Raw genomic sequence first — 56,695 nt, 5'->3', positions numbered from 1 at the left:
TGGTGCGGCCGCCCCGGCCGACGTAGATCGTGTCACCGACCTTCAGCACATCGCCGCCGTCGAGCGTGCCCGGCTCCCAGATCCAGTTCACCGAGCAGCCGAGCGAGGCCACGGCCTCCTCGACACCGAGGGTCTCGTCGCGCCGGGACTCGGCACCGGGCCGGGTGATCAGGGCGACGTTCTTATACATGACGACCGTGTCCTCGACGAACACCGAGTCGGGGCAGTCGTCGACCGGGTCCACCTCGATCGTCTCCCAGCCGTGGGTACGCAGGGCCTCGACGTACGCCTCCCACTGCTCGACCGCGAGACCGACGTCGACCTTCTCCCGCTCGATGTGCGTGACCAGGCCTTCGGCGAGGCGCGGGCTCGGGCGGCGGACGAGGGCCTTCTTGCTGGGCACGACGGGATCTCCGGATCGATGGCAGGTTCCGGCGCCCATGATGCAGAGGGCACCGATCCGCCATCATGCAGGGCCTACCCGCCCGTAGAAAACCCTCCGCGTCAGGCTGTGGCCCTCCTGAGATGCGCCGCGGTGAAGGAGTCGCGGGCATTGAGGAGCTCTCGTGGGGTTCCCTCGAAGATCACCCGCCCGCCGTCCCGGCCGCCGTCCGGTCCGAGGTCGATGATCCAGTCGGCGTGCGCCACCACGTCCAGGTTGTGCTCGACGACCACCACCGTGTTGCCGGCGTCGACCAGCCGGTCCAGCAGACCGAGCAGCCCGTCGACGTCCGACATGTGCAGGCCGGTCGTCGGCTCGTCCAGGACGTACACCGCGCCCGTGCGGTGCAGCCGGGTCGCCAGTTTGATGCGCTGCCGTTCACCGCCGGAGAGCGTGGACAGCGGCCGGCCGAGCGTGAGGTAGGGCAGCCCCACGTCCCGCAGCGCCCGCAGCCGACGCCGTACGGCCGGGTCCTGGAAGAAGCCCAGCGCCTGATCGGCGGTCATCTCCAGTACGTCCGCGACGGAGTTGCCGTCGACCCTCAGCCGCAGCACCTCCTCCTTGAAGCGCCGCCCCTCGCAGTCGTCGCAGGTCGTCGTCACCGGGTCCATGAAGGCGAGGTCGGTGCAGATGATCCCGCGGCCCTCACAGGTTCCGCACGCGCCGGTCGAATTGAAGCTGAAGAACCCCGGCTCGGCGCCCGTCTCGCGCGCGAAGATCTTCCGTACCGTGTCCATGATTCCCAGATACGTCGCCGGCGTCGACCGCGCGGAGATCCCGATCGACGACTGGTCCACGACCACGGCCTCCGCGTGAGCGGCGGTGAACTCCGCGACCAGCGTGCTCTTCCCGGACCCGGCGACCCCGGTCACCACGGTGAGCACCCCGGTCGGGAACTCGACGGTGAGGTCCCGCAGGTTGTGCAGGTCGGCGCCCTTCACCCACAGGCCGCCGCCCGCCGGACGTACGGCGTCCTTCAGCGCCGCGCGTCGCAGCAGACACCGCCCGGTCACCGTGTCGGACCCGGCCAGCGCCCCCGGCGTCCCCTCGAACACGACCCGCCCGCCGCCCGCACCGGCCCCCGGCCCCATGTCGACGACGTGGTCGGCGAGCGCGATGACGTCCGGGTCGTGCTCGACCACCAGCACGGTGTTGCCCTTGTCGCGCAGCCGCAGCAGCAGATCGCCGAGCCGCCCGACGTCACGCGGGTGCAGCCCGACGCTGGGCTCGTCGAAGATGTACGTCATGCCGGTGAGGCTGGAGCCCAGGTGGCGAACGGTCTTCAGGCGCTGTCCCTCGCCGCCGGAGAGCGTGGAGGTCTCGCGGTCGAGGCTGAGGTAGCCGAGGCCGATGGCGTCGACGCGTTCGAGGGCGGTGACGGCGGCTCGGGCGATGGGGCCGGCGACCGGGTGGTCGATGTCCTTCAGTACGGCGATCAGGTCGGTGACCTGCATGCGAGTGCAGTCGGCGATGGTCCGGCCGTTGATCCGGGTCGCGAGCGCCGCCGCGTTGAGGCGGGCCCCTTCACAGGCCGGGCAGGCACCCTCGACCAGGAACTGCCGCACCAGATCACGGGTCTTCTCGCTCATCGCCGACAGGTCCCGCTTCAGGTACAGCCGCTCGAAGCGGGTGGCGAGACCCTCGTAGTCGGTCGTCCAGGTGCCGCCGGTGCCGTTGACGGTGACCTTGCTCCCGGGACGGCCGCGCATCAGGAACTCCCGCTCGGCGGCGGTGAACTCGCCCACGGGCTTGTCCGGGTCGAGATCGGCGCTGTTGGTGTACGCCTGCCCTTGCCAGGTGCCCGCGGCGAACGGCGGGAAGCGGACCGCCCCGTCGGCGAGCGTGCGCCCCGGGTCGAGGATGCGGTCCCAGTCCGGCCGTACCGTCCGCCCGAGGCCGTCGCACTCGGGGCACATGCCGGAGGGGTCGTTGAAGGAGTACGCGGTCGCCGGCCCGGCGCTCGGTGTGCCGTGCCGGGAGAACAGCACCCGCAGCACGGAGTAGATGTCGGTCATCGTGCCGACCGTGGACCGGGAGTGGCCCCCGATCGGCCGCTGGTCGACGACGATCGCGGGGGAGAGGTCCCGCAACTCCTCCGCGTGCGGCCGCTCGTACTTGGGCAGCCGGTTGCGCACGAACCAGGTGAAGGTCTCGTTCAGCTGGCGCTGCGACTCCACCGCGATCGTGTCGAAGACGATCGACGACTTCCCCGATCCCGAAACGCCGGTGAACACGGTCAGCCGGCCTTTCGGGATGCGGAGGGTGACGTCCTTGAGGTTGTTCTCCCCGGCTCCGGTGATGGTGATGAAGCCGGGGGCGAATGCGGGCTCGAGATCGACCATGCGGTCGAAGTTAGACGGGATACCCGACAGCTTCTGGCGTGATTTCCTTCAGTTCTCCGTCCTCCATCATCAGCCAGCGAGTGATGCCGATCGACTCCAGGAACGGCAGGTCGTGGCTGGCCACGATCAGCGCCCCCTCGTACGACTCCAGGGCCGTGGTGAGCTGCCGTACGCTCGCCATGTCCAGGTTGTTCGTCGGCTCGTCCAGCATCAGCAGCTGCGGCGCGGGCTCCGCCAGCATCAGCGCGGCCAGTGCGGCCCGGAAGCGTTCGCCGCCGGACAGGGTCGCCGCCTTCTGGTCGGCGCGGGCGCCCCGGAACAGGAAGCGGGCCAGCCGCGCCCGGATCCGGTTGTTGGTGGCGCCCGGCGCGAACCGGGCCACGTTCTCGGCGACCGACAACTCGCCGTCGAGGACGTCCAGCCGCTGCGGCAGGAAACGCAGCGGCACATGGGCCGTCGCCTCGCCCGACACCGGCGCCAGCTCCCCGGCGACGGTCCGCAGCAGCGTGGTCTTGCCCGCGCCGTTGCGCCCGATCAGCGCGATCCGTTCCGGACCGTGCAGATCGAACCCACCGCTCACCCGCGCGCCGTACACCAGCTCCAGGTCGCGCAAGGTGAGCACGCCACGGCCCGGTGGTACGGCCGTGTACGGCAGGTCGACGCGGATCTCGTCGTCGTCCCGTACGGCCTCCACCGCCTCGTCGAGCCGGTCCTTCGCCTCGGCGAGCTTCTCCTCGTGCATGATCCGGTGCTTGCCCGCGGACTCCTGCGCGGCCCGCTTGCGCGCACCCATGACGATCTTCGGCTCGCGCTTCTGGTCCCACATCTTCTGGCCGTACCGCTTGCGGCGGGCCAACTTGACCTGGGCGTCGACCAGTTCGCGCTTCTGTTTCTTCAGGTCCGCCTCGGCGACCCGCACCATGCGCTCGGCCGCCTCCTGTTCGGTGGCGAGTGCCTCCTCGTACGCCGAGTAGTTGCCGCCGTACCAGGCGATCTCCCCGGAACGCAGATCGGCGATCTGGTCGACGAGATCGAGGAGTTCACGGTCGTGGCTGACCACGACCATCACCCCCGGCCAGGACTCGACGGCCGAGTACAGCCGCCGGCGTGCGTACAGGTCGAGGTTGTTGGTGGGCTCGTCCAGCAGCAGGACGTCCGGCCGGCGCAGCAGCAGCGCGGCGAGGCGCAGCAGTACGGACTCGCCGCCCGACACCTCGCCGATCGTGCGGTCCAACGCGACGTGACCCAGACCGAGTTCGCCGAGGGTGGCGAGGGCTCGCTCCTCCACGTCCCAGTCGTCGCCGACGGTCTCGAAGTGCTGCTCGGCCACATCACCCGCCTCGATGGCGTGCAGCGCGGCCCGCTTGGCGGCGATGCCGAGGGCTTCGTCCACCTTCAGCGTGGTGTCGAGTGTGACGCTCTGCGGGAGGTAGCCGACCTCGCCCGCGACACGTACGACGCCGTCGGCCGGGGTGAGCTCACCCGCGATGAGCTTCAACAGGGTTGATTTTCCTGACCCGTTGACGCCGACGAGCCCGGTCCTGCCGGGACCGAACGCGACGTCGAGACCCTCGAAGACGGCGCTGCCGTCGGGCCAGGTGAAGGAAAGGGAGGTACAGCTGATGGAAGTAGGCATGTGGGCGCCTCCGCGGTTGCTCGAAACGATCAGGGGCAAACGCGTATCGAGACACCGGCGACCAACGGGCCGAGAGAAGCCCTGGGCATGAGAAAAGCCCTGTTCCGTGAGGACGGCTCGAACGCCGAGGTCGCACGCGGCGCACACACCTCAGGTGTGGCGCGGTGTCTCAGAACCTCAGACGAGCAACGTCCTTCTCCAATCGACGGCAACAGGACCGCTGTACACCGTACGAGCGGTCGGGAGGAGTGTCAACGCCAATTCGGCGGGGCCGAGGGTGCGCCTGACGTCGATGTCGGATTCCTGCCAGCCCGCCCCGGGCGCCGCTGGTTGGCTGGACCGCATGACGAAGGACATCGCCCTGCGTGACCGTGCTCTCGCCTTCCACGCCCTCCACGTCCCGGGCGCCCCGCTCGTGCTGCCGAACGCCTGGGACGCCGCCAGCGCCCGCATCGTCGAGGACGCCGGCGCCGCCGCGGTGGCCACCACCAGCGCGGGGCTGTCCTGGTCCCTCGGCGCCGTCGACGGCGACCGGCTGGACCGCGATCAGGCCCTGCGGGCCGTCGCGCGCATCGCCGCCGTCGTGCGTGTGCCCGTCACCGCGGACATCGAGAGCGGCTACGCGCGGGATCCGGCGGGCGTGGCCGAGACCGTCCGGGCCGTCCTGGAAGCGGGCGCGGTCGGCGTGAACATCGAGGACGCCCTGTACGAGCCCGGTGGGCCGGCGCTGCGCCCGGTGGCCGAGCAGGCCGCGCGGATCACGGCCGCCCGCGAGGCAGCCGACGCCGCGGGCGTGCCGGTGTTCGTGAACGCCCGCATCGACACGTTTCTGCGGGGCGCCGGGGGAGCGGACGCCGCCGTGGAACGGGCCGCCGCCTTCCTCGCCGCGGGTGCCGACGGGATCTTCGTCCCCGGGGCCGTCGACCCGGGGACCGTGAAGCTGCTCGTCGAGAAGATCGACGCCCCGCTGAACGTGATGGTCACACCCGGCGCGCCGACCGTCGCCGAACTGGCGGCGCTCGGTGTGGCACGCGTCAGTGTCGGCGCGGGCATCGCCCAGGCCGCCCTCGGTCTGGTCCGGCGCGCCGCGCGGGAGCTGCTCGGCACGGGGACCTGCGGGACACTGGCCGACGCGCTGGACTACGGCGAGCTCAACTCCCTGCTGGGATCGGCGCGTTAGCCGACACCCGCCCGGAGGGTCGGTTCAGCAGGCGTCCCGCATCAGATCGGCGAGGTCGCGGTCCATGTCCAGCTGGAGGTGCTCCAGGCCGAGCGGCACCAACTCGCTGGTGGACTGGAGGAAGCGGCGGACCTCGCCGCTGCGGATGTGCACGACGGCGGTGCCCTCGGGGGCGTGGAACTCCACGACCGTACGGTCGTACCCGTACGGCCGCACCCGGACGTCGCCGTGGCCCTCGGGCCCTTCCAGGCCGGCGAGGAGCAGCTCGCGGCTGAAGGTCCAGCAGACCTCGACACCTTCCAGGGTGGCAGGCGCCGGGAAGCTCATCCGGACGGCGAACGGGTCGCTCCGGTCGTAGTGCAGGGTCGCCGGAATGCTCGGCATCCGCGGCGCGGCGGCGACGAGACGGGCCTCGACGGGCTGCTCGATGACGGTGGACAACGCCTTGCTCCCTTGTGACGGCTGGACGAACATCCGGGTGGACGAGACCGGGCACTGATAGAGACGACGGATTCGGCCAATCCGTGCACACGGATGTCGAGTGACCTCTGTCACCGCCTTCATGCACGGGAGTGGGCTGTTCGTCCGCCCGTGACCGGATGGTCACTTGTGGTCGACGGGCATCTGGACGGCATCGTGACGGTGGACTAGCTTCGCCCGCCATGAGGCGTTCGGGGAGCATGCGACGGGCGGGGCGTACGTTTCGGACAGTGGCCGCGGGGGTGGTGTGCGGGGCGGCGCTGGCCGCGCTGACCGCCGTACCCGCGCGGGCGGACGAGCCGGCGAGAGCGGCGCCGCACTGGGAGATCAAGGACAGCGGCACGCCCGAGGCGCGTTTCCGGGGGCTGGCGGCGGTCAGCCGGCACACCGCGTGGCTCGCCGGATCCAAGGGCACCGTGCTGCGCACCACCGACGGCGGCGACAGCTGGCGGAACGTCTCGCCGCCCGGCGCCGCCGGGCTGGAGTTCCGGGACGTCGAGGCGTTCGACGCGCGGCGGGCCGTGGTGCTGGCCATCGGTGAGGGCGAGGCGTCCCGTGTGTACCGCACGCAGGACGGCGGCATGACCTGGACCGAGTCGTTCCGCAACACCGACGCGCGTGCCTTCTACGACTGCCTCACCTTCTTCGACCGCCGCCACGGCCTGGCGATGAGCGACCCGGTCGACGGCCGGTTCCGCATCCTGTCGACCAGCGACGGCGGGCGTTCCTGGAAGGTGCTGCCGAGCGCGGGGATGCCCGCGGCGCAGGAGGGCGAGGCCGGGTTCGCGGCGAGCGGGCAGTGCCTGGTCGCCTCCGGGCCGAGGGACGTCTGGCTCGCCACCGGCGGGGCCGCACACGCGCGTGTCCTGCACTCCGCCGACCGGGGCCTGACCTGGACGGCCGCCGACACCCCCATCCCGGCCGGCGACCCGGCCCGCGGAGTCTTCGCCCTCGCCTTCCGCGACCGTACGCACGGCCTGGCGGTGGGCGGCGACTACCGCCCCGACCAGGCCTCCCCGCGAGCGGCGGCACGCACGGCCGATGCCGGACGGGGCTGGACGCCGGCCGCCGCACCGCCGCCCGCGTACCGCTCCGGCGTCGCCTGGCTGCCGCACAGCCGCACCGCCGCCCTGGCGGTCGGCCCCACCGGCACCGACCTGACGACCGATGGCGGCCGCACCTGGCGGACCGTCGACACCGGTTCGTACGACACCGTGGACTGCACGCCCGACCTGGGCTGCTGGGCCGCGGGGGAGAAGGGCCGGGTCGCGCGGCTGGAGAGCTGAGCCGGAATGGGGGTACTCGGGCGCGGACGGCGAGAGGAGTGACGCATATGCCGGCCGGTTCGAGCCCGAAGCGGGAACGTCAGTACGAGCACATCAAGAAGAGCGCCCAGGACCGGGGCGAGAGCACCTCGCGCGCCGAGGAGATCGCGTCCCGGACGGTCAACAAGGAGCGTGCCCGGTCCGGCGAGTCGAAGACCGCCAGCCGCACGTCCACCCAGGACATGTCCTCGGGCAGGCGGGGCGGGCAGCGGTCGGGCCAGGGCTCCCAGGGCCCCACCCGGGACCAGCTGTACGAGGAGGCCAAGAAGCGCAACATCCAGGGGCGTTCGGACATGAACAAGAGCCAGCTCAAGCAGGCTCTGGGCAAGTGACCGACGGCACCCTCAGCCGAGGGTCTCGCGGTACCGCTCCAGCGTCGGCGCCGTCTTGGTCGCGACGAACTCCGTGATGCGGTAGACGCAGACCCCGGCATGGACGAACGGATCGCTCGCGGCGATCTCCTCGATGTGTCCCCGGTCCCCCGCGACGGCGAGGATCACCCCGCCGTCGCGGGGGTTCTTGCGTCCTGACGCGAGAAAGACACCCTTGTCGTACTGCTCGTCGAGCCACGCCACATGCGCCTCCAGCACGGCGTCGACGCCCTCGATCGGTGCGGTGTAGGTCAGCTCCATCACGAACATGATCACGAGCCTACCCCTGGGCCGTCGAGGAACGACCGGCCGCTTACGCTCGTCCCCACCATGACGACCGTACGCATCCCCGCGGGCTGGCCCGCGACCGAGGACGAGGCCCGCGCGGTCCAGGACGAGCTGCGCGAGCGCGTGGTGCTCGACGAATCCGGGCCCCCGCCCGGCTCCGGGCACGTGACCGGCGTGGACGTGGCCTACGACGACGAACACGACGTCGTAGCCGCCGCGGCGGTCGTGCTGGACGCGGCGACCCTCGCCGTCGTCGCCGAGGCGACGGCGGTCGGCCGGATCTCCTTCCCGTACGTCCCCGGGCTGCTGGCCTTCCGCGAGATCCCCACCGTCCTGGCCGCCCTCGACGCCCTGCCCTGCCCACCCGGCCTGGTCGTCTGCGACGGCTACGGCCGCGCCCACCCCCGCCGTTTCGGCCTCGCCAGCCACCTCGGCGTCCTCACCGGCCTCCCCACGATCGGCGTCGCCAAGAACCCGTTCACCTTCACCTACGACGCCCCCGCCCCGCCCCGCGGCTCGACCGCACCCCTCATGGCGGCCGACGAAGAGGTGGGCCGCGCCCTGCGCACCCAGCACACGGTGAAGCCGGTGTTCGTCTCGGTCGGCCACCGGGTGAGCCTGGACAACGCCTGCGCCCACACGCTCGCGCTGACACCCCGGTACCGCTTGCCGGAGACGACACGGCGGGCGGATTCCTTGTGCCGGCGGGCGTTGGCGGAGGCCACCGGGCCGAGGCCCGAACTCGCCGCCCGAGCGGCGGCCGACCCCACGCGGACATGGGGGCGTTCGCTGTACGAGCGTCAGCGTGACCCGGTGGCCTGGGCGGGCCGCGTGCTCGCGGCAACGGCTGCGGCAGAGGGTGCGGAGCGCTCGCCGGAGATCGAAGCCGCGCTGCAACTGGCGGCCGACCGTGACCGATGGAGCCGCGGGCGTGAGGTGTTCGACCACATCCGCGCGATCGCGCCCACAGACCTCGACGCGCTCACCGAGGAGCGAGCGGCGCTGGTCCGCCTCGCCGAACTCGTCGCCAAACTCGCCCACAACGCGGCCGGTCCCGCGCCGTTCTTCGACCACCACACGGGCTGGCACATCGGGCCCCTCGCCGTCCGTGTCGCCACCGGGCACAACCCCACCGCACGGCACCGCATCGCGGACGCGCTGGGCGAGTGGCCGCCGGCCGGAACCGGCGACGCGCGGTGAACGGTCGGGCTGAGTACGTCGACTGAGTACCCGTACGGATGCGGCCGCTTCCCCGTGATCGGCAGGCTGGGCCGCATGACGACGCACCGCTCCCCGAAGCCCCTCGCCGACCCCGACCGTCCCGTCGAGCGCGCCGTGAACGCCGCGCTGGTCGTGGCCACCCTCGCCGGGCTCGGCTGGATCGTCGGGATGATCTACACCATCGCGGGGTGGCCGCTGTAGGTCGCCGCGGGACCGGTTCAGCGGACGGCGGCCACCCGGAAGGTGATGCCGGCGGCCCGGAGGCGGTCGATCAGGGCGTCGCCCATCGCGACCGCCGTGGTGACCTGGCCGGCCGTGTCCGGCAGGTCGTCGAAGGCCAGGGAGAGGGCCGACTCGGCGAACATCTTCGCCGTCTCGCCGTACCCGGGGTCGCCGCCGGCCACCTCGGTGAACACCCGCCGGCCGCCGCCCTCGCCGACGAAGCGGACGGAGAACCAGCTCCGCGCGCGCTTCTCGGGGCCGGGGCCCTCGCCGGGCTTGAGCCGGTCGGACAACCAGCGCCGGGCGGGCGGCAGTTGGGCCGCGGAGAACAGCGCGCCCATCGCCGTGACGCCGCCGACCGCCATGGGAAGGGTCCGCACGGCGGCGTAGTGGCGGTAGCGGAAGTCGGGGCCGTAGCGATCGAGGGCCCGCGCGGACCGCCGCACGATCTGCGGGTCGATCGTCGGCAGCGGCAGCGCCCACGCGCCGACCTCCGCCGCGAACCGGGGCGAGCCCATCGGCGCCGTCGCCCGCCGCCCCACCAGCCGTGGCTCGTGGCGCGCGCGGTCCCGTCCCGCGGCGAGCATCTGACGCCCGCGCGCGAACTGGTTGAGCGCCGACGCGAACGTACCGCCCGAGAAGGTGGCGTCGGCCGTCACGAACCCGTCCATCGTCAGCGGCACGCCCTCCGGCAGCTGCTGGACGGTGAAGTACGCCCCCAGGTCGTGCGGGATCGAGTCGAAGCCGCAGGCGTGCACCAGCCGTGCGCCCGTCTCACGCGCGCGTGCGTCGTGCCGGACGTACGTCAGGTCCACGAACTCCGGCTCACCGGAGAGGTCCAGATAGTCGGCGCCGGTGTCCGCGCAGGCCGCGACGAGATCCTCGCCGTAGCTCACATAGGGGCCCACCGTCGTGGCCACCACGCGCGCCTGCTCCGCGAGCCGGCGCATCGACGCCGGATCGGCGACGTCCGCCTCCAGCACCCCGACCTTGTCACCACCGGGCAGCGACTCGCGCAGCCGCTCCAGCTTCCGCTCGCTGCGGCCGGCGATCGCCCAGCGCAGCCCCTCGGGCGCGTGCTCGGCGAGATACTCGGCGGTGAGTACCCCGACGAAGCCCGTCGCTCCGAAGAGCACGATGTCGTACGGACGATCCGTCCTGCCCAGCCTGCTCATGACACTCCTCGGTCCCGTACCACGCGCCGTTGTCGGTGGCCGAGGCTAGCGTGAGGTGTGCGGAGCCCGACGACGAGCCCGGAGGTATGCGGTGGCCGTACCCAGGACTGCCCTGAAGAAGTGGGAAAAAGTACGCGAGTTCGCCCTCGGGATGCCCGGCGCGGTCGAGGAGTTCCCCTGGGGTGAGACGGTCGCGAAGGTCAACAAGAAGGTGTTCGTCTTCCTCGGCGTCGTTGACGGCAGCTATCCGATGGGCGTCACGGTGAAGCTCAAGGACGAGGAGGCCCACGCCCACGCACTGACCTGCCCCGGCGCCGAACCCGCCGGATACGGACTGGGCAAGGCGGGCTGGGTCAGCATCCCGCTGGAGCAGAAGGGCGCCCCATCGGCGGAGCTGCTGTGCGACTGGGTGGAGGAGAGCTACCGCACGATCGCGCCGAAGCGGCTGATAGCGGAGCTGGACGCGCGCTGATTGTGGCCGTGCCGGTTCGCGGTCACCCTCCTGGCGGGTAACTTCCTAAGCGCTTGCTCTTGTGCCCGCCGGAACACATTCTTAGCATCGCTGGTGTTACATCAGTTGTGTCACGCCAATGGGGGCTCGATGACAACGGCAACGACGCCCGGGCACGGCCCGCTCACCGGCGTGCGCGTGGTGGAGCTGGCCGGCATCGGGCCAGGCCCGTTCGCCGCCATGCTCCTCGCCGACCTCGGCGCCGACGTCGTCCGCGTCGACCGGCCCGGCGGCACCGGGCTGGCCATCGACACCGAGTACGACATCACCAACCGCAACAAGCGCTCGGTGATCGTCGACCTGAAGTCCCCCGAGGGCCCCGCGCGCGTGCTCGAACTCGCCGCCCGCGCCGACATCCTCATCGAGGGCTACCGCCCCGGAGTCGCCGAGCGCCTCGGCGTCGGCCCCGAGGCCTGCCACGCCCGCAACCCCGAGCTGGTCTACGGCCGGATGACCGGCTGGGGCCAGGACGGCCCGCTCGCCCACCGCGCCGGGCACGACATCGCGTACATCGCGCTCACCGGCACCCTCGGCATGATCGGTCACCCCGACGAGCCGCCGGCCGTCCCCGCCAACCTGGTCGGCGACTACGCGGGCGGCTCCCTCTACCTCGTCGTGGGCGTCCTGGCCGCTCTCCAGCACGCCCGCGCGACCGGCACCGGCCAGGTCGTCGACGCCGCCATCGTCGACGGCACGTCCCATCTCGCCGCGATGATCCACGGCATGCTCGCGGCCGGCGGCTGGCAGGACCGGCGCGGCGCCAACCTCCTGGACGGCGGCTGCCCCTACTACGGTACCTACGAGACCGCCGACGGCAGGCACATGGCGGTCGGCGCCCTGGAGCCGCAGTTCTACGACGAGTTCCTGCGGCTGCTCGGCATCGAGGAGTTCGCCGCCGCCCGCAAGGACCTCTCCCGCTGGGGCGAGCTGCGCGAGGCGGTCGCGGCCCGCTTCAAGGCCCGTACCCGGGACGAGTGGACGGCCGTCTTCGAGGGCTCCGACGCCTGCGTGGCCCCGGTGCTGTCCCTGCGCGAGGCTCCGCACCACCCGCACCTCGCCGCCCGCGGCACCTTCACCGACCACGGCGGCATCACCCAGCCCGCCCCGGCGCCCCGCTTCTCGGCGACCCCCACGACCGTACGCACCGGCCCGGCCCAGCCCGGCGCGGACACCGCGGACGTGGCGCGCGACTGGGACGTACCCGACCTCCTGAAGGACCAGAACGCATGAAGGGCCACGCATGAAGCGGCAGATCTTCGCCCCCGAGCACGACGCGTTCCGCGCGACCGTGCGCAGCTTCCTCGACCGGGAGGTGCTGCCGCACTACGAGCAGTGGGAGAAGGACGGCATCGTCTCCCGCGAAGCCTGGCGCGCGGCCGGCAAGCAGGGTCTGCTCGGCATGGCGGTGCCCGAGGAGTACGGAGGCGGCGGCACCCCGGACTTCCGTTACAGCGCCGTCCTCGCCGAGGAGTTCACGCGCGCGGGCGCCCCGGGCCTCGCGCTCGGCCTGCACAACGACATCATCGGCCCGTATCTGACCGGCCTCGCCACCGACGAGCAGAAGCGCCGCTGGCTGCCCGGCTTCTGTGACGGCTCGCTGATCACCGCCATCGCGATGACCGAGCCCGGCGCCGGCTCCGACCTCCAGGGCATCCGCACCCACGCCGAGGACCGCGGCGACCACTGGGTGCTCAACGGCTCCAAGACGTTCATCTCCAACGGCATCCTCGCCGACCTGGTCATCGTCGTCGCCAAGACCACCCCCGAGGGCGGCGCGCGCGGACTGTCGCTGCTCGTCGTGGAGCGCGGGACGGACGGCTTCGAACGCGGCCGCAACCTCGACAAGATCGGCCAGAAGGCGCAGGACACGGCCGAACTGTTCTTCCGAGACGTCCGCGTGCCCAAGGAGAACCTCCTCGGCGACCTCGACGGCGCCTTCGTGCACCTGATGACGAACCTCGCGCAGGAGCGCCTGAGCATCGCCGTCTCCGCCATCGCGGCGGCCGAGCACCTGCTGGAGATCACCACCGAGTACGTCAAGGAGCGCGAGGCCTTCGGCCGGCCGCTCGCGACCAAGCAGCACATCCGCTTCGAGGTGGCCGAGATGGCCACCGAGTGCGCCGTCACCCGCACATTCCTCGACCGCTGCATCGAGGACCACGCGGACGGGCAGCTCGACGCCGTCCACGCGTCGATGGCGAAGTGGTGGGCGACCGAGTTGCAGAAGCGGGTCGCGGACCGCTGTCTGCAACTGCACGGCGGGTACGGCTACATGAGCGAATACCCCGTCGCCCGTGCCTTCACCGACGGCCGTATCCAGACCATCTACGGCGGCACGACCGAGATCATGAAGGAGATCATCGGCCGTTCCCTGCTCGGCTAGCGACCTCCTGCCCGGCCGGGACCCCCTCGCCCGGCAGACCCTCACCCCCGAAAGGCCCCCCTGTGAGCACCGAAGCGTACGTGTACGACGCGATCCGCACCCCGCGCGGCCGCGGCAAGGCGAACGGCGCCCTGCACGGCACCAAGCCCATCGACCTGGTCGTCGGCCTCATCCACGAGCTCCGCGACCGCTTCCCCGGCCTCGACCCGGCGGCCATCGACGACATCGTGCTCGGCGTCGTCGGCCCGGTCGGCGACCAGGGCTCCGACATCGCGCGGATCGCGGCGATCGCCGCCGGGCTGCCGGACACCGTGGCCGGCGTACAGGAGAACCGCTTCTGTGCGTCCGGTCTGGAGGCCGTCAACATGGCCGCCGCCAAGGTCCGCTCGGGATTCGAGGACCTGGTCCTCGCGGGCGGCGTGGAGTCCATGTCCCGGGTGCCGATGGCCTCGGACGGCGGCGCCTGGTTCAACGACCCGATGACCAACCTCGCCGTGAACTTCGTACCGCAGGGCATCGGCGCCGACCTGATCGCCACGATCGAGGGCTTCTCGCGCCGCGACGTCGACGAGTACGCCGCGCTGTCCCAGGAGCGGGCGGCCACGGCCTGGAAGGAGGGGCGCTTCGACCGCTCCGTCGTCCCGGTCAAGGACCGCAGCGGCCTCGTCGTCCTCGACCACGACGAGCACATGCGCCCCGGTACCACCGCCGACTCCCTCGCCAAGCTGAAGCCGTCCTTCGCGGACATCGGTGACCTGGGCGGCTTCGACGCGGTCGCGTTGCAGAAGTACCACAGGGTGGAGAAGATCGACCACGTCCACCACGCGGGCAACTCCTCGGGCATCGTCGACGGCGCCTCCCTGGTCGCCATCGGCACCAAGGAGGTCGGCGAGCGCAACGGCCTGACGCCCCGCGCCCGCATCGTCTCGGCCGCCGTCTCCGGCTCCGAGCCCACCATCATGCTCACCGGCCCCGCGCCCGCCACCCGCAAGGCGCTCGCCAAGGCCGGACTGACCATCGACGACATCGACCTCGTCGAGATCAACGAGGCGTTCGCGGCGGTCGTGCTGCGCTTCGTGCGGGACATGGGCCTGTCCCTGGACAAGGTCAACGTCAACGGCGGTGCCATCGCCCTCGGCCACCCCCTCGGCGCGACCGGCGCGATGATCCTCGGCTCGCTCGTCGACGAACTGGAGCGCCAGGACAAGCGGTACGGCCTCGCCACGCTGTGCGTCGGCGGCGGCATGGGCATCGCCACCATCGTCGAGCGCATCTGACCCCCCTCCCGACGGATCACACGGAGCACCTCCCCATGAGCACTGAGTCCACCACCATCCGCTGGGAACAGGACCGCGAAGGCGTCGTCACGCTCGTCCTGGACGACCCCGACCAGTCCGCGAACACCATGAACCAGGCGTTCCGCGACTCCCTCGCCGTGATCACCGACCGGCTGGAGGCGGAGAAGGACACCATCCGCGGTGTCATCATCACCTCCGCCAAGAAGACCTTCTTCGCGGGCGGCGATCTGCGCGACCTGATCCGCGTCACGCCGGAGACCGCACAGGAGCTGTTCGAGGGCGGCATGGCGATCAAGCGCCAGCTGCGCCGCATCGAGACCCTGGGCAAGCCGGTCGTCGCCGCGATGAACGGCGCGGCCCTGGGCGGCGGTTACGAGATCGCGCTCGCCTGCCACCACCGCATCGCCCTCGACGCGCCCGGCTCCAAGATCGGCTGCCCCGAGGTCACCCTCGGGCTGCTGCCGGGCGGCGGCGGTGTCGTGCGCACCGTGCGCCTCCTCGGCATCGCCGACGCCCTGCTGAAGGTGCTGCTCCAGGGCACCCAGTACAACCCGCGGCGCGCCCTGGAGAACGGCCTGGTCGACGACGTGGCCACCACCCAGGAGGAACTGCTCGCCAAGGCCCGCGCCTTCATCGAGGCCCACCCGGAGTCCCAGCAGCCCTGGGACCGGCCGGGCTACCGGATCCCCGGCGGCACGCCCGCCAACCCGAAGTTCGCGGCGAACCTGCCCGCCTTCCCGGCCAGCCTGCGCAAGCAGACCAACGGCGCCCCCTACCCGGCCCCGCGCAACATCCTCGCGGCGGCCGTCGAGGGCTCCCAGGTCGACTTCGAGACCGCGCAGGTCATCGAGGCGCGCTACTTCGTGGAGCTGGCGGCGGGCCAGACCTCCAAGAACATGATCCAGGCGTTCTTCTTCGACCTCCAGGCGGTCAACTCCGGCGCCAACCGACCCAAGGGCTTCGAAGCGCGCAGGGTCCGCAAGGTCGCCGTGCTCGGCGCCGGGATGATGGGCGCGGGCATCGCCTACTCGTGCGCCCGCGCCGGCATCGACGTCGTCCTCAAGGACGTGTCGCTCGAAGCCGCCGCCAAGGGCAAGGCCTACTCGGAGAAGCTGTGCGCCAAGGCGGTCTCCCGGGGCCGTACCACCCAGGAGAAGGCCGACGCGCTGCTCGCCCGCATCACCCCGGCGGCCGACCCGCAGGACGTGGCCGGCTGTGACGCGGTGATCGAGGCCGTCTTCGAGAACCCGGAGCTCAAGCACAAGGTCTTCCAGGAGATCCAGGACATCGTCGAGCCGGACGCGCTGCTGTGCTCCAACACCTCGACGCTGCCGATCACCCTCCTCTCCGAAGGCGTGGAGCGCCAGGCCGACTTCATCGGACTGCACTTCTTCTCGCCCGTGGACAAGATGCCGCTGGTCGAGATCATCAAGGGCGAGCGGACCGGCGACGAGGCGCTGGCCCGCGCCTTCGACCTGGTCCGGCAGATCAACAAGACGCCGATCGTCGTGAACGACTCGCGCGGCTTCTTCACCTCCCGGGTCATCGGCCACTTCATCAACGAGGGCGTGGCGATGGTCGGCGAGGGCATCGAGCCCGCGTCGGTGGAGCAGGCGGCGGCGCAGGCGGGCTACCCGGCCAAGGTCCTGTCCCTGATGGACGAACTGACCCTGACGCTGCCGCGCAAGATCCGCAACGAGTCGAAGCGGGCCGTGGAGGAGTCGGGCGGCACCTGGGCGGGGCACCCCGCCGAGGCCGTCATCGACCGCATGGTCGACGAGTTCGACCGCCCCGGACGCAGTGGCGGCGCGGGCTTCTACGACTACGACGAGCAGGGCAAGCGCACGGCCCTGTGGCCGGGGCTGCGCGAGCACTTCACGCGTGAGGGCGCCGAGATTCCCTTCCGTGACATGCAGGAACGCATGCTGTTCTCCGAGGCCCTGGACACGGTCCGGCTCCTGGAGGAGGGCGTCCTGACGTCGGTCGCCGACGCCAACATCGGCTCGATCCTCGGCATCGGCTTCCCCGGCTGGACGGGCGGTGTGCTCCAGTACATCAACGGCTACGAGGGTGGCGTGGCCGGCTTCGTGGCACGCGCGCGTGAGCTGGCGCAGACGTACGGGGAGCGGTTCGCGCCGCCGGCGTTGCTGGTGGAGAAGGCGGAGAAGGGGGAGAGGTTCGCCGACGCGTGACGTCCAGGGGGCTCCGCGCCCCCCTGGGACCTGTCCCCTCGAACGCCGGACGGGCGGGAGCCCTCAGCCCGTCCGGCGCCTGCGGACGAAGCCCGTTGACGGCCGACAGTGGACCGGGCGGACCGGAACCCGGTCCACATGTCAGGCGGAGCCGCCGTCCTCCGACCCCGGCATGCCGCCCAGCCACTCCCGCAGATCCTCACGCAGGGATCGCTGAAAGGTCGTCAGCAGCGCCTGCACCACCAGGGGTTGCATGTAGGCGGAGAGCGACTTCACGTCCTGCGCGGCACGTTCGGACACCTCGCCCCGGAAGAGCCGCGACAGTTCGTGCGCGGCGGCGCGCGAGTGCTCGACCAGGACATTGCGAGCCGCGAGGATCGCCTCGTGCGACAGCGGCACGTCCAGCAGCCCGACCCCGAGCCGCAGCAGCCCGCGATCGACGCGGTACCCGTCCTCGGTGGCCTCCACGACACCCATCGCGACCAGCCGCTCCACGTCGTCGTCGCCGAGCGCCCGCCCCGCCCGTCGCTCCAACTCGCCCCGCGGCACCGTCTCGACGGCCTCCGGCGCCCAGGAGGCCACGACGGCCCGGTGAATGGCGAGGTCGTGGGCGTCCAGATCGGGCGGCAGCTGCTGTAGATACCGTTCGATGGCCGCCAGCGTCATGCCCTGCTGCTGAAGCTCCTCGATGAGCGCGAGCCGGGCCAGGTGCTCACGACCGTAGTGGCCGACCCTGCGCGGACCGATCACCGGAGGGGGCAGCAGCCCCTTGGTGCCGTAGAACCGCACCGTGCGGACCGTCATCCCCGCCCGCGCGGCCAGCTCGTCGATCGTGAGGGTGGGTTCCTCGGTGCCGGTCGTCATGTGCAGCAGTATCGCTGTCTCACCACTGCTGTGACACCTCCCGCGACAGCCGCGACACCCGTGTGAGAAGTAACGCTCTGTGACGTATGCCACCGCGTGAGCCGGGTTGCGTGGGGGAAGGTGGCCCCTTGGTCTGTGCCCTTTACGTGGGCGCAGGCCATACGTTCGTCCGGACACCCGAGCGCGACCCGCTCGGGCGCACCAGAGAGTGGTACCACCCGTGAGCAAGGACGCCGTGAACACGGCAGTGGCCGCATCCCGCACCGACGCGGCCCAGGTGCCCGCGGACGCGGGCGACGCCGGTTACAGCAAGGACCTCAAGGCCCGCCACGTCAACATGATCGCCATCGGCGGTGCCATCGGCACCGGCCTCTTCCTGGGCGCCGGCGGTCGCCTCCACAACGCGGGCCCCGCGCTCGCGATCGCCTACCTGGTCTGCGGCGTCTTCGCCTTCTTCGTGGTCAGAGCCCTCGGCGAGCTCGTCCTGTACCGCCCCTCGTCCGGCTCGTTCGTGTCGTACGCGCGCGAGTTCCTCGGCGAGAAGGGCGCGTACATCGCCGGCTGGATGTACTTCCTGAACTGGTCGACGACCGGTATCGCCGACATCACCGCGATCGCGCTCTACACGCACTACTGGAGCATGTTCACGAGCATCCCCCAGTGGACGCTCGCCCTGATCGCGCTGGCCGTGGTGCTGGCGGTGAACCTGATCTCGGTGAAGATCTTCGGCGAGATGGAGTTCTGGTTCGCGATCATCAAGGTCGCCACGCTGGTGGCCTTCATGTTCGTGGGCATCTTCCTGCTGGCCACCCAGCACGAGGTGGGCGGTACGACACCCGGCCTGAGCGTGATCTCGGACAACGGTGGCGTCTTCCCGCACGGCCTGATGCCCGTCGTCCTGGTCATGCAGGGCGTGATCTTCGCGTACGCCGCGCTGGAGCTCGTCGGTGTCGCCGCGGGCGAGACCGCGGAGCCGGAGAAGGTCGTCCCGCGCGCGGTGAACTCCATCATGTGGCGCGTCGGCCTGTTCTACGTCGGCTCGGTCGTCCTCCTGGCCCTTCTCCTCCCCGGCTCGGTCTACTCGGCCGACCAGAGCCCGTTCGTCACGGTCCTGTCGAAGATCGGCGTTCCGGCGGCGGGCGACGTGATGAACCTGGTCGTCCTGACGGCGGCGATGTCGTCCCTGAACTCCGGTCTGTACTCCACGGGCCGCATCCTCCGCTCCATGGCGATGGCGGGCTCGGCCCCGAAGTTCACGGCCCGGATGAACCGCAGCCAGGTCCCCTACGGCGGCATCCTGCTCACCTGCGCGGTGTGCGTGCTCGGCGTCGGCCTGAACTACCTGGTGCCCAGCCAGGCCTTCGAGATCGTGCTGAACGTGGCGTCCCTCGGCATCATCTCCACCTGGGTGATCATCATGGTCTGCCACCTGGTCTTCGTCCGCCGCGCCAAGGCGGGCCTGGTGACCCGCCCCTCCTTCCGCCTCCCGGGCAGCCCGGTCACGGAGATCACCACGGTCGTCTTCCTGCTGGCCTGCCTCGGCATGATGTGGAACGACCCCGAGGTCGGCCGCAAGACGCTGCTGCTGATCCCCGCCATCGCCGTGATGCTGGTCGCCGGCTGGTACGCGATCCGCCGCCGAGTCGCGAAGACGGAGGACCAGGAGCTGACCGAGCTCACGAAGTAGCCCGGGACGGGCAGTCCGGGGCCGCTGTCAGTGCCGGCCTCTACGGTGGCGTCATGTCGGAGATCACTTATGTCCGGGGTGACGCCACCGTTCCGTCGGTGCACATGCCGCGGATCGGGTGCGGGCTGGCGGGCGGCAAGTGGTCGCAGATCGAGCCGCTGATAGTCGAGCGGCTGGTGAAGCGGGGGATCGCCGTCACGGTCTATGACCACGGGGACGCCCGCGTTTGAGCCTGCCATCGCCCCACCCGCGTCGACGGGTCGGGCGCGACAGCGGCCGCGCCCCAAGGGGCGCGGGGAACTGCGCGACGAGCCCCGACGCACCCGCACCCGCCCGACGGCAGAACCCGGCACCTTCCAGCGGGCCCGCCGCGCACCCAGCAGCACTCAAGAGTCAGCACTCAGCACCGGGCACACAGCGCTCAGTGCCAGGCACACAGCGCTCAGCACCCGGCACTCAATGCGCCCCACCCGGCACCCAGCACTCAGTGCTCGTGCTCATGCACACCATTCGTCGCCGCGATCCTCTCCCACGACTTCGGCTGCGCCGGAGCCACCGAAGACCGCGCGATCGACGCCGCCCGAGCCGTCCCGACCGTCGGCTTCGACGGCTGGAACAGCCACGTGTCGAACAGCGCGGCCAACGGCTTGCCCGACACCTCCTCGGCGTACCGCCGGAAGTCGGCCACCGACGCGTTGCCGTAGGCGTACTTCTGCGGCCACCCCTTCAGCACGGCGAAGAACGCGTCGTCCCCGACCTCGTTGCGCAACGCCTGAAGGGCCAGCGCGCCCCGGTCGTAGACGGCGATGTGGAACTGGTTCTCCGGCCCGGGGTCACCCGGCTCCACCGCCCAGAAGGGATCGTCGGCCGCACGCGAGGCGTACACGTAGTCGGCGATCTCCTGCGCCGTCCCCTCGCCCTCGTGCTCGGACCACAGCCACTGCGCGTACCGCGCGAAGCCCTCGTTGATCCAGATGTCCTTCCAGTCCTTCACGGACACCATGTCGCCCCACCACTGATGGGCCAGCTCATGCACGACGACCGAGGTGTTCGACCCGTTCGCGAAGTTCGACGGGCTGTAGAAGGGCCGGGTCTGCGTCTCCAGCGCGTATCCGGTGTTCGTGTTCGGCACATACCCGCCGAGCGCGTTGTACGGATAGGGCCCGAAGTACTCGCTCAGCCAGTCGGCGATCTCCCCGGTCCGCTCGATGCTCGCCCGTGCCGCCCCCGCGCGCTCTCCGAGGTCGCGGCTGTAGGCGTTGATGACCGGAATGCCACTCTCGGACGTCCCCGTGGTGACGTCGAAGCGTCCGGCCGCGAACGTGGCCAGATATGTCGCCTGCGGCTTGTTGGAACGCCAGTTGTAACGGGTCCAGCCCGCCCGCGAACTCGTCGACTGAAGCGTCCCGTTGGAGATGAACTGCGTGCCGTTCGGCACCTGCACCGACACGTCGTACGTCGCCTTGTCGAGCGGGTGGTCGTTGCTCGGGAACCACCACCAGGCGCCCTCGGGCTCACCCGCGGCGACCCCGCCGTCCGGGGTGCGCAGCCAGGCGTTGAAGCCGTACGCCTCCTTGGTCGACGGCACGCCCCGGTACCGCACCACCACGGTGACGGACGTGCCCTTGGCCAGCGGCTTCGTCGGCGTGATCTCCAGCTCGTGCTCGCCGGAGGTCGCGAACGACGCCTTCGCGCCGTTGATCCGGACCTCGCTGACGTCCAGCAGGAAGTCCAGGTTGAAGCGGGACAGGTCCTGCGTGGTCTTCGCCAGCAGGGTCGCCGTACCCTCCAGCTGGTCCGTGGCCGGCTGGTACTTCAGCCGGAGGTCGTAGTGGGAGACGTCGTAGCCGCCGTTGCCGTAGGCCGGGTAGTAGGGGTCGCCGATGCCCGGAGCGCCGGGGGAGTGACTCGCCGCCGAAGCCGGGATCGCCAGCATCAGGGAGGCGGCTGCGAGTGCGCCCGGCGCCATGATTCTGCGGTGCACGAAAGCTCCAAGTCGTAGGGGCCGAAGTCTGTCCGGAGCCTATTGAGTACCTGTGCCCCCTGCGTGTCCATGACCACCGCTGTCACACGATCGCCATTCGGCCGACATGGATGGATCCGCCACAGGAGTGTTTGTCGGCCACACGACACCTCATGTGCCGTCAGTCGCCCTCTTCTGCGCGGGAGTTGACCGATGTACCGTCCGCGCATGCCGAAACGCACGCGCTTCACGCTCTGGAGATCGCTCGCGACGGCGGCCGCGGCCGCCCTGATGGCGACGTTCCTCGCACCCGCGACGGCCCACGCCGGCCCACAGGAGAGCAGGCCCGTCTACTCCTACGACAACGCCGTCCGCGAGGCCGTGTGGGTGGACACCGGACTCGACCTCGACCGCGACGGCAAGCGCGACCGCGTCGCCGTCGACATCGTCCGGCCCCGGGAGCCGGCCGCGCAGGGCCGCAAGGTGCCCGTCGTCATGGACGCCAGCCCGTACTACTCCTGCTGCGGGCGCGGCAACGAGAGCCAGAAGAAGACGTACGACGCCGACGGCGACGTCGTCCAGATGCCGCTGTTCTATGACAACTACTTCGTGCCCCGCGGCTACGCCTTCGTCGGTGTCGACCTGGCCGGCACCAACCGCTCCGACGGCTGCGTGGACGTCGGCGGCCGCTCCGACATCCGCTCCGCGAAGGCCGTCGTCGACTGGCTGAACGGCCGCGGCAGGGCGTACACCACCCGCACCGGCACCACCAGAGCCACCGCGAAGTGGACCAACGGCCGCACCGGCATGATCGGCAAGAGCTGGGACGGCACCATCGCCAACGGAGTCGCCGCGACCGGCGTCGAGGGCCTGAAGACCATCGTGCCGATCAGCGCCATCTCCTCCTGGTACGACTACTACTTCCAGCAGGGCGCCCCGCTGTACGACTCCGGCCCCGACTGGCTCTCCGACTACGTCGACAGCCCTGACGCGCGCGCCCAGTGCGGCCCGGTCCAGCAGATGCTCGCCGAAGGGGCCCCGCGCACCGGCGACTGGACCCCGCTGTGGACCGAGCGCGACTACGTGAAGGACGCGCGCAAGGTCAAGGCGAGCGTCTTCCTGATCCACGGCATGCAGGACCTCAACGTCCGTATGAAGCACGTCGGCCAGTGGTGGGACGCGCTGGCGAAGAACGGCGTCGAGCGCAAGATCTGGCTCTCCCAGACCGGCCACGTCGACCCCTTCGACTTCCGCCGCGCCGAGTGGGTTCAGACCCTGCACCGCTGGTTCGACCACGAACTCCTCGGCTACGACAACGGCATCGACCGCGAGCCCATGGCCGACATCGAGCGCCACCCCGACCAGTGGGTCACCTCCCAGGTCTGGCCCCCGCGCGGCACCGACACCACCACCCTGCGCCCGGCCGAGGGCGCTCAGGCCGGCGTCGGCAGGCTCGGCCTCAGCAAGGGCAAGGGCACCGAGACCTTCACCGACGACCCGCAGCACAGCGAGACCGACTGGGCCGCCCACATCGACACGCCCACCCCCGACAAGGCGGGCTTCGTGACCACGCCGCTCAGCCGCGACCTGCGCCTGTCCGGCTCCTCGGAGGTCACCGTCACCGCCACCCCGACCACCTCGACGGCCCACCTGTCCGCCGTCCTGGTCGACCTCGGCCCCGACACCGTCCGTGACTACGCGGCGAGCGGCGAGGGCATCACGACCCTCACCGACCGCACCTGCTGGGGCGTCAGCACCGCGGGCGACAGCGCCTGTTTCAAGGAGACGAAGGCCAAGACGGCCGACGTCGAGTACACGGTGGTCAGCCGCGGCTGGGCCGACCTCGGCAACCACGCCTCGGACCTGACGGGCCGGCCGCTCACCCCGGGCAAGCCGTACACGATCACCCTGGACCTCGCGGCCACCGACCACGTCGTACCGGCCGGCCACCGCCTCGCCCTGATCGTCGCGGGCACCGACAAGGACCTGATCGACCCTCCGTCGACCACGCCGACGCTCACCCTCGATCTGTCCCGTACGAAGGCCCGCGTCCCGCTGGTCGGCGGCGCCCGGGCCTTCGCGCGTGCTACCGCCGAGGCGCCGTCAGCCGCCCCCGTCGCCGAGCTCCTCGACGGCCTGACGACCCTGCCGCGCCCCGTTCACCGCATCCCGGAGGGAGGCCAGTGACCCGTATCCGAGCCCTCACCGTGACCGCGGTGGCCCTCGCCGCGTCGCTCGTGGCCATACCGGCCCAGGCCGCCGACGCCCCGCCCCGCACCGGCTTCGAGCTCTCCGACGGCGCCCGTTGGACCGGTCAGCCCGAGGAGCAGGACTTCCTGGCCGCCGTCGACCGGGCGAGCGAACGGATGTCGGTCGCCCGCATCGGGACGACGAAACAGGGCCGCCCGCTCCAACTGGTCCGCATCGGCACCCGGCCCGCCCCGAACAAGGTGCTGCTCGTGTGCAGCCAGCACGGCGACGAACCCTCCGGCCGCGAGGCCTGTCTGTCCACCGTCCGCGACCTGGCCTACGCCAAGGACCGCCGGACCCTGCGCTTCCTGGAGCGCACCACCCTGCTGGTCGTCCCCACCGCCAACCCCGACGGCCGGGCCGCCGACACCCGCGGCAACAGCGACGGGGTGGACATCAACCGCGACCACATCACGCTGGCGACCGCCGAGGGGCGGGCCATGGCCGCGGTCGTCCGCGACCAGCGCCCCGACGTCATCTACGACCTGCACGAGTACGGCGCCACACCGCCGTACTACGACAAGGATCTGTTCGACCTGTGGCCGCGCAACCTCAACACCGACCAGCACGTCCACGACGCCGCCGAGTCCCTGTCCGAGGCGTATGTGCGTCCCGCCGCGGCGGGCGCCGGCCACTCGACCGGTACGTACGGCATCTGGACCGACCCGGCGACGGGCGAGCCGATCAAGCAGGTCGCCGGTGACGGACAGGAACGCATCCTGCGGAACATGTCCGGCGTCAAGCACTCGGTGGGCCTGCTCATCGAGAGCCGCGTCGATCCGCTGACCGAGGAGGAACAGGCCGACGCGTCGCTCAACAACCGGCGCCGGGTGTACTCCCAACTCGCCGCGCTGGACGGTCTGTTCGACTTCGCCGAGGCCCGGCGCGGCCAGGTCGAGGCGGCGACAGGACTGGCCCGCCTCACCGGCTACGCGGACAGGGGCCCGGTCTATCTCGGCGGCGCCGACAACGACCCGCCCGAACCGGCGGAGGTGATCCAGGACCCGCCCTGCGGCTACCGGCTCACCGCCGAGCAGTACGCGCGGGTCAAGGACGAACTCGCCCTGCACGGGGTGCGGACGCACGGCACCTACGTCCCGCTGCGCCAGTCCCTGCGCGCCCTCGTCCCGCTCCTCCTCGACGAGCGCGCTCCGTATCACCTCACGGCGGCCGAGCCCGACACCGACTGCTGACAGGGCTGCGTTCGGCGGGATCTGTGGTAGGTCCTGGGAAGACGATGTGGAACCTGCGTATCCACCGTTTCCTGGGGAAGGTGCCGCTGATGACCGACGATCTGATTGAGAGAGGCGGCCGGGAAGGTCCTCACGACGAGACCGGCCGCCATACGGACCGGGTGGTGTTCGGCGTCACCGCCGCCATCACCTTGGCCTTCGTGATCTGGGGCTGGGCGGCCACGGACTCGCTGGAGAGCGTGTCCACGACCATGCTCGACGGCCTCATCCACAACGGCGGCTGGGCGTTCATGCTGGCCGCCTCGGGTTTCGTGGTGTTCGCGCTGTGGCTCGCGATCAGCCGCTACGGCCGTATCCACCTCGGCACCGAGGGCGAGGAGCCCGAGTTCCGCACGGTGTCATGGGTCGCGATGATGTTCAGCGCCGGCATGGGCATCGGCCTGATGTTCTACGGCGTCAGCGAGCCCCTCGCGCACTACACCAGCCCGCCGCCCGGCACCGACCCCGCCAACTCCGGTGAACGCATGGAGACGGCGATGGCCACCACCCTGTTCCACTGGACGCTGCACCCCTGGGCGATCTACGCGGTGGTCGGACTGGCCATCGCCTACAGCACGTTCCGCAAGCGCCGGCGCCAGACCATCAGCGCGGTCTTCACGCCGCTGATCGGCGAGAAGCACGCCAACGGCACCGCGGGCCGGGTCATCGACATCCTCGCGATCATCGCCACCGTCTTCGGCTCCGCGGCCTCCCTGGGCCTCGGGGCGCTCCAGATCGGTTCCGGCTTCCAGGAGCTGGACTGGATGGACGACGTGAGCACGGGTCTGCTGGTCGCGATCATCGCCGTGCTGACGCTGGCCTTCGTGGCCTCCGCCATCTCCGGCATCGAGCGGGGCATCCAGTGGCTGTCCAACATCAACATGGTGCTGGCGCTGATCCTCGCGTTGTTCGTGTTCATCGCGGGACCCACGATCATCGTCCTCGACCTGCTGCCCACCTCGATCTTCTCCTACCTCGGCGACCTGCCCCAGCTGGCCGGCCGTACCGAGGCGAGCGGCGGCGAGGGCGTGGCGGACTGGCTCGGCAGCTGGACCGTCTTCTACTGGGCCTGGTGGATCTCCTGGACGCCCTTCGTCGGCATGTTCATCGCCCGCATCAGCCGTGGCCGCACCATCCGGCAGTTCGTCGGCGGCGTCATCCTCGTGCCCAGCACCGTCAGCCTCGTCTGGTTCGCGATCTTCGGCGGTACGGCGATGAGGGTGAAGGAGGACGGCGGACTCTCCGGCGAGGACACTCCTGAGGGCCAGCTCTTCGGCCTCCTCCAGGAGTTCCCGATCGCCACCGTCACCAGCCTGCTCGTGATGATCCTGGTCGGCATCTTCTTCGTCTCGGGCGCCGACGCCGCCTCCATCGTGATGGGCACGCTCTCCCAGAAGGGCGCCCTCGAACCAGGCCGGTTCGTCGTCGTGTTCTGGGGTGTGGTGACCGGAGCCGTCGCCGCCATCATGCTGCTGGTCGGCAGCGGCCAGGGCGACGCGCTCACCGGCCTTCAGAACCTCACCATCCTGGCCGCCGCGCCCTTTGTCCTCGTGATGATCGGCATGTGCGTCGCCCTCATGCGCGATCTGCGCCAGGATCCGGTCATCGTGCGGCGCGAGATGGGCTCCGAGGCCGTCGCAATCGCCGTGATCGAGGGCCACAAGAGGTTCGACGGCGACTTCGGTATCCAGGTCGGACCGGGTCCCGGCACCGAGACGGAGGGTGACCCGCTGGGCCACGACCACGGCTGAGCACCGTACGTACGGCCCCACTTGGGCCGTACGTTCGCTTCCCAGGGCGGGACGTAGCGGAATATGTCATGCCGCGCTCATATCGGTCCCGCTCTGGGGATACTCACAGCATGTCTGCCGAGTACGCGACCTTCGGCCTGGCACCGGCGATGCGTGCCGGTGGCGTCCTCGCCAACGGTGACTACCAGGTGCACCGGGATTTCGTGGACTTCATCGTCGACGGACGCCCGCTGCTGTTCCAGCTGTCCGACCTCGACGCCGTCTCCCCGCTGGCCTCCGACGTGCCGCCCGCCATCTTCACCGCGAGCGTCCGCAGCCTGCTGCTGGAGGCGGAAGCCCCGCTTCCAGAGAGCAGATACGTCATCTACGGCTGCCCCGAGTGCGCGGACCTCGCCTGCGGCGCCGTCACCGCGGTCATCGACAAGGAGGGGGACGACTACGTCTGGCGGGACTTCGCCTGGCAGACCGACGAACACGCCGACCTGGAGCTCAACGGGTACCACGGCATCGGACCCTTCCGCTTCCACGGCGCCGGGTACCGCGCGGCGCTGGGCTCCCTGCTCGACCACGAGCACGACACCGGAGCCCCACGCCGCCGGGTGCTCCTCATCGGCGCCCGCGTCGCCCTCCTCGCCAAGCTCGCCGCGGCGCTGCGCACCATCAACATCGGCGCCGAGATCACCGACCACGTCGACGGCGTCCTCGCCGACGAACTGCGCACCTACGGCGCCGTCGCCTTCGGCCGCGGGGTCGGCGAGGACCGGCGCGCCGCCGTACGCCGTGCCTTCGCGGACGCCGGTGTCGACGTCACCTACGTCGAGGGCCTCGCGCCGATCGTGCCGCTGCTGGTCGCCCAGATCGAACACGCCCTGGACCGCAGCCCGGTCGAACAGCGCCGGCTGACCCGGCTCGTCGCCGCCGACGGCGAGGCGGGTGTCGAGGTGACCTCGCCCTGCCGGGTGCGGCTCACCGCGTACCGCCTCGACCGGCTCTACCGTGCCCACACCCATGAGGTTTTCGACGGCATCCTGGAGGCGGGCCGCCATCGCATCGCGCTGGACGCCAAGGCGGTGAAGGGGGAGTCCTTCGTGGTGGCGCGGACATCGGGGAGTGTGCTGGTGGAAGCGATGGCCCGTTGAGCGACGCCCGCCGGCCGAAGCCGCGCATCGAACAGCCCCGCCTTCGTCCGGTGCGCGGGACACCGTGACGCCCCCGATCCGCGCGGGCCACTAGGATCGCCCTCTGTGACCGCCACCCTCGTCGCCAAGAACCTCGCCGCCGGCCACGGCGACCGCTCCCTGTTCAGCGGGCTCGACCTCGTCGTCGCCCCCGGAGATGTGATCGGCCTGGTCGGGGCCAACGGCGCGGGCAAGTCCACGCTGCTCCGTCTGCTCGCCGGGCTGACCGCGCCGGAGGAAGGTGAGCTACGGCTGTCCCCGCCGACCGCGACCGTCGGTCACCTCCCGCAGGAGCCGGAGCGACGGCCCGGCGAGACGGTACGGCAGTTCCTGGCCCGCCGCACCGGCGTCGCCGAGGCCCAGCGGGTGATGGACGAGGCGACACAGGCACTGGTCGACGGCGCGCCGGGCGCCGACGACGCGTACGCGACCGGCCTGGAGCGCTGGCTGGACCTGGGCGGCGCCGACCTCGACGAGCGGGCGGAGGAGATCGCCGACTCGCTCGGCCTGGCCGTCGACCTGGACCAGCCGATGACGTCCCTGTCCGGCGGCCAGGCGGCCCGCGCCGGACTGGCCTCCCTGCTGCTCTCGCGCTACGACGTGTTCCTGCTCGACGAGCCGACGAACGACCTCGACCTGGACGGCCTGGAGCGCCTCGAACGCTTCGTCGGCGGCCTGCGCGCCGGCACGGTCGTCGTCAGCCACGACCGCGAGTTCCTCACCCGCACCGTCACCAAAGTCCTCGAACTAGACCTCGCCCAGGGGCAGATCAACCTCTACGGCGGCGGCTACCAGGCCTACCTGGAGGAGCGCGAGGTGGCCCGCCGGCACGCCCGCGACGACTTCGAGGAGTACGCCGACAAGAAGGCCGCCCTCCAGGACCGGGCGCAGATGCAGCGCTCCTGGATGGACAAGGGCGTCAAGAACGCCCGGCGCAAGGCGAACAACGACAACGACAAGATCGGCCGCAAGTTCCGCAGCGAGGCCAGCGAGAAGCAGGCCGCGAAGGCCCGTCAGACCCAGCGCATGATCGAGCGCCTGGACGTCGTCGACGAGCCGCGCAAGGAGTGGGAACTGCGCATGGAGATCGCCTCGGCACCCCGCTCGGGAGCCGTGGTGGCGACCCTGCGGGACGCGGAGGTACGACGCGGCGACTTCACCCTCGGTCCGGTGTCCCTCCAGATCGACTGGGCCGACCGGGTGGCCGTCACCGGCGCCAACGGCGCGGGCAAGTCGACCCTGCTGGCCGCCCTGCTCGGCCGCGTTCCGCTGACCGCGGGCCAGGCCTCGCTCGGCTCCGGCGTCCTGATCGGCGAGGTGGACCAGGCCCGCAAGCTGTTCCACGGCGAGGAGTCCCTGCTGGACGCCTTCTGCACGGCCGTCCCGGACACCGAACCGGTCGAGGTCCGCACCCTTCTGGCCAAGTTCGGTCTGAAGTCGGACCACGTCCTGCGCTCCGCCGCCACCCTCTCCCCGGGCGAACGGACCCGAGCCGCCCTGGCCCTCCTCCAGGGCAGGGGCGTCAACCTGCTGGTCCTGGACGAGCCCACCAACCACCTCGACCTGCCGGCCATCGAGCAACTGGAGTCGGCCCTGGACTCCTACGAGGGCACCCTCCTCCTGGTCACCCACGACCGGCGCATGCTCGACGCGGTCCACGTCAACCGCCGCCTGGAGGTCGCGGACGGCAAGGTGACCGAACGCTAGAGGGTCCGTCGGCTCAGCCGAGCCGGCTCGCCAGTCCCGGGTAGTCGACGACGAAGCCGTCCTCGTCGAACTCGATGTCCCTGCGGAAGTCGCCGGAGACGAAACGAACCCGGCCCGCGCCCAGATGCGTGTACGTCTGCCGGGACGCGACGACGGCCAGGTCCGGCACCGACACCCACGCCATCAGAAACTCCCGTTCCCCGGGCCCCCGATGGAGGGCATGTCGCAGCACCGGCATCGTATTGGTCAGCGGACACAGGCCGAGGTCGCAGTCGAGCGCGCCGTCGGCCTCGGGCAGCCGCTCATCGTTCGCCGTCCATCGCCCTGCCCCGTCGTGTCGCAGGTCGAGCTCGCGGACGCCGTCCGCGGACTCCACGGTGACGTGCAGCCGACGGGTCACGAAGGCGCCGGCCGTGTCGAGTTCGTAGGTGATCCAGTACGGCTCCGGATCCGTACCGACCGCCCGGCCACGCCCCCGCAGGGCGTCGCCGCCGAGCTCCGTCCAGGCGGTCTCGATGCCCTTGCTTGCCTGCACTTCCCAGGTGATGACACGCGACGTCGGCATGCCACCACCGTACGGGCGGGGCCCGGCCCCTCCGAGTCCTGTCGGAGGGGCCGGGCCCGTGTGTCGTGTCGGGATCGGCTCAGCGCTTGCCCTGCTTCGGGTCCAGCAGACCCGCGCGCCGCAGTGCGTCGGCCATCGCGCTGTTGGCCGGAGGCGGCGCCTGGCGCGACCCGCCGCCACCGCCACCCCGGTTCTGCCGCTGGCCCTGCCGCTGCTGCGGCGGACGCCCGCCCCGCTGCCGGCGCTCGCCACCGCCGTTGCCCTGCTGACCGCCCTGCGCGGCGGCCTCGTCGTCGAGCCGCAGGGTCAGGGAGATCCGCTTGCGCGGGATGTCCACGTCGAGGACCTTCACCTTGACGATGTCGCCCGGCTTCACCACGTCCCGCGGGTCCTTGACGAAGGTCTTCGACATCGCGGAGACATGCACCAGCCCGTCCTGGTGGACACCGACGTCCACGAACGCGCCGAACGCGGCCACGTTCGTCACGACGCCCTCCAGGACCATCCCCGAGGCGAGATCGGAGATCTTCTCGACGCCCTCCTTGAAGGTGGCCGTCTTGAAGGCGGGACGCGGGTCACGGCCCGGCTTCTCCAGCTCCTTGAGGATGTCCGTGACGGTCGGCAGACCGAAGGTCTCGTCCACGAACTCGTCCGGCCGCATCGAGCGCAGCACGCCCGTGTTGCCGATCAGCGCGGCCACCTCCTGGCCCGACGTCTTCACCATCCGCCGCACCACCGGATACGCCTCCGGGTGGACGCTGGACGCGTCGAGCGGGTCGTCGCCGCCGCGGATGCGCAGGAAGCCCGCGCACTGCTCGTAGGCCTTCGGGCCGAGCCGCGCCACGTTCTTCAGCTGCGAGCGGGAGGTGAACGGGCCGTTGGCATCCCGGTGAGACACGATGTTCTCGGCGAGGCCGGAGGTGATGCCGGAGACGCGCGCGAGCAGCGGCGCGGAGGCGGTGTTCACGTCGACGCCGACGCCGTTCACACAGTCCTCGACCACCGCGTCCAGCGAGCGCGACAGCTTCACCTCGGACAGGTCGTGCTGATACTGGCCGACACCGATCGACTTCGGGTCGATCTTCACCAGCTCGGCCAGCGGGTCCTGAAGGCGGCGCGCGATCGACACCGCGCCGCGCAGCGACACGTCCATGTCCGGCAGTTCCTGCGAGGCGAAGGCGGAGGCCGAGTACACGGAGGCGCCGGCCTCGGAGACCATCACCTTGGTGAGGTTCAACTCCGGGTGCTTGGTGATGAGTTCACCGGCGAGCTTGTCGGTCTCGCGGGACGCGGTGCCGTTGCCGATCGCGACCAGGTCGACCATGTGCTCCTTGGCGAGCCGGGCCAGCTTCGCGATCGCCTCGTCCCACTTGTTCGCCGGGACGTGCGGGTGGATGACGTCGGTGGCGACCACCTTGCCGGTGGCGTCGACCACCGCGACCTTCACACCCGTACGGAAACCGGGGTCCAGGCCGAGCGTCGCGCGTGTGCCGGCCGGGGCGGCGAGCAGCAGGTCGCGGAGGTTCGCCGCGAAGACACCGACGGCCTCGTCCTCGGCGGCCGTGCGCAGCCGCAGCCGAAGGTCGATGCCGAGGTGGACCAGGATGCGGGTGCGCCAGGCCCAGCGGACCGTGTCCGTCAGCCACTTGTCGCCGGGACGGCCCCGGTCGGCGATGTCGAACTTGTGGGCGACGATCCCCTCGTACGAGGACGGGGCCGTCGGCGAGTCGGCCGGCTCCTCCGGCTCCAGGACGAGGTCGAGGACCTCCTCCTTCTCACCGCGCAGCATCGCCAGGATCCGGTGCGAGGGGAGCTCGGTGAACGGCTCGGCGAAGTCGAAGTAGTCGGCGAACTTCGCGCCCGCCTCCTCCTTGCCCTCGCGCACCTTCGCGGCCAGCCGACCGCGCACCCACATGCGCTCGCGCAGCTCACCGATCAGGTCGGCGTCCTCCGAGAACCGCTCCGTGAGGATCGCGCGGGCGCCGTCCAGGGCGGCCTGCGGATCGGCGACGCCCTTGTCGGCGTCCACGAACGCGGCGGCCGCGGCGAGCGGGTCGACGCTCGGGTCACCGAGCAGGCCCTCGGCGAGCGGCTCCAGACCCGCCTCGCGCGCGATCTGCGCCTTGGTGCGGCGCTTGGGCTTGTACGGAAGGTAGATGTCCTCCAGCCGCGCCTTGGTCTCGGCGCCGCGGATCCGGGCCTCCAGCTCCTCGGTCAGCTTGCCCTGCTCGCGCACCGAGTCGAGGATCGCCGCCCGCCGCTCTTCCAGCTCGCGCAGATACCGCAGCCGCTCCTCGAGCGTGCGCAGCTGCGCGTCGTCGAGCATCTCGGTCGCTTCTTTGCGGTACCGGGCGATGAAGGGCACCGTCGAACCGCCGTCGAGCAGCTCCACGGCAGCCTTCACCTGCCGCTCCCGTACGCCGAGCTCCGCGGCGATCCTGCCTTCGATGGACCCTACGAGGGGTGTCGTCACGATCCCGTCCCGCCTTCTCACTGAGGTTGCGCGGCAATTGTGGCAGGTGACACCGACAACCGGGGATCAGGGCGGCAACCCGGCCCGTCGCGGCGGGACGGAATCAGACCCGGCGACTGCGCGTACTGCTCGACGCGCCCCCGAAGAGCCGGGCGAGCGCCCGGAAAGGCAACGTCACCACAGTGGCGACGGCGCCACCTATCTGCCGCAGGACATCTGCGATTGCACGGAACACGTGGTTCACCCTTTCCTCTCCTGGCCACACGGGCCGACTGAGGTTCCGGGTACCGCGGTCGCGGCCCGCCATGCATCGCGGGCCCCTTCGAAGCAGGTCGGTCGGATCTCAGGCCTTGCCGACCAGATCCGCCGGGAACGCCCCCGCCGCCATCGCGGCCCGCGTGAACCCGGCACCGAGCTCCGTCAGCCGGGCGACGCCTTCCGCACCCAGGTGCTCGTACGGTGCGCGGTCCAGCCGGTCCGTGTCGGCCTCGATCCCGTCGCGCAGGGCGAGGCCCTCCGCAGTGAGCTCGCCCGAGCCGTCCAGGAGTCCGCGCCCGCGCAGTCGTTCACAGGCCGCGTCCCAGTCCTCCTGGACCCAGCCGCGGGTGGAGAAGACCCACTTCGGTGTCATGCCCTTGCCGGTCGCGGTGTGCGTCACGACCGCCTCCAGGCCGTCGAGACCGGCGGCCATCAGCACCGCGAGATGCCCGTCACCTCGGTGCTCGCGCAGCAGGGTCGCGGCGTGGAAGTACGCCAGGTGCGGCTGCTCGGGGACCGGCAGGTCCGCGTGCGCCGAGTACAGCGGCCGGGCACTGCGCGAACAGGCCTCGCTCGCCCGGAGCGCGAGCCGCGCGGCCTCCGCCATCTCCGCGGACGCCACCGCCTCCTCGCCGAGCAGCCGCCGCAGCGCCGCGTCCACGGCACGCGCGCGTGCCGCCAGCACGTCCTCCGGCGAGGCGATCGCCCAGACCGCGGGGACGTGCCGGGCCACCAGCTCGTGCTTGTAGTTGTAGAACGCCGCCGTCACCGCGCCCGCCCCGACCGGGCCCAGCGCGGCCGCCCGCACCGCGAAGTTGGCCGCCCTGGGGTGCGTGATCCCGAGCGCGGCCAGTTCCCCGCCCAGCTCGGGGGCGAAGTAGGACGTCGAGTGCAGGGAGTTGAGCATGTTGTGGCAGCGGCGGCCGGCACGGGGCTCAAGGGCGGCAGTAGTCATGCCCGGCAGGTTACCAACCGCTTGGTACGTCGCCTACGCCCCTGGCGTCATGGCAGAAAAGGTGGGGAGCTCGTCATTGCGGCCATCCCGGCGTCCTCGAAGAATCGGAGCATGGCGCAGCGAACCGTTCTCTTCCTGCTTTTCGACGCGGTGCAGAGCCTCGACGTCACCGGCCCGCTGGAGGTCTTCGCGGGGGCCGAGCAGCACACCCGGGGCAGCTATCGCATCCGCACCGCATCCCTGGACGGCGCTCCCGTACGCAGCTCCGGTGGCCTGACCCTCGTACCGGACCAGGCCCTCGACGACCGGCTCGACGCGCACACCCTCGTGGTCCCGGGTGGCCGGGGCACCCGCGCCCCGGACCCCGACCTGGTCCGGTGGCTGCGCCGGCACGGCCCCCGTGCCGAGCGCCTGGTCTCCGTCTGCACCGGCGCGATCCTGCTCGCCGCGGTCGGCCTGCTGGACGGCCGCCGCGCCACCACCCACTGGGCGTACTGCGACAAGCTCGCCCGCGACCATCCGGCCGTCGAGGTCGACCCGGACCCCATCTATGTGCGCGACGGCCATGTCGCCACCTCCGCCGGTGTGACCTCCGGTATCGACCTCGCCCTCGCCCTGGTCGAGGACGACCTGGGCCGGGACATCGCCCTCGACATCGCCCGCCACCTGGTCGTCTTCCTGCGCCGGCCCGGCAACCAGGCCCAGTTCAGCGCCCAGCTGGCCGCCCAGACCGCCCGGTGCGAGCCCCTGCGGGAGGTCCAGCACTGGATCACCGAGCACCCCGACGCCGATCTGACCGTCGAGACGCTCGCCGCCCGCGCGAGCCTCTCCCCGCGCCACTTCGCCCGCGCCTTCCGGAACGAGACCGGCACGACCCCCGGCCGCTACGTCGACCGGATCCGCCTCGAACACGCCCGGCGCCTCCTGGAGGACACCACCGACGGAGTCGAGGAGATCTCCCGGGCCAGCGGCTACGGCACCCCGGAAGCCATGCGACGCGCCTTCGTCAAGGCACTCGGGGCGGCCCCGGCCGAGTACCGCCGTCGTTTCCGCCCCGCATCCGCCCACTGATCCGCCCACTGAAGGGAAGACCGATGCAGATCGCCCTGGTCGTCTACGACCGGTTCACGGCCCTCGACGCCGTCGGCCCGTACGAGATCCTCTGCCGCCTCCCGGACGCGGAGACCGTCTTCGTCGCCAAGGAGGCCGGACCCGTCCGCTCCGACACCGGCGTCCTCGCACTCACCGCCGACCGGGCGCTGACCGAGGTGCCGAGTCCCGACATCGTGGTCGTGCCCGGCGGCCCCGGCCAGCCGGCGCTGATGGAGGACGAGCAGGTGCTGGGCTGGCTGCGCGCGGCCGACGCCACCAGCACCTGGACGACCTCCGTGTGCACCGGCTCCCTGCTGCTCGCCGCCGCCGGACTCCTCCGGGGCCGCCGGGCGACCTCGCACTGGCTGGCACTGGACCAGCTGAAGCCCTTCGGCGCCGAACCGACGGCGGAGCGCGTCGTCTCCGACGGCAAGTACGTCACCGCGGCGGGCGTCTCGTCCGGCATCGACATGGCGCTGACCCTCCTCGGGCGCATCGCCGGCGACGACCACGCCCAGGCCGTACAGCTGGCCACGGAGTACGACCCGCAGCCGCCCTACGACGCCGGGTCGCCGCAGAAGGCCCCCGCGCACATCGTCGACGCCCTCCGCGCGCGCAGCCGGTTCATCCTGACGTAGTCCAGGTGAAGCGCGGCGGCCTGCGCTCCAGGAACGCGGCGACCCCCTCCGCGGTGTCGCCGCTTGCGCGCGCCTGCTCCGCCCAGTGATCGTCGCGGTCGGCGCGCCCGTTCGCGAACTCCTTCGCCGCGGCCTGCGTCAGCTGCGAGCGCGACGCCAGGATCCGGGCGAACTCCGCGACCCGCTTGTCGAGTTCGCCCTCCGGCAGCACCTCGTCGAGCAGGCCCGTGCGCAGCGCTCGCGCCGCGTCGATCAACTCGCCGGAGAACAGCAGGTACTTGGCGGTGGCCGGCCCCACCAGTGACACCAACCGCCGGGTGGAGGAGGCCGGATACACGATCCCGAGCTTCGCCGGAGTCACCCCGAACGACGCCCCCTCCTCCGCGAACCGCAGGTCGCACGCCGCCGCCAGTTGTGATCCGCCGCCCACGCAGTGCCCCCGGACCGCCGCGAGCGTCGGCTTCGGAAAGGCGGCCAGCGCCTCCTCGGCGGCCACGGCCAGCGACTGCGCCTCCCGCGGCGAGCCCCGGAGTGTGGAGATGTCGGCGCCCGCGCAGAAGGTCCCGCCCTCACCGGTCAGCACCAGCACCCGTACGGCCGGATCGGCGGCCAGCGTCCCGAGCAGCGGCGGCAGCGCGCGCCACATCACGGCCGTCATGGCGTTGCGCTTGGCCGGATGGTGGATGACGACGGTGGCGACCGAGTCGGCGACGCCGTGCAGCAGCTGGGGCTCCATGCCGCGGATGCTATCCGCTTGCTCCGAACGGTCGATCAGGACGGGCTCCGTGATCGATCGCGGCACAAGGTGCAAAGAGGGAGGACCTGGGAACGCTGACCTGGGAGGCGCTGATGGCCAGATCCACCAAACACACGGGCGAGACGGCGAAACTCCGACGCGGCTTCAGCTGGATCGGTGCCCTCGGGGTGCTGCTGGTCCTCGGCGGGCTGGTCGGGCTGTTCTACACCGCGTTCGCCACGCTGACCTCGATGCTGCTGTTCGGCTGGCTCCTGCTGATCGGCGGCGTCATCGGCTTCGGCCACGCGGTCCAGGCGCGCGGCACCAACTTCTTCTGGCTCGGCGCGGTCGTCGCGGCGCTGAACATCGCGGCCGGCGTGGTGGTGATCCGCAGGCCGGAGGCGGCGGCCGAGGCGCTGGCCATGTTCGGTGCCCTGCTGTTCCTCACCGGTGGGCTGCTCCGGCTGGTCGGCAGCCTGGTGGTGCGGGGCCCGCAGATGGGCTGGACGCTGGTGCAGGGCGCCTTCGACCTGTTCCTCGGCATCCTTGTGCTGAGTGCCTGGCCCAGCAGCAGATACGTGATGGGCACGCTCTTCTCGCTGGCCCTGCTGTTCGACGGGCTCGGTCTGATCGCCACCGGCTTCGGCGGGCGCAAGATCGTCGGCATGGTCTCCGAGCGGGTCGCCGGAGAAGGGGGCACAGGGCACGGATCGGGCAAGGGTGCCGCCAAACCCGTACAACCCGAATAGTTCGCCAAATCGGCACGAGCGGTACAGGAGCGGTCCCACAACTGACCGTGTCATACGCCAACGGTCAGAAACGCTCGATACCTGCTGACTTCTGTTCAGTCCTACGGCCCGGACCTGCGCGTTACCAACACTCGACATGTGGTGACAATCGAGCGCGAGGGTGGCGACCGGACGATGGAGAACCACGGGCGCGGGTCCGGCCCACGCCCAGCAGGCGGCGCGGACGAGCCCGTCGTTCCACGGCCGCCGAATCCACTGCCTTACGAGGGCGTCTGGCGGTTCACCGCCCCGGCCGTCGACGCCTCGGTCCCGCAGGCCCGGCACGCCGTCCGGGACCTGCTGTACCGCCAGGGCGTGCCGGTCTCGGACGATCTGGTGCAGGGTGTGCTGCTGATCGTGTCGGAGCTGGTGACGAACGCGGTCCGGCACGCAGCGCTGCTGTCGCCGACCCTCGCCGTGGAGGTCGCCGTCGGCGCCGAGTGGCTGCGGGTGTCCGTGGAGGACAACCACCCCTACCGCCCCACCGCCCTGGAGGCCGACCACGGCCAGACCGGCGGCCGGGGGCTGCTTCTGGTGCGCGAGGTCGCCAGGGAGGCGGGGGGCGTGTGCGACGTCGAGCACACGGCGAGCGGCGGCAAGGTGATCTGGGCGGCCGTGCCGCTCAAGCCCGCGCACGTGCCGTAGGAGGGGCCCGTCCGGCGGATCGGGCCCCGGCCCGTCACCAGCCGGCCGACGGGCCCGTCAGCTCCTTCATGGCGGGACGAGCGGCGTCCAGCACGGTCATGAACCAGGCCGAGAAGGTGTCCTTCGCGTGCCGCTCGGTCAGCTCGGCCGGCGTCACGAAGGCCGTCTCGTGGACCTCCTCCGGGTCCGGGCGCAGCGGCGACTGGACCATGCCGACGAAGAGGTGGTTGTACTCCTGCTCCACCAGGCCCGAGACCGGGTCCGGGTGGTTGTAGCGGACCGTGCCCGCCTCGGCGAGCAGCGACGGGGAGACCCCGAGCTCCTCGAACGTCCGCCGGGCCGCGGCCGCGAAGGGCGCCTCACCGGGGTAGGGATGGCCGCAGCAGGTGTTGGACCAGACGCCGGGGGAGTGGTACTTGCCGAGCGCCCGCCGCTGGAGCAGCAGCCGGCCGTGCTCGTCGAAGAGGAACACGGAGAAGGCGCGGTGCAGCTGACCGGGCGGCTGGTGGGCGGCGACCTTCTCGGCGGTGCCGATCGTCACACCGTTCTCGTCGACGAGTTCCAGCAAAATCGCGTCAGCGGTGCCGTTCGACGGACTTTGCGTCGTGGTGGCAGGTGTGATCGGCATACCCATCCTTCACATCGGTCTTGCGCCCCAAGTGTGCCGTACGAATCCGACACTCCCGGCAGTTGATCGTGCCCGGCGCGGCGGGCACGGAACCGTCACCGGGAGGGCTGTGAGCACGAGGACGCCACGGACCACCGGATCGCTGCATTCCGCCCGTACTGACGTCTTATCGGATCGTATGGTTGTTTCATTCCTGCCGGTCGGCCGACGTCTCAGTGGCAGAGCCGCGCCTCGTGCTCGGCGTGTCCGACGGGCTCCAACTGGAAGGTGCAGTGCTCCACGTCGAAGTGGTCGCCGAGGCAGCCCTGGAGCTCGTGCAGCATCTTCTCGTGGCCGATCGCGTTCAGGACGTCCGAGCGCACCACCACATGGGCCGACAGCACCGGCATACCGGACGTGATCGTCCAGGCGTGGAGGTCATGGACGTCCTCCACACCGTCCAGGGCGACGATGTGTGCCCGGACCTGGGCCATGTCGACGCCCTTGGGGGCTGACTCCAGCAGCACGTCGAGGGTCTCGCGCAGCAGCTTGAGCGTGCGGGGCACGATCATCAGACCGATGACCAGCGAAGCGATGGGGTCGGCGGCCTGCCAGCCGGTGGTCAGGATGACCACCGCCGAGATCAGCACCGCGAGCGAGCCCAGCGCGTCCGCGGCCACCTCCAGGAAGGCGCCGCGCACGTTCAGGCTCTCCTTCTGGCCCCGCATCAGCAGCGTCAGCGAGATCATGTTCGCGACCAGACCGATCGCACCGAAGACGATCATCAGACCGCCCTCGGTCTCGGCGGGTGTGAAGAACCTCTCGATCGCCTCGTAGAGGACGTAGCCACCCACGCCCAGCAGGAGCAGACAGTTGGCGAGGGCGGCGAGGATCTCCGCGCGGGCGTAGCCGAAGGTGCGCGTCGTGCTCGGCGGCCGGTTCGCGAAGTGGATGGCGAGCAGGGCCATGCCCAGGCCGAGCGCGTCGGTCGCCATGTGTGCCGCGTCCGCGATCAGGGCGAGCGAGTCGGCGGCGATCCCGCCGACGATCTCGACGACCATGACGGCAAGCGTGATCGACAGCGCGACCCGCAGCCTCCCGCGGTACGCGGCAGCCGCCGTACCGGTCGTGGGTGCATGCGTGTGCCCGTGGTCGTGCCCAGCCCCCATGAAAGCCGCCCTTCAGTGTCCGTCGGACGATCGGAAATCCCGTCCCGGGACCACAGTGAACTACGGGCGGGGGGTACCCGGCAACGCGGCACTGAACACCGTTGTCATGTGCCCTGACCTGCGGAAACGATCCGCAGGTCAGATGGTGCGCATGATCAGCGGCCGTGGTGCAGCAGCCAGCCCCGCCACGCCGACTCGACCATCTCGCGTACCCCGCGCCGAGCCGTCCATCCGAGTTCCTCGGCGGCCAGCGCGGCCGAGGCGACCGCGCGCGGAGCGTCCCCGGGCCGCCGGGGCTCGACGACGGCCGTCCGGTGGTCGCCGGTCACTTCGCCGATCACGGTGATCAGCTCGCGGACGGAGACGCCCTCGCCGCTGCCGATGTTGACGGTCAGATCGCCGCTGACGCCGGGTTCGCCGAGCCGCCGGGCCGCCGCCACATGAGCCTCCGCCAGATCGGCGACATGGATGTAGTCACGGACACAGGTGCCGTCCGCCGTCGGATGGTCGTCGCCGAAGATCCGCGGAGCCTCGCCACGGGTGAGCCGGTCGAAGACCATGGGGACGATATTGAAGACGCCCGTGTCGGCCAGCTCGGGCGCGGCGGCCCCCGCGACGTTGAAATAGCGCAGACATACGGTGGAGATCCCGTGCGCACGGCCCGCCGCCCGCACCAGCCACTCCCCGGCGAGCTTGGTCTCGCCGTACGGGTTCACCGGAGCGCACGGGGTGTCCTCCGTGATGAGATCCACATCCGGGTTGCCGTAGACGGCGGCGGACGACGAGAAGACGAACCGCTCGATCCCCGCCTCTGCGACCGCGTCCAGGAGCGTGGTGAGACCGCCCACGTTGTCCCGGTAGTAGCGCGTCGGCTGTGCCACGGACTCACCGACCTGCTTGCGCGCCGCGAGATGCACCACACCCGTCACCGCGTGCTCGGCGAACACCCGCTTCAGCAGGTCACCGTCCAGCGCCGAGCCCTCGACCAGGGTGACGTCCGCGGGCAGCCGGGTCGGAAACCCCGCCGAGAGGTCGTCCAGTACGAGCACCCGCTCCCCGGCCTCGGTCATCGCCCGCGCCACATGTGCCCCGATGTAGCCGGCTCCGCCTGTGATCAGCCATGTCATGGCGGCCCACCCTATGTCCCGCCTTCGACCGGTACGCAATGTCTCTGATGCCCCGGTCTGGGGGCCTGAGTTTGTGGGCGGACCCCGGGATCCGTGATGATGATCGCGTCGGCGCTCAGGGCAAACCACGTTGATCGGTTCGTCAAACAGCCGGTGAACGTTGGCTTCCAATCATCCGATAGCCTCTGCCGACACGCCGCCCGGCCCACCGCCAATGGGCGCTGCCCATCACGTACACGACCGGCGCGGGCGCGCCGGCACCCAGGGAGTGAGTTCGGTTGTCGACCGCCATCCTCACCGGTCAGCCGGTCCCCGGATCGTCGCTCGAGGGCGATCTGCGGTCCCTCGGCTACGACGTGCGGATCGCCGCCGACCCGGCCGACGCCGAGACGATGCTCGCCCAGGTCCCCGGTGACCAACGGGTCGCCGTGGTCGACGCCCGCTTCGTCGGCCACCCGCACGCGCTGCGCCTCGGCCTGACCGACCCCCGCTTCGCGCTCGCCGCGATCCCCGGCGCCCTGACCGCCCAGCCGGCCGGCCGCCAGGCCCTCACCCGCGCGATGGCCCGCGAGACCTCCGCCAGCGGCGGCTTCGCGGTGGCCGTCGACAGCCTCGCCGACCGCGTGGTCACCGCCCTGGACGACGACGGCACCGACGTCCACCGCCCCGAGCTCGGCAGCCTGGTCGCCGCCGTACCGGCCGACCCGCAGGCCCGCAACGAGGCACGGCAGGCCGTGGCCGCCGTCGACGACGAGGCCGTACGTCTGAAGTCGGCCGTGAAGTCCCGCGACGGCTTCTTCACCACCTTCTTCATCAGCCCGTACTCCCGCTACATCGCCCGCTGGTGCGCCCGCCGGGGCATGACCCCCAACCAGGTCACCACCGCCTCCCTGATCACCGCGCTCATCGCGGCGGGCTGCGCGGCCACCGGCACCCGGGCCGGGTTCATCGCGGCCGGACTGCTGCTGATCTTCTCCTTCGTCCTGGACTGCACGGACGGCCAGCTCGCCCGCTACTCGCTCCAGTACTCCACGCTCGGCGCCTGGCTCGACGCCACCTTCGACCGGGCCAAGGAGTACGCCTACTACGCCGGCCTCGCCCTCGGCGCGGCCCGCGGCGGGGACGACGTGTGGGCCCTCGCCCTCGGCGCGATGGTGCTCCAGACCTGCCGGCACGTGGTCGACTTCTCCTTCAACGAGGCCAACCACGACGCCACCGCCAACACCAGCCCCACGGCCGCCCTCTCCGACAAGCTCGACAGCGTCGGCTGGACGGTGTGGGTGCGCCGGATGATCGTCCTGCCGATCGGCGAGCGCTGGGCGATGATCGCGATCCTCACGGCGGCCACGACTCCTCGTATCACCTTCTACGCGCTGCTCATCGGCTGCGCCTTCGCCGCGACGTACACGACGGCCGGCCGTGTGCTGCGTTCCCTCACCCGCAAGGCCCGGCGGACCGATCGGGCCGCCGAGGCGCTGGCCGACCTCGCGGACAGCGGGCCGCTGGCCGAACTGGTCGCGCGCATCGCGCCGAACAAGTTCCCGGTTCTCGCCCCGGCGGTCGCCGCCGTCGGAGCCGCCCTGGTGGTGCTCGCGGCCTGGTTCGACGGGCCGGGCTGGTCCGTCGTCCTGTGTGCCGCCGTCTACGTCGTGCTCTCCGGGTATGCGGTCTCGCGCCCGCTCAAGGGAGCCCTCGACTGGCTCATCCCGCCGCTGTTCCGCGCCGCCGAATACCTCACGGTCCTGATCCTGGCAGCCAAAGCGGAGGTGAACGGAGCCCTTCCTGCGGCTTTCGGCCTGGTGGCCGCCGTCGCCTACCATCACTACGACACGGTGTACCGCATCCGCGGCAACGCCGGAGCGCCCCCGGCCTGGCTGGTGCGCGTCATCGGGGGGCATGAGGGGCGGACGCTGCTCGTCACGGTCCTTGCCGCGGTGCTCTCCGCCTCGCAGTTCAGTGTCGCGCTCACGGTCCTCGCCGTGGCCGTGGCCCTCGTGGTGCTCGTCGAGAGCATCCGCTTCTGGGTGACCGCTCACATGGGCGGTGCGCCCGCCGTACACGATGAAGGAGAACCCGCATGATCGGCCTCGTGCTGGCGGCCGGCGCCGGACGGCGTCTGCGCCCCTACACCGACAGCCTTCCCAAGGCTCTGGTGCCGGTGGGGCCCGCGGGCATAGAGGGCGAGCCCACGGTTCTCGACCTGACGCTCGGCAACTTCGCCGAGATCGGTCTCACCGAGGTCGCGGTCATCGTCGGCTACCGCAAGGAGGCCGTGTACGCGCGCAAGGAAGCCCTTGAGGCGAAGTACGGCCTGAAGCTCACCCTCATCGACAACGACAAGGCCGAGGAGTGGAACAACGCCTACTCCCTGTGGTGCGGGCGTGACGCCCTCAAGGACGGTGTGATCCTCGCCAACGGCGACACCGTGCACCCGGTCTCCGTCGAGAAGACGCTGCTCGCCGCCCGCGGTGAGGGCCGTCGCATCATCCTCGCCCTGGACACGGTCAAGGACCTGGCCGACGAGGAGATGAAGGTCGTCGTCGACCCCGAGCAGGGCATGACGAAGATCACCAAGCTGATGGACCCCGCCGAGGCGACCGGTGAGTACATCGGCGTGACCCTCATCGAGGGCGACGCCGCCCCCGAGCTGGCCGACGCCCTGAAGACGGTGTGGGAGACCGACCCGCAGCAGTTCTACGAGCACGGCTACCAGGAGCTCGTGAACCGCGGCTTCCGTATCGACGTGGCGCCGATCGGCGACGTCAAGTGGGTGGAGATCGACAACCACGACGATCTCGCTCGCGGACGGGAGATCGCATGCCAGTACTGACCAGGCTGATTCCCTCGCCGGTCGTCGTCGACATCCGCCCGGGTGCCCTCGACGACCTGGCGTGCGTGCTCGCCGACGAGCGGATCTCGCACTCCGGCAAGCTGGCCGTCGCGGTCAGCGGCGGCTCCGGTGCCCTGCTGAAGGAGCGGCTCGCTCCCGCGCTGCCCGGCGCCACCTGGTACGAGGTCGGCGGCGGCACCCTCGACGACGCGATCCGGCTGGCCGGTGACATCAAGGCCGGCCACTTCGACGCGGTCGTCGGGCTCGGCGGCGGCAAGATCATCGACTGTGCCAAGTTCGCCGCGGCGCGGGTCGGCCTGCCCCTGGTCGCCGTACCGACGAACCTGGCGCACGACGGCCTGTGCTCGCCGGTCGCCACCCTCGACAACGACGCCGGGCGCGGCTCCTACGGTGTGCCCAACCCGATCGCGGTCGTCATCGACCTCGACGTCATCCACGAGGCCCCGGCCCGCTTCGTGCGCGCCGGCATCGGCGACGCCATCTCCAACATCTCCGCGATCGCGGACTGGGAGCTGGCCAACCGCGTCAAGGGCGAGAAGATCGACGGCCTCGCCGCCGCGATCGCCCGGCAGGCGGGCGAGGCGGTCCTTCGGCACCCCGGCGGCATAGGGGACACCGACTTCTTGCAGGTGCTGGCCGAGGCGCTGGTGCTCAGCGGTATCGCCATGTCCGTGTCGGGTGACTCCCGCCCGTCCTCCGGCGCGTGCCACGAGATCAACCACGCCTTCGACCTGCTGTACCCGAGGCGTGCCGCCGCCCACGGCGAGCAGTGCGGCCTGGGCGCGGCCTTCGCGATGTACCTGCGCGGAGCCCACGAGGAGTCGGCCTACATGGCCGAGGTGCTGCGTCGGCACGGGCTGCCGGTACTGCCGGAGGAGATCGGCTTCTCGGACGACGAGTTCGTCCGCGCCGTCGAGTTCGCCCCGCAGACCCGGCCGGGCCGCTACACGATCCTCGAACACCTCGACCTGACCACCGACCAGATCAAGGACATCTACGCCGACTATGTCAAGGCCATCGGTAGCTGAACTCCGCCCCGTCGTTCACCCCGCGGGGGTGAAGGACCGGCGCAGCGGTGAGCACTGGATGGGACGCCTCTACATGCGTGAGGTGTCCCTGCGGGTCGACCGCTACCTGGTGAACACCAGGGTCACCCCCAACCAGCTCACGTACCTGATGACCGTCTTCGGTGTGCTCGCGGCCCCGGCACTGCTCGTGCCGGGGATCCCGGGCGCCGTCCTGGGTGTGTTCTGCGTCCAGATGTATCTGCTGCTGGACTGCGTCGACGGCGAGATCGCGCGCTGGAAGAAGCAGTACTCGCTGAACGGCGTCTACCTCGACCGTGTCGGCGCCTACCTGACCGACGCCGCCGTCCTCGTCGGCTTCGGCCTGCGCGCCGCCGACCTGTGGGGCAGCGGCCGTATCGACTGGCTGTGGGCCTTCCTCGGCACTCTCGCCGCGCTCGGCGCGATCCTGATCAAGGCCGAGACCGACCTCGTCGGCGTCGCCCGCCACCAGGCCGGCAAGCCGCCGGTCCAGGAGGCCGCCGCCGAGATGCGCACCTCCGGCATGGCGCTGGCCCGCAAGGCCGCCGCCGCGTTCAAGTTCCACCGGCTGATCCTCGGCATCGAGGCGTCCCTGCTGATCCTGCTGCTGGCGATCGCCGACCAGGTCCGCGGCGACCTCTTCTTCACCCGGCTCGGCGTCGCGGTGCTCGCCGGCATCGCGCTGCTCCAGACCCTGCTGCACCTCGTGTCCATCCTCGCCTCCAGCAGGCTGAAGTGAACGGCCTGAAGGTCGGCGCGGTGGTCATCACCATGGGCAACCGCCCCGACGAGCTCCGCTCCCTCCTCGACTCGGTCGCCAAGCAGGACGGCGACCCGGTCGAGGTCGTCGTCGTCGGCAACGGCTCTCCGGTCCCCGAGGTCCCCGAAGGCGTACGCACCGTCGAACTGCCCGAGAACCTCGGCATCCCCGGCGGCCGCAACATCGGCATCGAGGCGTTCGGCCCCAGCGGCCGGGACGTCGACATATTGCTCTTCCTCGACGACGACGGACTGCTCGCCCTGCACGACACCGCCGAACTGTGCCGCCAGGCGTTCACGGCCGACCCCAGCCTCGGCATCGTCAGCTTCCGCATCGCCGACCCGGACACCGGCGTCACCCAGCGCCGCCACGTGCCCCGGCTGCGGGCCTCCGACCCGATGCGCTCCTCCCGGGTCACCACCTTCCTCGGCGGCGCCAACGCCGTACGCACCCGGGTCTTCGCGGAAGTCGGAGCCCTGCCGGACGAATTCTTCTACGCGCACGAGGAAACCGACCTGGCATGGCGGGCCCTCGACGCGGGCTGGATGATCGACTACCGGTCCGACATGGTGCTGTTCCACCCGACGACCGCGCCCTCGCGGCACGCGGTCTACCACCGCATGGTCGCCCGCAACCGCGTCTGGCTCGCCCGCCGCAACCTTCCCGCCCCCCTTGTCCCGGTCTATCTGGGCGTGTGGATGCTGCTCACTCTCGCCCGGCGCCCCTCCCGCCCCGCCCTCAGGGCATGGTTCGGCGGATTCAGGGAAGGCTGGACGACTCCGTGCGGTCCCCGCAGGCCCATGAAGTGGCGTACGGTGTGGCGGCTGACTCGACTGGGCCGACCTCCTGTCATCTGACAGGCTCGACCCTGAGAGCGACCGGACCGTTACCCCGGCCCCAGGTACATGCCAGGCCCGCACAGGCCGTGCATCTCGAAGACGAAAGTTTCAACCGGTGAGTGAGACAACGCACGACGGCTCGGTCGCGGTGAGCGCGCCGCCGTCGCCCGACGACGGACTGACGGCGGCCCAGCTCGCCGCCAAGTACGGGCTGGCTGTGAGCGGCGCCCGGCCGTCGCTGTTCGAGTACGTCCGCCAGCTCTGGGACCGGCGGCACTTCATCCTCGCGTTCTCGCGGGCGAAGCTGACCGCCCAGTACAGCCAGGCGAAGCTGGGCCAGCTCTGGCAGGTGGCCACCCCGCTGCTCAACGCCGCCGTGTACTTCTTCATCTTCGGCGTGATCCTGGAGGCCGACCGGGGCATGCCCCGCGAGGTGTACATCCCCTTCCTGGTCACCGGCGTCTTCGTGTTCACCTTCACCCAGAGCTCGGTGATGGCGGGCGTCCGCGCGATCTCGGGCAACCTGGGCCTTGTGCGGGCCCTGCATTTCCCGCGCGCCTCGCTGCCCATCTCCTTCGCGCTCCAGCAGCTCCAGCAGCTGCTGTTCTCGATGATCGTGCTGTTCGCCGTGGCGATCGGCTTCGGCAGCTTCCCGAAGCTCAGCTGGGTGCTGATCCTGCCGGTGCTGGCCCTCCAGTTCCTGTTCAACACCGGCCTCGCCATGATCATGGCCCGCGCCGGCTCCAAGACCCCGGACCTGGCACAACTCATGCCGTTCGTGATGCGTACGTGGATGTACGCGTCCGGCGTGATGTTCTCCATCCCGGTCATGCTGGCCAACAAGCCGCAGTGGATCGCCACCGTCCTTCAGTGGAACCCGGCCGCGGTCTACATGGACCTGATGCGGTTCGCCCTGATCGACGGCTACGGCTCCTCGAACCTGCCCGACCACGTCTGGGCGGCGGCGGCCGGCTGGGCCGTGCTGTTCGCCGTGGGCGGCTTCGTGTACTTCTGGAAGGCGGAGGAGAGGTACGGCCGTGGCTGAGCAGAACACCGACGCACAGATCCCCACCGTCATCGCGGACGAGCTGCACATCGTCTACCGCGTCAACGGCGCCAAGTCCGGCAAGGGCAGCGCCACCGCCGCCCTCAGCCGGATCATGAAGCGCGGCGAGGAGCGCGGTGTGCGCAAGGTGCACGCCGTCCGCGGTGTCTCCTTCGTCGCCTACCGCGGCGAGGCCATCGGCCTGATCGGCTCCAACGGCTCCGGCAAGTCCACCCTGCTGCGTGCCATCGCCGGCCTGCTCCCGCCGGAGAAGGGCAAGGTCTACACCGACGGCCAGCCCTCGCTGCTCGGTGTGAACGCGGCCCTGATGAACGACCTCACCGGCGAGCGGAACGTCATATTGGGCGGGCTCGCCATGGGCATGTCCCGCGAGCAGATCAAGGAGCGCTACCAGGGGATCGTCGACTTCTCGGGCATCAACGAGAAGGGCGACTTCATCACGCTCCCCATGCGCACCTACTCCTCCGGCATGGCGGCCCGGCTGCGCTTCTCCATCGCGGCGGCCAAGGACCACGACGTCCTCATGATCGACGAGGCGCTGGCCACCGGCGACCGCAAGTTCCAGAAGCGCTCCGAGGACCGCATCCGCGAGCTGCGCAAGGAAGCCGGCACCGTGTTCCTCGTCAGCCACAACAACAAGTCCATCCGGGACACCTGCAACCGCGTGCTGTGGCTGGAACGTGGCGAGCTGCGTATGGACGGACCGACCGACGAGGTCCTCAAGGAGTACGAGAAGTTCACGGGCAAGTAGTCCACCCGGGCATGGGCCGAGCGGCCCAGCGTCTTTACCGGAGCCCCGCCGGAACTGTCCCGGCGGGGCCCGCGTCTGCAAAGGAAACGTCAACTCCGGCTGGCTTGAGGAATCTTGACGCCAATCGGTGTGTTGTTGTGATGTGCAGGACACCCCCACGGGCCACGCCGCGTTGTACAACGTAAGCTGTACTGGTACCGAAACGCGGCAAGTGGGGCGATAAGGCGTGACACCCCCTCACTCCGGGCTCCGGCGCGGACGACCGGGCGGCGTGTCCGAAATAGTGTGCATTGGGTCAGCGGTGTAGAACGGGAGATGTGACGGCAATGGCTACGGAAACTCCCCAGCTCAACGCACCCGCCTGCGCCGTCCCCGCCCCGGGCAGTCCACGGTGACGGCAACCGGCACGCACCCGGACGACGCGGAGCGCGGCACGCTCGACAAGGCCGCCGCGGAGAACTTCCCCGTGGCGCCGTTCTTCCTGCCCAGGGCCTGGCGAACCGACCTCATGGCCGTCTACGGCTTCGCCCGCCTGGTCGACGACATCGGCGACGGCGATCTCGCCCCCGGCGGCGCCGACGCCCGCCTCCTCGGCGTGTCGGCCGAGGACGCCGACGACCCCCTGGTCCTGCTCGACGCCTTCGAGGCCGATCTGCGCCGGGTCTTCGACGGCATGCCCCGTCATCCCCTGCTGCGCCGCCTCCAGCCGACCGTCCGCCGCCGCTCGCTGACCCCCGAGCCCTTCCTCGGCCTGATCGCCGCCAACCGCCAGGACCAGCTCGTGGGGCGCTACGAGACCTACGACGATCTGCTTGCCTACTGCGAACTGTCCGCCAACCCCGTCGGCCGCCTGGTCCTCGCCGTCACCGGCACGGCCACGCCCGAGCGGATCCGCCGCTCCGACGCCGTGTGCACCGCCCTCCAGATCGTCGAGCACCTCCAGGACGTCACCGAGGACCTCGGCCGTGACCGCATCTATCTGCCCGCGGCGGACATGAAACACTTTCACGTCCAGGAAACCGACCTGGCGGCAGAAACAGCGGGCGCATCGGTGCGCGCACTGGTCGCGTACGAAGCCGAACGTGCCCGAAGCCTCCTGAATGAAGGCACCCCCCTGGTGGGTAGCGTCCACGGCAGGCTGAAGCTGCTGCTCGCGGGTTTCGTGGCGGGGGGAAGGGCGGCGATCGGTGCGATCGCCGCCGCCGAATACGACGTACTTCCCGGCCCGCCCAAGGCCAGCAAGCTCCGGCTGCTGCGTGAGGTGGGCGTGACTCTGCGAGGAGAGGGGTGATCCGGACCGTGGAGTCTGCACCACACGCGTCCGCACCGGTACTCGCCGCCTACAGATACTGCGAGGCCGTCACCGGACAGCAGGCCCGTAACTTCGCCTACGGCATCAGGCTGCTGCCCACGCCCAAGCGCCGGGCCATGTCGGCGCTGTACGCGTTCTCGCGCCGCGTCGACGACATCGGCGACGGCGCCCTGACCGACGACGTCAAGGTCGCCAGGCTCGAGGACACCCGCCGGCTGCTGACCCGGATCCGGGACCGGTCCGTCGACGAGGACGACGTCGACCCCGTCGCCGTGGCCCTCGCCCATGCCGCCGACGCGTTCCCGATCCCGCTCGGCGGACTGGACGAGCTGATCGACGGCGTCCTGATGGACGTGCGCGGTGAGACCTATGAGACCTGGGACGATCTGAAGGTCTACTGCCGCTGTGTGGCGGGCGCCATCGGGCGGCTCTCGCTCGGCGTGTTCGGTACCGAACCGGGAGCGCGTGGCGCCGAGCGCGCACCGGAGTACGCCGACACGCTCGGTCTGGCCCTCCAGCTCACCAACATCCTGCGGGACATCCGCGAGGACGCCGAGGGAGGGCGCACCTATCTGCCCTCCGACGACCTCGCCAAGTTCGGCTGCTCGGCCGGCTTCAGCGGGCCGACCCCGCCGGAGGGCTCCGACTTCGCGGGTCTCGTGCACTTCGAGGTGCGACGGGCCCGCGCCCTGTTCGCCGAGGGCTACCGGCTGCTGCCCATGCTCGACCGGCGCAGCGGGGCCTGTGTCGCCGCCATGGCCGGCATCTACCGCCGTCTCCTGGACCGCATCGAGCGCGACCCGGAGGCCGTGCTGCGCGGCCGGGTCGCGCTGCCGGGCCGGGAGAAGGCCTACGTCGCGGTGCGCGGCCTGTCGGGTCTGGACACCCGGCATGTGACCCGAACCGTCAGGAGGCGCGCCTGATGGACATTTCGGTCCAAGGTGATGCCATCGGGGAAAAGCGGCGGGCAACCCTCCGCCGCCGATCGGCGTCCCTGACTGAGACGACCGGCCGTGCACCGTTCAAGCACCGGCACGGCGGTCGTGCAGGGGAGGGTGCACGATGACCGACGGCACACGGCCAGAGGGGTCGCTCGCGGACATCCCGAAACACTCCGGGAGGGACGCCGTCGTGATCGGCGGCGGGCTCGCCGGCATCACCGCCGCGCTCGCGCTCGCCGACGCCGGAGTGAGCGTCACCCTGATCGAGGGCAGGCCGAGGCTGGGCGGCCTCGCCTTCTCCTTCCAGCGCGGCGACCTGACCGTCGACAACGGCCAGCATGTGTACCTGCGATGCTGCACCGCCTACCGCTGGTTCCTCGACCGCATCGAGGGCACCGCGCTGGCGCCGTTGCAGAACCGTCTCGACGTGCCCGTGGTCGACGTCGACCGCCCCGAGGGCCGCCGGCTCGGCAGACTGCGGCGCGACGCGCTGCCCGTACCCCTGCACCTGGGCCGGAGCCTCGCGACCTATCCGCATCTCTCCCTCGCCGAGCGTGCCAAGGTCGGCCGTGCCGCGCTCGCGCTCAAGGGGCTCGACCTCACCGATCCGGCCCTGGACACCCAGGACTTCGGCAGCTGGCTGACCGCGCACGGTCAGTCGGCGCGTGCCGTCGAGGCCCTGTGGGACCTGGTCGGGGTCGCCACCCTCAACGCGGTCGCGGGCGACGCCTCGCTGGGACTCGCCGCGATGGTGTTCAAGACCGGTCTGCTGTCCGACCCGGGCGCGGCCGACATCGGATGGGCGCGCGTCCCGCTGGGCGAACTGCATGACCGGCTGGCCCGCAAGGCGCTCGACGCCGCGGGCGTCCGTACCGAGGTCCGTACACGCGTCACCTCCATCTCCACTGACGACAACGGCCGTTGGAGCGTTCAGGTTCCCGGCGAGACACTCCGCGCGGACGCGGTCGTGCTCGCGGTCGCCCAGCGCGAGGCGTACGACCTGCTGCCCGGCGGCGCCCTCGACGCCCCGAAACAGCTTCTGGAGATCGGCACCGCGCCGATCCTCAACGTCCATGTCGTCTACGACCGGAAGGTGCTGAGCAGGCCGTTCCTCACGGCCCTCGGCACCCCGGTGCAGTGGGTGTTCGACCGCACCGAGGCATCCGGGCTGCGGGACGGCCAGTACCTCGCCCTGTCCCAGTCGGCCGCGCAGGACGAGATCGACGAGCCGGTCGCCGCCCTGCGCGAGAGGTATCTGCCCGAGCTGGAGCGGCTGTTGCCCAGGACGCGCGGCGCACAGGTGAAGGACTTCTTCGTGACCAGGGAGCGCACCGCGACGTTCGCTCCCACCCCAGGCGTCGGGCGGCTGCGGCCCGGCGCCCGTACCAATGCCCCCGGCCTGTACCTGGCCGGAGCGTGGACCGCCACAGGGTGGCCCGCGACCATGGAGAGTGCGGTCCGCAGTGGCGTGAGTGCGGCCGGCGCCGCGCTGAGCGCCCTGGGCCGGCCCCGCCCCAGCCACCTCTTCGACGTCGAGGAGGCGGCCTGATGCTGAACGAGCGCACGGCGGCAGGCCCCCGCACCCCCGGTACCGCAACAAGAGGAGAGAACGTGCCCACTGTGCCCCCGGCCTCGAAGGCCGCTCGAGCGACCGCGGCGGACGTCACCGCGCTCCTGGAGCGCGGTAGGACCCTGACCACCCCGGTACTGCGGGCGGCCGTCGACCGCCTGGCCCCTCCCATGGACACCGTTTCCGCCTACCACTTCGGCTGGATCGACGCCGACGGCAACCCCACGGCCGGCGACGGCGGCAAGGCCGTGCGCCCCGCCCTCGCGCTGCTCTCCGCCGAGGTCACCGGTGCCGCGCCCGAGGTCGGCATCCCCGGCGGCGTCGCCGTCGAGCTGGTCCACAACTTCTCGCTGCTGCACGACGACCTGATGGACGGCGACGAGCAGCGCCGGCACCGCGACACGGTCTGGAAGGTGCACGGCCCGGCCCAGGCCATCCTCGTCGGCGACGCCCTGTTCGCCCTCGCCAACGAGATCCTGCTGGAGCTCGGCACCGTCGAGGCGGGCCGCGCCACCCGTCGCCTCATCACCGCGACCCGCGCCCTCATCGACGGCCAGGCGCAGGACATCTCCTACGAGCACCGCGACCGCGTCGGCGTCGAGGAGTGCCTGGAGATGGAGGGCAACAAGACCGGCGCGCTGATCGCCTGCGCCAGCTCCATCGGCGCGGTGCTCGCGGGCGCCGACGACCGCACCGCCGACGCCCTCCAGATGTACGGACACCACCTCGGCCTCGCCTTCCAGGCCGTCGACGACCTGCTCGGCATCTGGGGCGACCCGGTCTCCACCGGCAAGCAGACCTGGAGCGACCTGCGCCAGCGCAAGAAGTCCCTGCCGGTCGTGGCCGCGCTCGCGGCGGGCGGCTCCGCGTCCGAGCGGCTCGGCGAGATCCTCGCCGCCGACGCCAAGAGCAGCGACTTCGAGAACTTCTCCGAAGAGGAGTTCGCCGCCCGCGCCGCCCTCATCGAGGAGGCGGGCGGCCGCGAGTGGACCGCCGAAGAGGCACGCCGTCAGCACACCGTCGCCGTCGAGGCCCTCGACGCCGTCGACATGCCCGAGCGGGTACGGGCGCAGTTCACGGCGCTGGCCGACTTCGTCGTCGTACGAAAGAGATGATCACCACCGGGCGAAAAGAGATGATCAGTATCGGTCGAATAGCCCTCGCGTAGTCGCCGGCCGGTGCCGCTGCAACCAGCGCACCGGCCGACGGCGGACCCACAGCAGACGCACTACCTGTAGCACTGCACGAAGGGGAAGCCATGACAGCGACGACCGACGGAAGCGCCGGGGCACTACCGCCCCGGGCAGCCGCGGCCACCCAGAGCGAGACCCCCGTGGCGGCCGGGGTGCACGAGACCGCCGTACACGCCGTTCGGCGCGCCACCGACTTCCTGCTGGCGAAGCAGGACGCCCAGGGCTGGTGGAAGGGCGACCTCGAGACGAACGTCACCATGGACGCCGAGGACCTTCTGCTCCGTCAGTTCCTCGGCATCCGGGACGAGAAGACCACGCGGGCCGCGGCGCTCTTCATCCGCGGCGAGCAGCGCGAGGACGGCACCTGGGGCACTTTCTACGGGGCCCCCGGCGAACTCTCCGCCACCATCGAGGCGTACGTCGCCCTCCGCCTGGCCGGTGACGCGCCGGACGCGCCGCACATGGCGAAGGCCTCCGCCTGGATCCGGCAGCGGGGCGGCATCGCCGCCTCCCGGGTCTTCACCCGCATCTGGCTCGCCCTGTTCGGCTGGTGGAAGTGGGAGGACCTGCCCGAACTCCCGCCGGAGCTCATCTACTTCCCCACGTGGGTCCCGCTCAACATCTACGACTTCGGGTGCTGGGCCCGCCAGACCATCGTCCCGCTGACGATCGTCTCCGCGAAGCGCCCGGTCAGGCCCGCGCCCTTCCCGCTCGACGAACTGCACAAGAACCCCGCCAACCCCAACCCGTCCAAGCCCCTCGCGCCCGCGACGAGTTGGGACGGCGCCTTCCAGCGGCTCGACAAGGCACTGCACCAGCTGCGCAAGGTCGCCCCGCGCAGGCTGCGCGAGGCGGCCATGAACAGCGCCGCCCGCTGGATCATCGAGCGGCAGGAGAACGACGGCTGTTGGGGCGGCATCCAGCCTCCGGCCGTGTACTCGATCATCGCGCTGCATCTGCTCGGCTACGACCTCGAACACCCCGTGATGCGCGAGGGGTTGGCGTCGCTGGACCGGTTCGCGGTCTGGCGCGAGGACGGGGCCCGCATGATCGAGGCCTGCCAGTCACCGGTGTGGGACACCTGCCTCGCGACCATCGCGCTGGCGGACGCGGGCGTCCCCGCCGACCACCCGCAGCTCGTCAAGGCCGCGGACTGGATGCTCGGCGAGGAGATCGTCAGGCCCGGTGACTGGGCGGTCAAGCGACCCGAACTGCCGCCGGGTGGCTGGGCGTTCGAGTTCCACAACGACAACTACCCCGACATCGACGACACCGCCGAGGTGGTCCTCGCACTGCGCCGGGTCAGACATCACGACCCGGAGCGAGTGGAGAAGGCGATCGGCCGCGGGGTGCGCTGGAACCTCGGCATGCAGTCGAGGAACGGGGCCTGGGGCGCCTTCGACGTCGACAACACCAGCCCCTTCCCCAACCGGCTGCCCTTCTGCGACTTCGGCGAGGTCATCGACCCTCCGTCGGCGGACGTCACCGCGCACGTCGTCGAGATGCTCGCGGTCGAGGGCCTCGCCCACGACCCACGCACCCGGCGCGGCATCCGCTGGCTGCTCGCCGAGCAGGAGCCGGACGGCTCGTGGTTCGGGCGCTGGGGCGTGAACTACGTCTACGGCACCGGATCGGTCGTACCGGCCCTGGTGGCCGCCGGTATGCCGGGCTCGCATCCGGCGATCCGCCGCGCCGTCACCTGGCTGGAGTCCGTCCAGAACGACGACGGCGGCTGGGGCGAGGACCTGCGCTCCTACAAGAACGTCAAGGAGTGGAGCGGCCGGGGCGCCTCCACCGCCTCGCAGACCGCGTGGGCGCTGATGGCGCTGCTCGCGGCGGAGGAGAAGGACTCCAAGGCCGTCGAGCGGGGCGTCGAGTGGCTCGCGGCCACCCAGCGGGAGGACGGCTCATGGGACGAGCCGTACTTCACCGGCACCGGGTTCCCCTGGGACTTCTCGATCAACTATCACCTCTACCGGCAGGTCTTCCCGCTGACCGCGCTCGGCCGGTACGTCCACGGGGAGCCCTTCTCCGACCGGCACGAGAAGCCGCTCACCGAGGCCAGGGTGAGCTGATGAGCCCACAGCCCGCCCCGGTCCCGCTGCTGATCGCCTGCGCGCTCGGCATCGAGCAGTTCGCCCTGCGCACGAGCGAGCGCGGCGGGGCGGGCGGGCCGGTCACCGTGCTCCGTACGGGCATGGGGCCGAAGGCCGCCGAGCGCTCCGTCACCCGGATGCTGGCCGACCCCGCCCTCGGCGGGGCCGCCGTGCTCGCCACCGGCTTCTGCGCGGGGCTCGCCCCCGGGATGCACCCCGGCGATCTGGTCGTCGCCGAGGAGACCCGGGATCCGGCGGGAACCGTTCCGTGCGTCGGGACCGACCTACTCGTCAAGGAACTCGCGCGGACCGTCCCCGGTCGCGCCGTCCACACCGGACCGCTCACCGGCTCCGATCATGTCGTCCGAGGTCAGGAACGGTCCGACCTGCTCGCGACCGGCGCAATCGCGGTCGACATGGAGTCCGCGGTCACGCTCCTGAGCGCCGTGCGAACGGGCGAGCGCCCGGTTGCGGCCGTCCGGGTGGTCGTGGACGCTCCAGAACATGAACTCGTCCGGATCGGCACGTTGCGCGGTGGAATATCGGCTTTCCGCGTCCTTCGTTCCGTTCTACCCGCATTCTACGAATGGCACCGTTCTTTGCTGCTCCCCCGGAGGTGAGCCAGATGGCCATGCCGCTGCGTCAGTCCATCAAGGTCGCTACATACTTGGCCGAACAGAAGCTCCGCAGGCGGGACAAGTTTCCGCTGATCGTCGAGCTGGAACCGCTTTTCGCCTGCAACCTCAAGTGCGAGGGCTGCGGCAAGATCCAGCACCCGGCCGGGGTTCTCAAGCAGCGCATGCCGGTGGCCCAGGCCGTGGGGGCGGTGCTCGAATCCGGTGCCCCGATGGTGTCCATCGCCGGCGGTGAGCCCCTGATGCACCCGCAGATCGACGAGATCGTGCGGCAGCTGGTGGCCAAGCGGAAGTACGTCTTCCTGTGCACCAACGCCCTGCTGATGCGCAAGAAGATGGACAAGTTCAAGCCCTCGCCGTACTTCGCCTTCGCCGTGCACATCGACGGCCTGCGCGAGCGCCACGACGAGTCCGTGGCCAAGGAGGGCGTGTTCGACGAGGCGGTCGAGGCGATCAAGGAGGCCAAGCGGCGCGGCTTCCGGGTCACCACCAACTCGACCTTCTTCAACACCGACACCCCGCAGACCATCGTCGAGGTGCTCAACTTCCTCAACGACGACCTCAAGGTCGACGAGATGATGATCTCGCCCGCCTACGCCTACGAGAAGGCCCCCGACCAGGAGCACTTCCTCGGCGTCGAGCAGACCCGTGAGCTGTTCAAGAAGGCCTTCGCGGGCGGCAACCGCCGCAAGTGGCGGCTGAACCACTCGCCGCTGTTCCTCGACTTCCTCGAGGGCAAGGTCGACTTCCCGTGCACCGCCTGGGCGATCCCGAACTACTCCCTCTTCGGCTGGCAGCGCCCCTGCTACCTGATGAGCGACGGGTACGTGCCCACGTACCGGGAGTTGATCGAGGAGACCGACTGGGACAAGTACGGCCGCGGC

The 56,695-nt window shown here is 70.9% G+C and carries 50 protein-coding genes and 2 pseudogenes (2 of these 52 only partly in view); 36 read left to right on the top strand and 16 right to left on the bottom strand.

What is annotated here, in order from left to right; translation table 11 throughout:
- The 3 genes from ddaH to ACIQWG_RS16845 form a co-directional block, all read right to left on the bottom strand.
- On the bottom strand, positions 1 to 403 hold the 5' portion of the coding sequence (ddaH, locus tag ACIQWG_RS16855) for a dimethylargininase (protein WP_404095781.1). Its footprint begins 374 nt before the window's first position; only the first 403 of its 777 coding nucleotides appear in the window; its start codon is at positions 401 to 403; its stop codon lies beyond the left edge, outside the window.
- Between the two features lie 101 nt (positions 404 to 504).
- Positions 505 to 2,784: an ATP-binding cassette domain-containing protein gene (locus tag ACIQWG_RS16850; protein WP_404095779.1), complete on the bottom strand. Its 2,280-nt coding sequence runs from the start codon at positions 2,782 to 2,784 to the stop codon at positions 505 to 507.
- Positions 2,785 to 2,794: 10 nt separating this feature from the next.
- The gene (locus ACIQWG_RS16845; protein WP_404095777.1) at positions 2,795 to 4,420 is read right to left on the bottom strand and encodes an ABC-F family ATP-binding cassette domain-containing protein; all 1,626 of its coding nucleotides are present in this window, start codon (positions 4,418 to 4,420) and stop codon (positions 2,795 to 2,797) included.
- 343 nt (positions 4,421 to 4,763) lie between these two features.
- Between ACIQWG_RS16845 and ACIQWG_RS16840 the strand changes: the two genes are divergently transcribed.
- A complete protein-coding gene (locus ACIQWG_RS16840; protein ID WP_404095775.1) occupies positions 4,764 to 5,600 on the top strand; it encodes an isocitrate lyase/phosphoenolpyruvate mutase family protein in 837 nt (278 codons plus the stop codon).
- Between the two features lie 24 nt (positions 5,601 to 5,624).
- Here ACIQWG_RS16840 and ACIQWG_RS16835 read toward each other — a convergent pair whose 3' ends face one another.
- Positions 5,625 to 6,041 carry an SsgA family sporulation/cell division regulator gene (locus ACIQWG_RS16835; RefSeq protein ID WP_404095772.1) on the bottom strand — a complete coding sequence of 139 codons (417 nt, stop codon included), beginning with the start codon at positions 6,039 to 6,041 and terminating at the stop codon, positions 5,625 to 5,627.
- 239 nt (positions 6,042 to 6,280) lie between these two features.
- Between ACIQWG_RS16835 and ACIQWG_RS16830 the strand changes: the two genes are divergently transcribed.
- Both ACIQWG_RS16830 and ACIQWG_RS16825 read left to right on the top strand, forming a co-directional pair.
- On the top strand, positions 6,281 to 7,366 hold the full coding sequence (locus ACIQWG_RS16830) for a WD40/YVTN/BNR-like repeat-containing protein (RefSeq protein ID WP_404095900.1): 1,086 nt from the start codon (positions 6,281 to 6,283) through the stop codon (positions 7,364 to 7,366).
- A gap of 47 nt (positions 7,367 to 7,413) precedes the next feature.
- Complete coding sequence (locus tag ACIQWG_RS16825; protein ID WP_404095770.1) at positions 7,414 to 7,737, top strand: plasmid stabilization protein; 324 nt, start codon at positions 7,414 to 7,416, stop codon at positions 7,735 to 7,737.
- Between the two features lie 12 nt (positions 7,738 to 7,749).
- Here ACIQWG_RS16825 and ACIQWG_RS16820 read toward each other — a convergent pair whose 3' ends face one another.
- On the bottom strand, positions 7,750 to 8,046 hold the full coding sequence (locus tag ACIQWG_RS16820; RefSeq protein ID WP_404095768.1) for a YciI family protein: 297 nt from the start codon (positions 8,044 to 8,046) through the stop codon (positions 7,750 to 7,752).
- Positions 8,047 to 8,106: 60 nt separating this feature from the next.
- On the opposite strand from ACIQWG_RS16820, the pseudogene ACIQWG_RS16815 reads away from it, so the two are divergent.
- Positions 8,107 to 8,790, top strand: a pseudogene (locus ACIQWG_RS16815) (endonuclease V); the annotation flags it as partial.
- 549 nt (positions 8,791 to 9,339) lie between these two features.
- Complete coding sequence (mmpA, locus tag ACIQWG_RS16810; RefSeq protein ID WP_404095766.1) at positions 9,340 to 9,486, top strand: morphogenic membrane protein MmpA; 147 nt, start codon at positions 9,340 to 9,342, stop codon at positions 9,484 to 9,486.
- Positions 9,487 to 9,503: 17 nt separating this feature from the next.
- Here the strand turns inward: mmpA and ACIQWG_RS16805 are convergent, their stop codons facing one another.
- A complete protein-coding gene (locus tag ACIQWG_RS16805) occupies positions 9,504 to 10,682 on the bottom strand; it encodes a saccharopine dehydrogenase family protein (RefSeq protein ID WP_404095763.1) in 1,179 nt (392 codons plus the stop codon).
- A 91-nt stretch (positions 10,683 to 10,773) separates the two neighbouring features.
- Between ACIQWG_RS16805 and ACIQWG_RS16800 the strand changes: the two genes are divergently transcribed.
- From ACIQWG_RS16800 to ACIQWG_RS16780, 5 genes are all read left to right on the top strand, one after another.
- A complete protein-coding gene (locus ACIQWG_RS16800) occupies positions 10,774 to 11,154 on the top strand; it encodes an MmcQ/YjbR family DNA-binding protein (RefSeq protein WP_404095761.1) in 381 nt (126 codons plus the stop codon).
- 129 nt (positions 11,155 to 11,283) lie between these two features.
- Entirely contained in the window at positions 11,284 to 12,423 is a 1,140-nt protein-coding gene (locus tag ACIQWG_RS16795) for a CaiB/BaiF CoA transferase family protein (protein ID WP_404095759.1), read from the top strand.
- A gap of 10 nt (positions 12,424 to 12,433) precedes the next feature.
- A complete protein-coding gene (locus tag ACIQWG_RS16790; protein ID WP_404095756.1) occupies positions 12,434 to 13,576 on the top strand; it encodes an acyl-CoA dehydrogenase family protein in 1,143 nt (380 codons plus the stop codon).
- Positions 13,577 to 13,638: 62 nt separating this feature from the next.
- Entirely contained in the window at positions 13,639 to 14,853 is a 1,215-nt protein-coding gene (locus tag ACIQWG_RS16785; protein WP_404095754.1) for an acetyl-CoA C-acetyltransferase, read from the top strand.
- 35 nt (positions 14,854 to 14,888) lie between these two features.
- Positions 14,889 to 17,066 (top strand): 3-hydroxyacyl-CoA dehydrogenase NAD-binding domain-containing protein, encoded by a 2,178-nt coding sequence (locus ACIQWG_RS16780; protein WP_404095752.1) that lies wholly within the window; start codon positions 14,889 to 14,891, stop codon positions 17,064 to 17,066.
- Between the two features lie 141 nt (positions 17,067 to 17,207).
- Here the strand turns inward: ACIQWG_RS16780 and ACIQWG_RS16775 are convergent, their stop codons facing one another.
- Entirely contained in the window at positions 17,208 to 17,930 is a 723-nt protein-coding gene (locus ACIQWG_RS16775) for a MerR family transcriptional regulator (protein ID WP_404095750.1), read from the bottom strand.
- Between the two features lie 220 nt (positions 17,931 to 18,150).
- Between ACIQWG_RS16775 and ACIQWG_RS16770 the strand changes: the two genes are divergently transcribed.
- Complete coding sequence (locus ACIQWG_RS16770) at positions 18,151 to 19,617, top strand: amino acid permease (RefSeq protein WP_404095749.1); 1,467 nt, start codon at positions 18,151 to 18,153, stop codon at positions 19,615 to 19,617.
- A gap of 95 nt (positions 19,618 to 19,712) precedes the next feature.
- A pseudogene (locus tag ACIQWG_RS16765) lies at positions 19,713 to 19,847 on the top strand (Appr-1-p processing protein); the annotation flags it as partial.
- 254 nt (positions 19,848 to 20,101) lie between these two features.
- Here the strand turns inward: ACIQWG_RS16765 and ACIQWG_RS16760 are convergent.
- Entirely contained in the window at positions 20,102 to 21,601 is a 1,500-nt protein-coding gene (locus ACIQWG_RS16760) for a M1 family metallopeptidase (protein WP_404095747.1), read from the bottom strand.
- 207 nt (positions 21,602 to 21,808) lie between these two features.
- Here ACIQWG_RS16760 and ACIQWG_RS16755 point away from each other — a divergent pair, with 207 nt between their 5' ends.
- From ACIQWG_RS16755 to ACIQWG_RS16735, 5 genes are all read left to right on the top strand, one after another.
- Positions 21,809 to 23,767 carry a Xaa-Pro dipeptidyl-peptidase gene (locus tag ACIQWG_RS16755; RefSeq protein WP_404095744.1) on the top strand — a complete coding sequence of 653 codons (1,959 nt, stop codon included), beginning with the start codon at positions 21,809 to 21,811 and terminating at the stop codon, positions 23,765 to 23,767.
- Positions 23,764 to 25,023, top strand: a complete 1,260-nt coding sequence (locus tag ACIQWG_RS16750; RefSeq protein WP_404095742.1) for a M14 family metallocarboxypeptidase — start codon at positions 23,764 to 23,766, stop codon at positions 25,021 to 25,023. Before ACIQWG_RS16755 ends, ACIQWG_RS16750 begins: the two co-directional genes overlap by 4 nt.
- 89 nt (positions 25,024 to 25,112) lie before the next feature.
- Positions 25,113 to 26,813: a BCCT family transporter gene (locus ACIQWG_RS16745; RefSeq protein WP_404095740.1), complete on the top strand. Its 1,701-nt coding sequence runs from the start codon at positions 25,113 to 25,115 to the stop codon at positions 26,811 to 26,813.
- A 110-nt stretch (positions 26,814 to 26,923) separates the two neighbouring features.
- Positions 26,924 to 27,952, top strand: coding sequence for an oxidoreductase (locus ACIQWG_RS16740; protein WP_404095739.1), 1,029 nt, complete (start codon positions 26,924 to 26,926; stop codon positions 27,950 to 27,952).
- Positions 27,953 to 28,057: 105 nt separating this feature from the next.
- Positions 28,058 to 29,698, top strand: a complete 1,641-nt coding sequence (locus tag ACIQWG_RS16735) for an ABC-F family ATP-binding cassette domain-containing protein (RefSeq protein ID WP_404095736.1) — start codon at positions 28,058 to 28,060, stop codon at positions 29,696 to 29,698.
- 13 nt (positions 29,699 to 29,711) lie between these two features.
- Here the strand turns inward: ACIQWG_RS16735 and ACIQWG_RS16730 are convergent, their stop codons facing one another.
- From ACIQWG_RS16730 to ACIQWG_RS16715, 4 genes are all read right to left on the bottom strand, one after another.
- The gene (locus ACIQWG_RS16730; protein ID WP_404095734.1) at positions 29,712 to 30,263 is read right to left on the bottom strand and encodes a putative glycolipid-binding domain-containing protein; all 552 of its coding nucleotides are present in this window, start codon (positions 30,261 to 30,263) and stop codon (positions 29,712 to 29,714) included.
- A 79-nt stretch (positions 30,264 to 30,342) separates the two neighbouring features.
- Positions 30,343 to 32,736, bottom strand: coding sequence for a Tex family protein (locus ACIQWG_RS16725; protein WP_404095732.1), 2,394 nt, complete (start codon positions 32,734 to 32,736; stop codon positions 30,343 to 30,345).
- Positions 32,737 to 32,839: 103 nt separating this feature from the next.
- Positions 32,840 to 32,971 carry an LPFR motif small protein gene (locus ACIQWG_RS16720; protein WP_308408657.1) on the bottom strand — a complete coding sequence of 44 codons (132 nt, stop codon included), beginning with the start codon at positions 32,969 to 32,971 and terminating at the stop codon, positions 32,840 to 32,842.
- Between the two features lie 108 nt (positions 32,972 to 33,079).
- Entirely contained in the window at positions 33,080 to 33,949 is an 870-nt protein-coding gene (locus ACIQWG_RS16715) for a hypothetical protein (RefSeq protein ID WP_404095729.1), read from the bottom strand.
- 111 nt (positions 33,950 to 34,060) lie between these two features.
- On the opposite strand from ACIQWG_RS16715, the gene ACIQWG_RS16710 reads away from it, so the two are divergent.
- Together ACIQWG_RS16710 and ACIQWG_RS16705 are read left to right on the top strand one after the other, a co-directional pair.
- Positions 34,061 to 35,020, top strand: coding sequence for a GlxA family transcriptional regulator (locus ACIQWG_RS16710; RefSeq protein WP_404095726.1), 960 nt, complete (start codon positions 34,061 to 34,063; stop codon positions 35,018 to 35,020).
- Between the two features lie 23 nt (positions 35,021 to 35,043).
- The gene (locus ACIQWG_RS16705; protein ID WP_404095725.1) at positions 35,044 to 35,679 is read left to right on the top strand and encodes a DJ-1/PfpI family protein; all 636 of its coding nucleotides are present in this window, start codon (positions 35,044 to 35,046) and stop codon (positions 35,677 to 35,679) included.
- On the opposite strand, the gene ACIQWG_RS16700 is transcribed toward ACIQWG_RS16705, so the two are convergent.
- Positions 35,666 to 36,415 carry an enoyl-CoA hydratase/isomerase family protein gene (locus tag ACIQWG_RS16700; protein ID WP_404095723.1) on the bottom strand — a complete coding sequence of 250 codons (750 nt, stop codon included), beginning with the start codon at positions 36,413 to 36,415 and terminating at the stop codon, positions 35,666 to 35,668. The two genes, ACIQWG_RS16705 and ACIQWG_RS16700, sit on opposite strands and share 14 nt — an antisense overlap.
- A 113-nt stretch (positions 36,416 to 36,528) precedes the next feature.
- Here ACIQWG_RS16700 and ACIQWG_RS16695 point away from each other — a divergent pair, with 113 nt between their 5' ends.
- Positions 36,529 to 37,164, top strand: a complete 636-nt coding sequence (locus ACIQWG_RS16695; protein WP_404095721.1) for an HdeD family acid-resistance protein — start codon at positions 36,529 to 36,531, stop codon at positions 37,162 to 37,164.
- A 174-nt stretch (positions 37,165 to 37,338) separates the two neighbouring features.
- Complete coding sequence (locus tag ACIQWG_RS16690; RefSeq protein ID WP_404095898.1) at positions 37,339 to 37,848, top strand: ATP-binding protein; 510 nt, start codon at positions 37,339 to 37,341, stop codon at positions 37,846 to 37,848.
- Positions 37,849 to 37,882: 34 nt separating this feature from the next.
- On the opposite strand, the gene idi is transcribed toward ACIQWG_RS16690, so the two are convergent.
- From idi to galE, 3 genes are all read right to left on the bottom strand, one after another.
- The gene (gene idi, locus ACIQWG_RS16685; RefSeq protein ID WP_404095718.1) at positions 37,883 to 38,476 is read right to left on the bottom strand and encodes an isopentenyl-diphosphate Delta-isomerase; all 594 of its coding nucleotides are present in this window, start codon (positions 38,474 to 38,476) and stop codon (positions 37,883 to 37,885) included.
- Between the two features lie 212 nt (positions 38,477 to 38,688).
- Positions 38,689 to 39,624, bottom strand: a complete 936-nt coding sequence (locus ACIQWG_RS16680; protein WP_404095715.1) for a cation diffusion facilitator family transporter — start codon at positions 39,622 to 39,624, stop codon at positions 38,689 to 38,691.
- A gap of 155 nt (positions 39,625 to 39,779) precedes the next feature.
- Positions 39,780 to 40,751: a UDP-glucose 4-epimerase GalE gene (gene galE / locus ACIQWG_RS16675; RefSeq protein WP_404095713.1), complete on the bottom strand. Its 972-nt coding sequence runs from the start codon at positions 40,749 to 40,751 to the stop codon at positions 39,780 to 39,782.
- A gap of 278 nt (positions 40,752 to 41,029) precedes the next feature.
- On the opposite strand from galE, the gene ACIQWG_RS16670 reads away from it, so the two are divergent.
- The 15 genes from ACIQWG_RS16670 to hpnH form a co-directional block, all read left to right on the top strand.
- Entirely contained in the window at positions 41,030 to 42,832 is a 1,803-nt protein-coding gene (locus ACIQWG_RS16670) for a DUF5941 domain-containing protein (RefSeq protein WP_404095710.1), read from the top strand.
- Entirely contained in the window at positions 42,829 to 43,581 is a 753-nt protein-coding gene (locus tag ACIQWG_RS16665) for a sugar phosphate nucleotidyltransferase (protein WP_404095707.1), read from the top strand. Before ACIQWG_RS16670 ends, ACIQWG_RS16665 begins: the two co-directional genes overlap by 4 nt.
- On the top strand, positions 43,569 to 44,630 hold the full coding sequence (locus tag ACIQWG_RS16660; protein WP_404095705.1) for an iron-containing alcohol dehydrogenase family protein: 1,062 nt from the start codon (positions 43,569 to 43,571) through the stop codon (positions 44,628 to 44,630). Before ACIQWG_RS16665 ends, ACIQWG_RS16660 begins: the two co-directional genes overlap by 13 nt.
- On the top strand, positions 44,608 to 45,387 hold the full coding sequence (locus ACIQWG_RS16655; protein WP_404095703.1) for a CDP-alcohol phosphatidyltransferase family protein: 780 nt from the start codon (positions 44,608 to 44,610) through the stop codon (positions 45,385 to 45,387). The genes ACIQWG_RS16660 and ACIQWG_RS16655 overlap by 23 nt, the downstream gene beginning before the upstream one ends.
- Positions 45,388 to 45,419: 32 nt before the next feature.
- Positions 45,420 to 46,265 (top strand): glycosyltransferase family 2 protein, encoded by an 846-nt coding sequence (locus tag ACIQWG_RS16650; protein WP_404095896.1) that lies wholly within the window; start codon positions 45,420 to 45,422, stop codon positions 46,263 to 46,265.
- A gap of 97 nt (positions 46,266 to 46,362) precedes the next feature.
- Complete coding sequence (locus tag ACIQWG_RS16645; protein WP_404095701.1) at positions 46,363 to 47,292, top strand: ABC transporter permease; 930 nt, start codon at positions 46,363 to 46,365, stop codon at positions 47,290 to 47,292.
- A complete protein-coding gene (locus ACIQWG_RS16640; protein WP_404095700.1) occupies positions 47,285 to 48,064 on the top strand; it encodes an ABC transporter ATP-binding protein in 780 nt (259 codons plus the stop codon). Before ACIQWG_RS16645 ends, ACIQWG_RS16640 begins: the two co-directional genes overlap by 8 nt.
- A 391-nt stretch (positions 48,065 to 48,455) precedes the next feature.
- Positions 48,456 to 49,355 (top strand): squalene synthase HpnC, encoded by a 900-nt coding sequence (hpnC, locus tag ACIQWG_RS16635; protein WP_404095699.1) that lies wholly within the window; start codon positions 48,456 to 48,458, stop codon positions 49,353 to 49,355.
- Positions 49,352 to 50,299, top strand: coding sequence for a presqualene diphosphate synthase HpnD (hpnD, locus tag ACIQWG_RS16630; protein ID WP_404095698.1), 948 nt, complete (start codon positions 49,352 to 49,354; stop codon positions 50,297 to 50,299). The genes hpnC and hpnD overlap by 4 nt, the downstream gene beginning before the upstream one ends.
- Positions 50,299 to 50,442, top strand: a complete 144-nt coding sequence (locus ACIQWG_RS16625) for a DUF6380 family protein (protein WP_404095696.1) — start codon at positions 50,299 to 50,301, stop codon at positions 50,440 to 50,442. The genes hpnD and ACIQWG_RS16625 overlap by 1 nt, the downstream gene beginning before the upstream one ends.
- Entirely contained in the window at positions 50,439 to 51,866 is a 1,428-nt protein-coding gene (gene hpnE / locus ACIQWG_RS16620; RefSeq protein WP_404095693.1) for a hydroxysqualene dehydroxylase HpnE, read from the top strand. Before ACIQWG_RS16625 ends, hpnE begins: the two co-directional genes overlap by 4 nt.
- Complete coding sequence (locus ACIQWG_RS16615) at positions 51,866 to 53,002, top strand: polyprenyl synthetase family protein (protein ID WP_404095690.1); 1,137 nt, start codon at positions 51,866 to 51,868, stop codon at positions 53,000 to 53,002. Before hpnE ends, ACIQWG_RS16615 begins: the two co-directional genes overlap by 1 nt.
- 143 nt (positions 53,003 to 53,145) lie before the next feature.
- Complete coding sequence (gene shc / locus ACIQWG_RS16610; protein WP_404095687.1) at positions 53,146 to 55,155, top strand: squalene--hopene cyclase; 2,010 nt, start codon at positions 53,146 to 53,148, stop codon at positions 55,153 to 55,155.
- Entirely contained in the window at positions 55,155 to 55,796 is a 642-nt protein-coding gene (locus tag ACIQWG_RS16605; protein WP_404095684.1) for a 1-hydroxy-2-methyl-2-butenyl 4-diphosphate reductase, read from the top strand. Before shc ends, ACIQWG_RS16605 begins: the two co-directional genes overlap by 1 nt.
- A gap of 5 nt (positions 55,797 to 55,801) precedes the next feature.
- Positions 55,802 to 56,695: the 5' portion of an adenosyl-hopene transferase HpnH gene (hpnH, locus tag ACIQWG_RS16600; RefSeq protein WP_404095681.1), read on the top strand. The gene runs 129 nt beyond the window's last position; only the first 894 of its 1,023 coding nucleotides appear in the window; its start codon is at positions 55,802 to 55,804; its stop codon lies off the right edge, out of view.

The sequence above is a fragment of the Streptomyces sp. NPDC098781 genome, from assembly GCF_044759995.1.
Taxonomy (GTDB): Bacteria; Actinomycetota; Actinomycetes; order Streptomycetales; family Streptomycetaceae; genus Streptomyces.
This window is presented reverse-complemented; position numbering and strand designations above follow the sequence as displayed.

Bases quoted from the DNA above. Each gene is read 5' to 3' on its own strand.
- ACIQWG_RS16850 (WP_404095779.1), bottom strand. From the start codon at position 2,784: ATGGTCGATCTCGAGCCCGCATTCGCCCCCGGCTTCATCACCATCACC.
- ACIQWG_RS16845 (WP_404095777.1), bottom strand. From the start codon at position 4,420: ATGCCTACTTCCATCAGCTGTACCTCCCTTTCCTTCACCTGGCCCGAC.
- ACIQWG_RS16840 (WP_404095775.1), top strand. From the start codon at position 4,764: ATGACGAAGGACATCGCCCTGCGTGACCGTGCTCTCGCCTTCCACGCC.
- ACIQWG_RS16830 (WP_404095900.1), top strand. From the start codon at position 6,281: ATGCGACGGGCGGGGCGTACGTTTCGGACAGTGGCCGCGGGGGTGGTG.
- ACIQWG_RS16825 (WP_404095770.1), top strand. From the start codon at position 7,414: ATGCCGGCCGGTTCGAGCCCGAAGCGGGAACGTCAGTACGAGCACATC.
- ACIQWG_RS16820 (WP_404095768.1), bottom strand. From the start codon at position 8,046: ATGTTCGTGATGGAGCTGACCTACACCGCACCGATCGAGGGCGTCGAC.
- mmpA (WP_404095766.1), top strand. From the start codon at position 9,340: ATGACGACGCACCGCTCCCCGAAGCCCCTCGCCGACCCCGACCGTCCC.
- ACIQWG_RS16805 (WP_404095763.1), bottom strand. From the start codon at position 10,682: ATGAGCAGGCTGGGCAGGACGGATCGTCCGTACGACATCGTGCTCTTC.
- ACIQWG_RS16795 (WP_404095759.1), top strand. From the start codon at position 11,284: ATGACAACGGCAACGACGCCCGGGCACGGCCCGCTCACCGGCGTGCGC.
- ACIQWG_RS16790 (WP_404095756.1), top strand. From the start codon at position 12,434: ATGAAGCGGCAGATCTTCGCCCCCGAGCACGACGCGTTCCGCGCGACC.
- ACIQWG_RS16780 (WP_404095752.1), top strand. From the start codon at position 14,889: ATGAGCACTGAGTCCACCACCATCCGCTGGGAACAGGACCGCGAAGGC.
- ACIQWG_RS16775 (WP_404095750.1), bottom strand. From the start codon at position 17,930: ATGACGACCGGCACCGAGGAACCCACCCTCACGATCGACGAGCTGGCC.
- ACIQWG_RS16755 (WP_404095744.1), top strand. From the start codon at position 21,809: ATGCCGAAACGCACGCGCTTCACGCTCTGGAGATCGCTCGCGACGGCG.
- ACIQWG_RS16745 (WP_404095740.1), top strand. From the start codon at position 25,113: ATGACCGACGATCTGATTGAGAGAGGCGGCCGGGAAGGTCCTCACGAC.
- ACIQWG_RS16740 (WP_404095739.1), top strand. From the start codon at position 26,924: ATGTCTGCCGAGTACGCGACCTTCGGCCTGGCACCGGCGATGCGTGCC.
- ACIQWG_RS16730 (WP_404095734.1), bottom strand. From the start codon at position 30,263: ATGCCGACGTCGCGTGTCATCACCTGGGAAGTGCAGGCAAGCAAGGGC.
- ACIQWG_RS16715 (WP_404095729.1), bottom strand. From the start codon at position 33,949: ATGACTACTGCCGCCCTTGAGCCCCGTGCCGGCCGCCGCTGCCACAAC.
- ACIQWG_RS16710 (WP_404095726.1), top strand. From the start codon at position 34,061: ATGGCGCAGCGAACCGTTCTCTTCCTGCTTTTCGACGCGGTGCAGAGC.
- ACIQWG_RS16705 (WP_404095725.1), top strand. From the start codon at position 35,044: ATGCAGATCGCCCTGGTCGTCTACGACCGGTTCACGGCCCTCGACGCC.
- ACIQWG_RS16700 (WP_404095723.1), bottom strand. From the start codon at position 36,415: ATGGAGCCCCAGCTGCTGCACGGCGTCGCCGACTCGGTCGCCACCGTC.
- ACIQWG_RS16695 (WP_404095721.1), top strand. From the start codon at position 36,529: ATGGCCAGATCCACCAAACACACGGGCGAGACGGCGAAACTCCGACGC.
- ACIQWG_RS16690 (WP_404095898.1), top strand. From the start codon at position 37,339: ATGGAGAACCACGGGCGCGGGTCCGGCCCACGCCCAGCAGGCGGCGCG.
- idi (WP_404095718.1), bottom strand. From the start codon at position 38,476: ATGCCGATCACACCTGCCACCACGACGCAAAGTCCGTCGAACGGCACC.
- ACIQWG_RS16680 (WP_404095715.1), bottom strand. From the start codon at position 39,624: ATGGGGGCTGGGCACGACCACGGGCACACGCATGCACCCACGACCGGT.
- galE (WP_404095713.1), bottom strand. From the start codon at position 40,751: ATGACATGGCTGATCACAGGCGGAGCCGGCTACATCGGGGCACATGTG.
- ACIQWG_RS16665 (WP_404095707.1), top strand. From the start codon at position 42,829: ATGATCGGCCTCGTGCTGGCGGCCGGCGCCGGACGGCGTCTGCGCCCC.
- ACIQWG_RS16660 (WP_404095705.1), top strand. From the start codon at position 43,569: ATGCCAGTACTGACCAGGCTGATTCCCTCGCCGGTCGTCGTCGACATC.
- ACIQWG_RS16655 (WP_404095703.1), top strand. From the start codon at position 44,608: ATGTCAAGGCCATCGGTAGCTGAACTCCGCCCCGTCGTTCACCCCGCG.
- ACIQWG_RS16650 (WP_404095896.1), top strand. From the start codon at position 45,420: ATGGGCAACCGCCCCGACGAGCTCCGCTCCCTCCTCGACTCGGTCGCC.
- ACIQWG_RS16625 (WP_404095696.1), top strand. From the start codon at position 50,299: ATGGACATTTCGGTCCAAGGTGATGCCATCGGGGAAAAGCGGCGGGCA.
- hpnE (WP_404095693.1), top strand. From the start codon at position 50,439: ATGACCGACGGCACACGGCCAGAGGGGTCGCTCGCGGACATCCCGAAA.
- ACIQWG_RS16615 (WP_404095690.1), top strand. From the start codon at position 51,866: ATGCTGAACGAGCGCACGGCGGCAGGCCCCCGCACCCCCGGTACCGCA.
- shc (WP_404095687.1), top strand. From the start codon at position 53,146: ATGACAGCGACGACCGACGGAAGCGCCGGGGCACTACCGCCCCGGGCA.
- ACIQWG_RS16605 (WP_404095684.1), top strand. From the start codon at position 55,155: ATGAGCCCACAGCCCGCCCCGGTCCCGCTGCTGATCGCCTGCGCGCTC.